Genomic DNA, 57,671 nt, shown 5'->3' with positions numbered 1-57,671 from the left:
CTGCCCGGGCTCGATGTCGACCATCCGCACACCCGAGTAGGAACTCTGAAATTCCACGATGAACCGCAGTGCGGCGTCGAGACGCTCGTTACCCCGCAGGCCCGCGGTGGCCCGGGCGATCCCGCTGTCGAACAGCTCCTGCTCGTAGCGTGAGAACTCTTCGATGAGTTCGTCCTTCGAGGAGAACCATCGGTACAGGGTGGGCCGTGACACCCCCGCCTGCAGTGCGACCTCGGAGAGACTCAGCTTGCTCATCCCGCTTCGGCCCAGCACCTCGGCGGTCGCGTCCAGGATGCGCCGGCTGGTGGACGGGTCGGGACCGCCCGGGGTGCGAGCCGCCGACGCCGATTCATTCACCCGTGCATCATTACAAAGTGGCGCCAAATTGTCACACATCGCCACCGCCCGAAGACGTGCGTCGCCGTACCGGGACAATGGACCGATGAGCGTTCCGCGCATGCCGGAGTCCTCCGCCGGGGTTCCCACGTGTTACCGGCACCCCGACCGCGTCACCTATGTGCGCTGTACGCGCTGCGGCCGCCCGATCTGCGCGGAGTGCATGCGGTCGGCCGCGGTGGGCCATCAATGTGTCGACTGCGTGGCCGAGGGGGCGAAGTCGGTGCGGGCGCCGCGTCCCCATTTCGGCGGCCGACCCGTCGGCCGGCCCGTGGTGACCTATGTGCTGATCGCGGTCAACGTGCTGATGTTCATCGCCCAGACCGCCTCTGTCGATGTGGAGCGCCAACTGGTGCTGTGGCCGCCCGCGGTGGCCGACGGCGAGTTCTACCGCCTGCTGACCTCGGCGTTCCTGCACTACGGGCTGGTACACATCCTGTTCAACATGTACGCCCTCTACGTCGTCGGTCCGCCCCTGGAGGCGCTGCTGGGGCGGCTGCGGTTCAGCGCGCTGTATCTGCTCAGTGCGCTGGGCGGTTCGGTGCTCGTCTACCTGCTCTCGTCGCTGAACTCCGCCACCGCGGGGGCCTCCGGCGCGGTGTTCGGTCTGTTCGGCGCCACCTACGTGGTGGCCAAGCGGCTCAACCTCGACGTCCGGGGCGTCACCGCCCTGATCGTGATCAACCTGGTGATCACGTTCGTGTTGCCGGCGGTGAGTTCGCAGGCGATCAGCTGGCAGGGGCACGTCGGCGGTCTGCTCACCGGCTCCCTGCTGGCCTATGCCTACGCCTACGTCCCGGCGCAGGTGCCGGCCCAGCGCCGCAACCTCGTGCAGGCCGGGGTGACGACCGTGGTTGCGGTGGTCTTCGTCGCGCTGGTCGTCTGGCGCACCGCCGACCTGCTGGCGATGTTCGGCTTGCGGTGACCCGGTAGCCCGCGCCGCCGGCGATAGCGGTTTTCCCGGTCCGGGGGCGGCCCGGTCGTTACGATCGCGATGGATCGGGGTGATACGTGTCATGGTTCTGTTGCGTCAGGTGCTCGGCTACCGGATCAGCGTCGAATCGCTGATCGAGATCGCGATGTGGCTGTCGATCCCCTACCTGGCGGTCGGGCTGGTCTTCACCTTCGTGCACGCCGACTACGTCGACCAACTGCAGGTCCGGCTGCAGACCCAGCTGCCGGCCGGGGCGGACCTGGTGGCGTTCGGTGTCACCACCGTGCTCTGGCCGGTGCTGATGGTGGCCCCGGCGGTGTGCGGGCTGGGCTGACGCGGGGCCGTCCGGGCCACGTTCACGGTGTGCCGGACGCCGCCGGTCCGGCGGGATCAGTCCGGCAGCTCGGCCACGACGTCCGCCTTGGCGGCGTCGAAGCTGAGGAATCCGGCCACCGCCGCGCTCTCGGCGAGCGGCTCGGCGTAGCTCCAGGCCACGTCGTCGATGACGGTGTCCCCGGCCGGGCCGGGTATCACGGCCGCCCAGTAGGTGGCGTAGCCCTTGTAGTTGCAGTAACTGCTGGTCCCGGTCGGGCGCAGCAGCTCGGTGCGGACCCGGTCCGGCGAGACGTAGAGCCGGGGCTGCAGCGATGTCTCGAACAGGATCATCGTGTCGTCGGTGTCGACCAGCGTGGTGCCGGCCGCGGTGACCCGCAGCCGCCGGGTCGTGGGCCGGCAATCCACCCGGTGGTAGGGGTTGGGCGGATAGTGCACGAGTCGGCGACCCTCCTCCAGCCAGGTATCGACCGCCTCCCAGGGCACGCTGACGTAGCCCGGAGCGTGCGGCTCGGGGGTGTGCGGCAACTCGCCGACCTCGGATTCGGGAAACGCGTAGCGCAGCGCCCGGCCCGCCTCGTGCACCATCAGGGCCCGTTCGGTGTCCAGCACGGTTCGCCCGCCGACGATGGCCTGGATCCGGCGCGGATGCGGTTCGGTGTAGGCGATCGGGCTCGGGACGGGCGCCGAGAACCAGCCCGCGCGGTCGGGCCCCAGCGGTCCGCGCCCGGCGACCAGGCTCACCCGGTCACCATGCGTCGTCGGTGTCGAACCGGTTCTTGTCGGTCAGTGCGTTGGGTGTGGCGCACACGATGTGGTAGGCCTGGTTGCCCCCGGCCCGGCGGGCCTCGGCCATCGCGCCGTGGGCCAGCTCGATGAGCTCGTCGAGCAGTCCCTCGGGGGGACAGTCGGCCAGCCCGCGCATCGGGGTGGCCACCACGCCGATGCTGGCCGTCAGCCGCGGCGGGGTGCTGGCGATGGCCCCGCGGACCCGTTCCTCCAACGGTGTCGAATCGGTGTTGGGGAACGTGTCGGCGATGAGGAACTCCGCGGCGTCACCCTTGTCGTCATGGGCGACCACGGCGGTGCTGCGGGTGGTCTCGCGCAGCACCTGGCCGATGGAGACCCGGGCGCGGTCGCAGGCGCTGGGCCCGTCGGTGTCGGTGAGCAGGTTCAGGTTGTCCAGCGCGACCACCAGGATCACCAGGTAGCAGTCGTCGATGCGGCCGCGGGCCGCGATGACCTCGCCGGTGCGGCGGTAGAACGCGGCCCGGCCGAGCAGTCCGGTGAGAGGATCGATGCCGATGCTGAGGGTCTCCACACCCAGCAGCAGCACCACCGCGTGGCAGGCGAACGGGACGGCGGCGCACGCGAAGATCACGAACACCGCGGCGCACACCGCCCACACGATGTCCCCGGAGGCGGCCAGCCGGTAGGCCAGGATTCCCGTCGCCGCGACGGCCAGCGGCATGGTGACCAGCGCCATCCGCGCGCTGTGGAAGAACGCCGCGTAGGCGGTGAGCACCGCGAAGGACACACAACCCAGGAGCCCGGCGACGGGGTGGGTCTGCAGCACACAGATCGCCAGGACGGCGAAGGCGGCCAGCACGACCGACACGGTCGAGGCCCGGCGGGACGGCCAGCCGGCGCGCACCCAGAGCAGTCCCACGGCCATGCAGAACACCGCCGCCACCACGACCACCAGCCGGGCGGTGTCACCGTGGGCGCCCGCCGGGCTGGCCAGCATGGCCAGCGCCAGGACGCCGAGGCCGATCAGGGTCCCCGCCAGGAGCCGCTGGGTGGGCCGCTGCACCCCGCGCGCGGCCAGGTTGGCGGTCACCCAGTAATAGTGGTCCGGGTGATTCCACCAGCGATATAACGCCTTCAGCATCGAGCGCCTCCCTGCGCACCCTCGAGCTCACCGGCGATGAACGGGGGGCATCGAATGCGTATCCGACTCGTGATGGACACGGTACCAAGCTGCGGCAGGCGGGGACAGACCCGCAGAGCCTGCCGTTGACGCCCCCGTCAGGACAGCCGGGTGCGCAGTTCCCGTTTGAGGACTTTGCCGTAACTGTTCTTGGGCAGCTGGTCGACGAACTCGTACCGCTTGGGCCGCTTGAACCGCGCGATCCGGTCCAGCAAATGCCGGTCCAGGCCGGCCGGGTCGGCCCCGCCCACGATGAACGCCACCACGACCTCGCCCCACTCGGGGTCGGGCGCACCCACGACGCAGGCCTCGGCCACGCCGGGATGCTCCATGAGCGCCTCCTCCACCTCCCGCGGATAGATGTTGCTGCCGCCGCTGATCACGACGTCCTTGGACCGGTCCCGCAGGGTCAGGAATCCCCGGCCGTCGAAGGACCCCATGTCACCGGTGTGCAGCCACCCGTCGATCAGGGTCTCGGCGGTGGCCCCCGGGTTGTTCCAGTACCCGGACATCACGACGTCGCCGCGGCAGACGATCTCGCCGATCTCGCCGGGAGCGGCGGGTGCGCCGTCGGGACCGCGCACCACCACCTCGACACCGGAACGGGCGTAGCCGACCGACCCCAGCACGGCCTCGTTCTCGCCGGTGTTCTCGCCGGTGTTCTCGCCGGTGAAGGCCGCCTCGTGGTCGGCGCGGCGCAATCCGGTGATCGTCATCGGCGACTCGCCCTGGCCGTAGATCTGCGCGAACACCGGGCCGAAGGCGGCCATCGCCTGTTTGAGGCTCTCGACGTACATCGGGCCGCCGCCGTAGACGACGGTGCGCAGGTTGGCGGGCCTGCCGCGGCCGGTGGCCACCAGCCGCTGCACCATCGTCGGCGCCAGGAACGCCGCGCAGCCCGGATGATCTGCGCACAGGTCGAGGAACTCGTCGGTGTCGAAGGCCCCGGACGCGGGGACCACCTGCCGGGCGCCGCGCAGGACGTAGGCGGGGATGTACAGGCCCGACCCGTGCGACATCGGGGCCGCGTGCACCAGACTGCAGCGGTGGTCCGGGTCGTCGATGTCGGCCAGGTGTGCCACCGTCATCGCCGTCAGGTTGCGGTGCGAGAGCATGGCGCCCTTGGACCGGCCGGTGGTGCCGCTGGTGTAGAACAGCCAGGCCAGCGCCGTGGGATCGACCTCAGCCGGTCCCACGACGGCCGGTCCCACGACGGCCGGTCCCACGACGGCCGGTGCCGCGCCGGCCGGGTGGAAGAGCTCCTCGTAGGCGGGGGTGCCCAGCACGGTCACCGGTGCCCCGATCTCCGGGACCTCCCCGATCGCGGCGGACAGGCCCGCGGCGATCGCCGGTGAGGCGAACACCTGCGTGGCGCCCGAGTCGGCCAGGATCTGGGCCATCTCGCGGGCGTGCAGCTTGTAGTTCAGCGGCACGAACACGCACCCGGCGGCCCAGATGCCGAACATCAGCTCGACGATCTCCGGCCGGTTCTCGCTGGCCACGGCGATCCGCGCGCCCGCCCCGGTGCGCGCACGCAGCGCGGTGCCCAGGCGCAGCGCCCGTTCGCGCAGCTGTGTCCACGTGTAGACCTGTCGTCGGCCGGTGTAGAGCGCGCCGTGGTCGGGGAAACGGGTCGCGGCCTGATCGAGGACGCTGAAGATGCTCACCGGGCGACCCACTCCGACGACATCGCGAAGTCGGAGAGGTACTTCGTCGAGCTCCAGCCGCCGTCGACGACGATCGTCTGCCCGTTGATGAAGCTGCCGCCGGGCGAGCACAGGAACGCCACCGTGCTGGCGATGTCGTCCACCCGGCCCAGCCGTTGATGCGGCGTCATCTCGGTGTTGATCTTGCGGAACCGCTCGTCTTCGAGGCGGTGCTCGACCATCGGCGTGACGGTGACCCCGGGCGCCACCGCATTGCACCGGATGCCCTGCGGGCCGTACTGGCAGGCGATGTGGGTGCTCAGCGCGGTCAATCCGCCCTTGGCCGCCGAGTACGCGCCGCCGCGCAACCCGCCGACCACCGCGAAGGTGGACGTGATGTTGATGATCGCCGAGCCCGGGCCCATGTGCGGCAGCACGTCGCGGGCCATCCGGAACGGCGCCCGCAGCATCAGGCCCAGGAAGTAGTCCAGGGTCTCGTCGTCGGTCTCGTGCAGTGGCTTCGGGCTGCCCACCCCGGCGTTGTTGATCAGGAAGTCGACATGGCCCCACCGTTGCACCGCCGCGTCGACGATGCGGCCCGGGCCGTCATCGGCGGTCAGATCCACCGCGACGGTCGCGACGCGCTCCGGGTCGCCGGTGGCCTCGGTGACCGCCCGCGTCAGCTCGGCGAGCCGGTCGGGGTCGCGGCCGGTGCCGAGCACCGCCATGCCCGCCTCGGCGAGCTTGACCGCGCACCCGAAACCGATGCCGCTGCTGGCGCCCGTGACGATCGCCACCTGTGTCTGCTGTGCACCCTGCATGCCGTTCTCACCCTTCGACAAGTGCCGCCCTGATTTGGTGCTTGAGCACCTTGCCCGCATCGTTCTTGGGCAACGAGTCCCAGAGCTCGATGCGCTCGGGGAACTTGAATGCGGCCACCCCGCGTGCTGCGAGTGCCTCGCGCATCGTCTCGAGTCCGGGGGCGGCGCCCGGCTCCGGCACGACGACCGCGCACGCCCGCTCGCCGGTGCGCGGATCCGGCACGCCCACCACGGCGATCTCGGCGATCCCGGGCGCGGTGGCGAGGATGTCCTCGATCTCCTTGGGCGAGATGTTCTCGCCGTTGCGGATGATGATGTCCTTGGCGCGGCCGGTGACCACGAGGTAGTCGCCGTCCACCCAGGTGCCCAGGTCGCCGGTGCGAAAATAACCGTCGGCGTCGAAGGCGGCCGCGCTGTCGAGGGGATCGAGGTAGCCCTGCAGCATCTGGGCCCCCCGGGCGCGGATCTCACCGTCGACGATCCTGATCTCGGCGATCCCGGGCCGGCCGTCGGTGTCGGCGGCGTGGTCCACGTCGCCGGGTGCGGTGGAGCCGACCGTGGTGACCGGGACTTCGGTGGACCCGTACACCCTGCTGACCACGGCATGGTCGAAATAGGTGGTGGCGGTGCGGATCAGCGACGGCGGTACCGAGGCGCCGCCGCAGATGAAGACCTTGAGGTGGGGCAGGCGGGTGCCGGTGCGTTCGGCGGCGGCCAGCAGCCCGGACAGAAACGGGGTGGCCCCGGCCATGTGGGTGCACCGCTCGCCGATCATCGCCGCCACCGCCGCGTCGGGGTCCCACCGCTCCATCAGCACCGCGGTGCTGCCCAGCAGCAGCGGGCATTCGAAGGCGTAGATGGAACCACCGATGTGGGCGATGGGCGAGGGCACCAGGAACCTGTCACCGGGATCGACCCGCCAGTGCTCGCCGATCTGGCGGATCAGCGCGTGCAGCGAATTATGGGTGTGCAGAACCCCTTTGGGCTTGCCGGTGGTTCCAGACGTGTACATGACCATGCGTACCGCGTCGGGGTCGAGATGCGGTGGCGCCGGCGGGGTCGCGTCGGCCCCGGGCGGGTTCTCGAACAGGCTGGGGTACGGGGTGTGTCCGGTGCCGCGCACCACGACGATCTCCGGCGGATCGTCGCACCCCGTGGCCACCCGGGCCAGCATCGCGGCGTAGTCGTGGCCGCGGAACACCCCGGGCACGAAGATCATCCGGCTGTCGACGTCGGTCAGGATGAAGGTCAGCTCGTGATCGCGCAGGGAGGGCAGGATCGGGTTGACCACCATGCCGGCCAGCGTGGCACCGAGATAGACCACCGCCGCCTCATGCCAGTTCGGCAGCATGAACGACACCACGCTGCCGGCGGCCATCCGGGCGCGCAGCGCGTGCGCCAGCGTGCCGGCCTGCCGGTACAGCGTCGCGGCGTCGAGCCGGACGTCACCGCCGACGACCAGCTCGCGGCCGGGGGTGGTCACGGCGGCCCGGTGCAGCGCGTCGGCCAGGGTGTCGGCGGTCCACAGCCCCCGCCGGTAGGCCTGCGCCCTGGCTTCGGCGGCCAGCGGTGACGTCGGTGAGATCGGCGGCACCGCGGTCATCCCTTCACCCGCCGCATCGTCATCGAATGGCGGTAGCGCGACGCCGGGTGGGTGTTGATGGTGATCTGGGCGGTCTCGCCGTCGGAGGTGCGGTAGATGCGACGCAGTTCCAGTGCCGCGCTGCCGGCCTCCACGGCCAGCCGGGGGGCCAGTTCCCCGGGCATGAGCACCGCGGAGATCTCCTGGTGCACTTCGACGATCCCCCGGCCGAACATGTCCTCGATCAGCGGGAAGATCGGCCCGTTGTGCCGCTGCAGTAGCCGGCCGACCGCGGCGAACGACCGGTTGATGAAGTATTCGGTGAAGCACACCGGGACGCCGGCGCCGTCGACCTGGCGCACCCCGCGCACGGCCAGCCACTGCTCACCCGCGGTCAGCCCGGTGTGTTCGGCGAGTTCGCGGTCCACGGTGATCATCTTGTTGGTGTCGATGACGAAGCGGGCGCCGGTGGCGAAGGCCATCAGGTCGTCGATCGACATCACGTCCTGGGCGTAGGAGTTCGCCGAGGCGCGCGGGATCACCAGGGTGCCGGCCCGCGGGCGGGACAGGATCAGGTTGTCCTCGCGGAGCCTGCGCAGGGCCTCCCGGACGGTGTATCTGCTGACCGAGAACCGTTCGCACAGTTCGTGTTCGGTGGGCAGCTGAGAGCCGACGGGGTATACCCCGTCGACGATCTCCTGCCGGAGGGTGTGCGCGACCTGCAGGTAGCGCGGATCGGAGGTGCGGACGTCGGTCATCGCATGGGGCCGCCCGTCATCGCGCCGGCGGTCGCAGCGCCAGCACGCTGCCGTCGCCGTCGGCGGACACGTACAGCGTCCCGTCCGGGCCGGCGGTGATGCCGGCGAACGGGCCCTGCGGCCCGGAGAACGGGGGCATGCCGAGCAGAGGCTTGGGGACGACTCCGGGCGGGGCGCCGATCGGTAGGCCGGAGGCGATGGCCGTCCGCGAGCCGGTCGCGGGGTCGAACTCGACGACGGTCTTGGCGCCGGCGTCCACGACGTAGAGCGCTCCGCCGAGCTCGGTCAGCCCGTGCGGCGTGTCCAGGCCGTCGAGCACGGTCTGGACCCGGCCGCCGGCCAGCTTGACCACACGGCCCGCCGCGGCCTCGGTGACCAGCACCGACCCCGACGTGTCCACGAGGACCCCGACGGGGTCGGCCAGCCCGGAACCGAGCACCTCGGTGTTGCCCGCGGTCACCGACAACACTCGGCCGGTACCGAGTTCGGCGACGACGGCCGACCCGTCGGGAGCCAGGTCAACCCCGTAGAGCTGATCGAAACCATCTGCCAGATAGTCGGTTTCACTGTCCGTGGGCCGGTAGCGGGCCACCTGCCCGCCCGAGGTGGTGACGACGAAATGCCCGCCCCCGGCCGGCGTCACACCGCGCAGGAACCCCGGATAGCCGGGGCTGAACAGCATCCCGATGGTCTGCAGCGCGCCGTCACGCAGCGCGTAGAAGAACGTGCCGTCGGCGATGTAGAGGACCCCGTCGTCGCCCACCGCGAGATCCAGCGGCCAGTTCAGCCCGCCGGGCAGCAGGGTGCGGGTGCTGCCCGGGCCCAGGATCTCGGTGATCTCCCCGGTGAAGTTCGAGACGAAGAGCCGGCCCCGGTGGGCGCCACTGCCGAAGGTGAGATTGTCCAGACCCGGGCTCAAGGTGGCCAGCACCGTCGATTCGCCGGTGCGTGGATCCACGCGCAGCACCTCGCCGGTCGCCACCTGAGTCGACACGATGCTGCCGTCGGAGTCGAATTTCACCGAGTCGGGCACGCCGAGATCGCCGGCGACCCGCTGCGGCCGGCAGGGTCCCTCGGCGTCGGGATCGATGCGCCAGATCTCGTTAGCACCCATCACCGGGAAGTACAGCAGCCCGTCGGGCCCCACTTCCATGGCGTTGGGGGAGGGAACGTTCTCCAGCAGGATGCGCTCCCGACCGGTGGCCCGGTCCAGCTCGAGGATCCGTCCGCCCTCGCGGCACTCGCCGATGAACAGCCGGTCCCGATACACGGTGATGCCGTTGGCCACCGGCAGGTCGTCGCGCAGCACCCGGGTGCGGTCGCCGTCGAGCACGCTGACGCGGCCGTCCATCACCTCGGTGACAAACATCGATCCCTGCGAGTCGAAGGCCGCGTCGTCGGGTGCCACGACGGCACCGCCCTTGGGGCTCACGACGTCGACCTCGCCGGTGTCGAGGTCCACCGCGCTGATCTGGCTCCCGGTGACCTGGGCGACGTAGACCCTTCCGTCGGGACCGGTGCGCAGGCCGTTGGATCCGAACAGCCGGCTGGCGGGGGTCAGTGGCTGCACCTGCCAACCGGCAGAGCTGCCGGGCTGGGAGGGAAATCGGCCAGAGCGCGTCATCGATCCGCCTATCACGGCACGTGACCCTATCAACCCCCAATGGTCCAGACAATAGCGCGGATCTGCCGCCATATCGGGCCTTGACTCGTTAGCACGCAGTGGAGAAGGATGTTCTCCGATGAGCGCAAGGTCATTTTTTGTCCGGACAATACCGCGACCGCGGCGGGGGCGGTAGCAGGCATGGACCGGGATCTGCTGGGGCTGGAAGGCCGGGTCGTCGTGGTGTCCGGGGCGGCCGGCGGCGGTATCGGCACCGCGGTGACGCGGCTGGTGGCCCGGGCCGGGGCGACCGTCGTCGCGGTGGGCAGGTCGCCGGAGAACCTGCGGCGACACATCGACCCACTCGCCGAGGAGGGGCTGTCCGTGCTGCCGGTGGTGGCCGACGCGGCCACCGACGAGGGCGTCGCGACCACCCTGGAGGCCGCCCGCCGGGCCGACGGCGAGCTCTACGGGCTGGTCAACGTCGCCGGGGGCGCGGCACCGGCGACGTGGATGCCGGCCACCCGGGTCAGCAGGGCCGACTGGCGCGAGCTGTTCACCGGGAACCTCGAGACCATGTTCTTCATGAGCCAGGCGGTGGCGGCCGAGTTGCGGGCACTCCGCCGGCCCGGCTCCATCGTGTCGGTCTCCTCGATCAGCGGCATGAACACCGCGCCACTGCACATCGCCTACGGCACCGCCAAGGCCGCGGTCGTGGCGGCCACCCGGACCATGGCCGTCGAGCTGGCCGCCGAGGGCATCCGCGTCAACGCCGTCGCCCCCGGGGTGACGCAGACCCCCGCGTCGGGAACCTACGTCGACGACGACCCGGAGCGCGACCGGCGGGCCATCGCCATGGGCCGGCGCGGGCGCCCCGAGGAGCAGGCCGCGGCGATCCTGTTCCTGCTCTCCGAGCAGTCCAGCTACATCACCGGACAGACCCTGCTCGTCGACGGCGGGCTCGACCTGCGGTGGACACACCTGGGTGCGGACAACACCTCGCTGTTCCTCAAGGACGAGTCCTTCCGGGCAGCCATCACCAGTTGGGAGGCAACGTGACCGACAACATCACCAACAGCTTCACCGAGAACGCAGCCGAGGCCGCCGAGCAGCTCTCGGAGCCGATGACCATCGGCGCCGACGCCTACATCTCGCCGGAGTACGCCCGCGCAGAGCGAGATCGGTTGTGGCGCAAGGTGTGGCAGCAGGTGGGCCGGATTGAGGAGCTGCCCGAGGTGGGCAGCTACCTCACCTATGACATCCTCGACGACTCCATCATCGTGGTGCGGACCGGACCGAGTGAATTTGCGGCACACCACAACGTGTGCATGCACCGCGGCCGGCGGCTGATCGACGTGCCGCCGGGCGCCAAGAACGCGCTGGGCCGGGCCCGCAAGTCGTTCGTCTGCGGATTCCACGGCTGGACGTACGGACTGGACGGGGCGTGTACCCACATCCGCGAACAGGAGGACTGGAAGGGCGCGCTCACGCGTGAGAACACCCATCTGGCTCCGGTGCGGGTCGACACCTGGGGCGGCTGGCTGTGGATCAACATGGATCCGGACTGCGAGTCGCTGGCCGACTACCTGCACCCGGCCGCCAAGATTCTCGACCCGTTCGGACTGGAGAACATGCGGTTCAAGTGGCGCAAGTGGCTGAACTTCGACTGCAACTGGAAGGTCGCGCTGGAGGCCTTCAACGAGACTTACCACGTCTTCACCACACACCCGGAGTTCAACAAGTTCGGGGAGTTCAAGGGCTGGGCCAAGGCGCAGGGCAAGCACAGCAACATCGGCTACGACGCGCCGAAGGACATGGAGGCCACCAAGTCCAAGATCCGGCTCGGTAGCGGTGCGGATCCGCGGATATCGACCGCCGAGATGCAGATCTACACCATGGAGGAGACCAACACCTCCACCACCGAGACGCTGGTGAACGCCGCCAAACGGCTCGTCGACGAGCTCCCCGAGGGCACTCCCGCCGACAAGGTGCTCGAGCACTGGCTGGCCTCGGCGCGCCGTGACGACGAGGCACGCGGGGTCATCTGGCCGACCATTCCCGCCGACATCCTGGGGCAGAGCGGCACGGCATGGCAGATCTTCCCCAACTTCCAGATCGGACAGGGCCTGACCGTTGCGCTGTGCTACAGCGCCCGGCCCGACCCGAGTTACGATCCCGACAAGTGCATCTTCGAAGTCTCGGTCTTCGAGCTGTACCCGAAAGGCGAAGAGCCGCAGACCGAGTGGGAGTACACGCCGCCCGGGGACCCGAACTGGCGTTCCGTTCTGCCACAGGACTTCTCGAACATGGCCGCGGTGCAACGGGGCATGAAATCCATGGGCTTCCCGGGCACCCTGCCCAATCCGTACCGCGAGCGCAGCACCGTCAACCTGCACGAGCAGCTGTCGAAGTACATGGGCACCGGCGAGCCGCGTGAGCTCACGAAGGAGAGCGAATGACCACCACGGAAACCGGCTGTGGCCCCACCGATGTGCCGCAGGACGTCGACATCGACGCGATGCGGGCCAAGTACGCCCGGGAGCGCGACAGGCGGCTGCGCAAAGAGGGTGCGGCACAGTATCTCGAACTCGACGGTGACCTGGCCGACCTCTACGAGGTAGACCCGTACACGCCGGTCGTCGACCGTGACCCGATCGACGAGGACATCGAGGTCGTGGTGCTCGGCGGTGGCTTCGGGGGTCTACTCTCCGGCGCCTACCTGAAGAAGGCGGGTGTCGGCGACGTCCGGGTGATCGACATGGCCGGTGATTTCGGCGGGGTCTGGTACTGGAACCGCTTCCCCGGCATCCAGTGCGACAACGACGCCTACTGCTACGTCCCGATGCTCGAGGAACTCGACTTCATGCCGAGCAAGAAGTTCGCCGACGGCGCCGAGATCTTCCGGCACTGCCAGGCGATCGGCAAGCACTTCGGCCTCTACGACGGCGCGATCTTCTCGACCCAGGTGGAGACGATGCGCTGGGACGAGAAGATCAAGCGCTGGCGGCTGACGACCAACCGCGGGGACGACATCCGCGCGCGCTTCGTCGTGATGGCCCAGGGCTCCTACAACAAGCCGAAGCTCCCCGGTATCCCCGGCATCAAGGAGTACCTGGACGCCGGCGGGCATGCCTTCCACTCCGCGCGGTGGGACTACGACTACACCGGCGGCGACGCGAGCGGCGGCCTGCACAAACTCGCCGACAAGCGGGTCGCCCTGGTCGGCACCGGCGCCACGGGAGTCCAGCTGGTACCGCATCTGGGCCGGGATGCCAAGCAGCTGTTCGTGTTCCAGCGGACCCCGTCCTCGGTGGACATGCGGGAGAACACGCCCACCGATCCGGAATGGGCGGCCGCGCTGCCGCCGGGCTGGCAGGAGGAGCGCAAACGCAACTTCCACAACTGGTCGCCGTTCGTCGGCGTGGTGTTCGGCGAGCCGGATCTGGTGTGCGACTTCTGGACCGAACTCGGCCGCAACATGACCGCCCGGATCGCGGCCAGCCCGGACCCCGCATCGCTGGGTGTCGAGGAGATCATGGCGATCCGGGAGGAAGAGGACTACAAGATCATGGAGCGGCTACGGCGCCGCGTCGAAAGCCTGGTCGAGGATCCGCAGACCGCCGAGGCCCTCAAACCGTATTACCGGTTCATGTGCAAGCGGCCGTGCTCGAGCGAGACCTACCTGCCGGCCTTCAACCTGCCCAACGTGACGCTGGTCGACGTCGCCGATTCCAAGGGAGTGGAACGGCTCACGGAGAAGGGCATCGTGGCCAACGGTGTCGAGTACGAGGTCGACTGCGTGATCTTCGCCAGCGGGTTCGAGATCTCCACCGAGATCAGCCGCCGGTACGCGATCGACGTCATCGAGGGTCGTGACGGGCTGTCGCTGTTCGACTACTGGCACGACAGCTACAAGACGCTGCACGGGATGACGAGCCGGGGCTTCCCCAATCAGTTCTTTCTCGGGTTCATCCAGGGCGGGGTGTCGGCCAACACCACGGCGATGTTCGAGCAGCAGGCCGAACACATCGCCTATCTCATCGCCGAGGCGCAGAAGCGTGGGGCAAGGACGGTGGAGCCGTCTCAGGAGGGCCAGGACAACTGGGTCAACACCGTCCGCGAACTGGCGATCGACAACTCGGCGTTCGAACTTGCCTGCACCCCCGGCTACTACAACAACGAGGGCCGTGGGGCGGCGGAGAACAACGGTGGCTTCCTGGGCGATTTCTACTCGCCCGGCTTCTACGCGTTCGACGAGCTGATCGCGCAGTGGAGGGCCAAGGGAGACCTCGACGGCCTGGTGCTGGGAAGTTGACGGGACAGCCGATGTGGATGGATGCACGGCCCAGCACGGGCGGGGCCGCCGTGCGATGGGCAGGGGCACACAGAGATGTCTGGGCTGATGTCTGAGCTGATGTCTGAGCTGAGATTCGACGGCCGCGTCGCCGTGGTGACCGGCGCCGGCCGGGGGCTGGGCCGCGCCTACGCGCTCCTGCTGGCATCGCGAGGTGCCCGGGTCGTCGTCAACGACATCGGCGGCAGCCTCACGGGCGAGGGCCTCGACGCCGGCCCGGCCGCGGAGGTGGTCCGCGAAATCATCGCGGCCGGGGGTGAGGCGATCGTCTCGACCGACACCGTGGCGACCGTGACGGGCGGGCGGGCGATCATCGAGTCCGCGCTGGACAACTTCGGCCGCCTCGACATCCTGGTGCACAACGCCGGCAACGTGCGCCGGGCGCCGCTGGCCGAGATGTCCTACCACGATTTCGACGCGGTTCTCGACGTGCACCTGCGCGGCGCCTTTCACGTTGTCCGGGAGGCATTTCCGCAGATGTGCAGCTCCGGCTACGGCCGAATCGTGCTGACGTCGTCGATCGGCGGGATCTACGGCAACCGCGATGTCGCCAGCTACGGGGTGGCCAAGGCGGGCATCATCGGGTTGTCGAATGTGGCCGCCATCGAGGGTGCGGCCTCGAACGTGACCAGCAACGTGATCATTCCGGGCGCGGTCACCAGGATGGCCGAGGGACTGGACACCGCCGCCTATCCGCCGATGGGGGCGGATCTGGTGGCCCCGGCGGTCGGGTGGCTCAGCCATGAAAGCTGTTCGGTCACCGGCGAGATGTTCATCGCCATCGCCGGTCGGGTCGCCCGCGCCTACATCGCCGAGACGCCGGGGGTGTACCGACCGTCGTGGTCGGTCGAGCAGGTGGCCGAGCAGATCGAACGGATCCGCGACACCTCCGATTCGGTGGCCTTCCCGGTCGTTCCCGACGGTCATGCCGCGCATGTCGGGTACAGCTTCGACATGGCCGCGCGGGAGGCTGCTTCGCATGGCTGACGGCGGCCCGCTCCAGGGGATACGCGTGGTGGACCTGACCGCCATGGTGATGGGCCCCTACTGCACCCAGATCATGGCGGACATGGGTGCCGACGTCATCAAGATCGAGCCACCCGACGGCGACAACACCCGATTCATCTCGGTGGGTCCCGCGCCGGGGATGAGCGGTGTGTTCGTCAACGTCAACCGCGGGAAGCGCAGCGTGGTCCTGGATCTGCGCACCGACTTCGGCAAGAGCACACTGCGTTCGCTGATCGAGACCGCGGACGTGTTCATCCATTCCATGCGCGCCAAGGCGGTGGCCAAGCTCGGCTTCGGCTACGCCGAGGTGTCCACGATCAACCCGGGAATCGTCTACACCAACTGCTACGGGTACGGGCGGCGCGGACCCGAAGCCGACCGGCCCGCCTACGACGACACCATCCAGGCCGAGTGCGGGCTGCCCGCCGTCCAGCAACAGCTCACCGGTGAGGCGAACTACGTCGGAACGATCATGGCCGACAAGGTCGCCGGGCTGACCGCCCTCTACGCCACCATGATGGCGCTGTTCCACCGGGAGCGCACCGGGGAGGGCCAGGAGGTGGAGGTCAGCATGTTCGAGACGATGGCCTCGTTCATGCTCGTCGAGCACGCCAACGGCGCCATGTTCGACCCTCCGCTGGGCCCCGCGGTGTACCCGCGCACGGTCGCGCCCAACCGGCGGCCGTACGCGACCAAGGACGGCCAGATCGCCGCGCTGATCTACAACGACAAGCACTGGAACGCCTTCGTCGACGCGGTCAAACCGCCGTGGGCCAGCGAGATGTACGCCACGCTGGAGCGGCGGGCCCGCCAGATCGACACCGTCTACGGGCTGGTGGCCCAGACGCTCGCCGAGCGGACCACCGACGAGTGGCTGGCGCTGTTTCGCGAGCTGGAGATTCCCGCGGCACCGATCCGGACCCCCGGCGCCCTGTTCGACGATCCACATCTGGCCGCCGTCGGATTGTTCGAGACGGTGCAGACGCCGCACGGCCCGGTCCGCTTCCCCGGTGTGCCGACCTGGTTCTCCGCCACGCCCGGCCACGTCCAGGGTCCGGCCCCGGAACTGGGCGCCGACACCGCGGCGGTGCTCGCCGAGCTCGGGCTGAGCGACACCGGGACCGAACCGGTGCTGGGCTCGGGGTAGGGGAGGCGCGATGGACTTCGATCTCGGCCCGGCGGCCACCGCGCTGCGCGGGCAGCTCCGCGAACTGGTGTCCGCACACATGCCACCCGACTTCCTGGGGGCCTTCACCGACGACCCGGCCGATCTGGAAGCGGCACAGCAGTTCTGCCGCCTGCTGGCCGAGCGGGGCCTGCTGTGCATGTCCTGGCCCGAGGAGTTCGGCGGGCGGGCGTCGTCGGTCTGGGAACAGACCGTGGTGCGCGAGGAGATGTGGGCCCATCACGAGCCTCGCGGTGCCCAGTACATGGGAGTCAACTGGGTCGGGCCGATCCTCATGCGGCACGGCACCCCCGAGCAGCAACGCAAGCATCTGCCCCCGATCGCGGCGGGGGAGGTGATCTGGTGCCAGGGATTCTCCGAGCCCGAAGCGGGTTCGGACCTGGCCTCGCTGCGGACCCTGGCCCGCAGGGACCCCGAGGACCCCGGCGGCTGGCTGGTCAACGGCCAGAAGATCTGGACGTCCTACGCGACGATGGCGCAGTGGTGCTTCCTGCTCGCCCGCACCTCGCGGATCGGTGAGGGTGAGACCCGGAAGAAGCAGCAGGGACTCACGATCTTCCTGGTCCCGATGGACGATCCGGCCATCCAGGTCCGCCCGATCCGCACCATGCTGGGGCCCCACCACCTCAACGAGGTCTTCTTCGACGATCTGCGGGTGACCGACGCCGACGTCCTCGGCGAGGTCGGCCAGGGCTGGTCGATCGTCGCGGACGTGATGTCCTTCGAGCGCACGGGGATCGCCCGCTACGCCCGGTGTGAGCGGCTGTTGATGGCCGCGCCGTCGGTGCTCGGTGAGCACTGGGACCGGCTGCCCGCCGAGCTGCGCGGGCGCTGGACGCGGATGCTCACCCACTGCCGGCGGGCCCGGTTGATGGCCTACCGGGTCGTCGAGTTGCAGAACGCGGGGCAGGTCAAACCCGGCGACGCAGCGGCCTACCGGATCGCGGTGACCCGGCTGGACCAGGACAGCGCCGAAGTGTTGACGGAGATCGTCGCGGGGCTCCCCGAGGACGGCGAGACCCCGCCGGATGCCGTGATGGACCGGGCGCACTTCCGCGCCGAGGTGGAGGACCACTGGCGGTACTCCCAGGCCTCGACCGTCTCCTCGGGCAGCATCGAGATGCAGCGCATCCTGCTCTCGCGTGCCCTGCTGGCAGAAGGGCGGTGACAGCGGTGCATCTCGAACTCAGCGCGGAGGCCGACGAGTTCGGCCGCCAGGCCCGGCGCGCACTGCAGGCCGCCGGTGGCGACCAGTTGGTGCAGGACGCCGAGGCCAAGCCCGAGACCCGGGACACCCGGGTGGCCGCGATTCTCGACGAGCTGGGGGCCTGGGACCTGTCGCCGCGCGACGACGCCGACTCGCGCGAGGCGGCCGCGGCGCTGTGCCGCGCCGCCGGCTACTGGGCGCTGCCCTACCCGGTGGCCGAGCGGCTGTCCCGACCGGAGGACCTTGATGTCGAGGGCCTCGTGGTCGTCTCCGCCGACCGGCCCGAGGCGGCCCTCGGTGGTCTGTCGGGGCGGTGGGCCGCCGTCACGATCGACGGCGCCCGCAGCCTGGCCGGGCGCGGGCCGCACATCGGCCCGGCGTTCGTGACGGGCCTGGAGCTGTCCGGGCTCGACGGCCGGGGGGTCGGCGATCTGGCGCTGGCACTGGTGCTGCCGTGCTGGACACTGCTCGGAATGATCGACCGTGCCCTCGAACTCACCCTCGATCACGTGCGCCTGCGCAAGCAGTTCGGTCAGCCGCTGTCGAGTTTCCAGGGGGTGCAGTTCCAGCTGACCGACGCCGAGGTGGAGCGCAGCGGCCTGGACATCCTGGCCCGCCACGCCCTGTGCAGCCTCGACGGTGACGGCACCGACCCGGCCACCCACACGGACACCGACCCGGCCACCGATACCGCCATCGATGACGCGCTGGCGCTGCGGATGGCCGCGATCGAAGCCGCCGAGGTGGTCTTCCGGGTCTGCCACCAGCTGCACGGCGCGGTGGGATTCTGCGACGAGACCACCCTGTCGTGGCTGTCCCGGCACAGCCAGCCCCTGCGCCGGCTGCCCTTCGGGCTCTCGGCGACCCGCGATCAGCTCACCCGGCGCATCGACCGGCGCGGGCTGACCGGGCTGTTCCCCTCCTCGGGAGGGCGGCGGTGAGCACCGAACTCGAAGACTTCCGCGCCGAGGTCCGATCCTGGTGCGGCGAGCACGTACCGGCGGACTGGCGGGCCGCCCAGACCGGTGTCGGCGCAGCGGAGTTCGTGGCCTTCCAACGAGCCTGGTTCGCCGAGTTGCACCGCGCGGGCTTCGCCGTGCCACACTGGCCCGCCGAGTGGGGCGGCGGCATGGGCGTGCCCGAACAGGTCGTGCTGTATCAGGAACTGGCCGCCCACGACGCCCCGCGGCTGGTGCTGGCCTTCGTCGGAATCCACCATGCCGCGGCCACCCTGCTGCACGCCGGAACCGACGAGCAGCGCCGCCGCCACCTGCCGGCGATCCTCGACGGCGAGATCTGGGTGCAGGGATTCTCCGAGCCCGAGGCCGGTTCCGACCTGGCCGCGCTGCGCACCACGGCCCGTCGCGACGGTGCTCATGGCGACCACTTCGTGGTCAACGGGCAGAAGCTGTGGGCCAGCGGCGGCGCATACGCCGACTGGTGTCTGCTGCTGGCCCGCACCGATCCGGACGCCCCCAAGCGCAAGGGCATTTCGTACTTCCTGCTGGACATGACGAGCCCGGGCGTCGAGGTGCGCCCGATCCGCAACGCGCTCGGCGACTCGCACTTCTGTGAGATCTTCCTCAACGACGTCGTGGTCCCGGCGGAAAACCTGGTGGGTGCCGAGAACGCCGGCTGGCAGGTGGCCCAGGCGACGCTGGGCGCCGAACGGGGGATGACGATGCTGGAACTGGCCGAGCGGCTCAGTCAGGGTGGGTTCGGTTGGCTGGTGCGCAGCTGCCCGGCCGACGATCCGGTGGTGGCCGACCGGCTGGCGGGTTTCGAGACCGAACTGACCGGGCTGCGGGGGCTCTGCCGGGACCTGGTGCAGCGCAGCGAGGCCGGGACCGCGGGACCGGCCGACGCGTCGATCGTCAAGCTCTACTACAGCGAGCTGCTGCAGCGCATGACCGATTTCGCCGCCGAGGTCGCCGGGCTGGGCGCGCACACCGAGCTGGCCAAGCCGATGTCGAGCGGCTGGGAATCCGGGGCCTGGGTGCTGGACTTCATCGGGTCGTGGGAATGGACCATCCCCGGCGGGGCCAGTGAAATCCAGCGCACGATCATCGGCGAGCGCGGCCTGGGGCTGCCCCGGGAACCGAGCGGTGCCCGATGAGCGTCGAGGTTTCGGATTTCGCGGAGTTCCACGACGAACTGCGTTCGGTGGCAGCCGAACTGCTGGCCAAGGACGGCGCCGTGGGATGGCAGGTGCTCGTCGACGCCGGCTGGACCGGTCTGGAGATCGCCGACGAATTCGGCGGTGCGGGTGCCACTTTCACCGAGGTGGCCGTCATCGCCGAGGAGTTGGGCCGCAGCGCGGCGGCCAGCAGCCATCTCGGTGGCGTGGTGTTGCCGGCGGGGGCGCTGCGCGCGGTGGTCGCCGGCGGCCGCCGCGACGGGCTGCTGAGCGGCGTCGCCACCGGGGAGCTGCGGAGCGCCGTCGTGCTCGACGGCTTCCGGTTGCGGGACGGCCTGCTGGCCGGGCGGGCCGAATTCGTCTGCGATGCAGAGGGGGCCGACCGGCTGCTGATCGTCGCCGACGACTGCGATACCACCGCCGGCCCGGTGCTCGTCGACGTCCCGGCCACCGGGGACACCGGCCCGACCGTGACACCCCAGCCGGTGCTCGACGAGACCCGCCGGCTGGCCGTGGTGGCCGCCGACGGGGTGCGCGTCGACGACGCCGCGGTGCTGCGCTTCGGTGGTGACCCGGCGGCGGCGGTGGCCGGGGTCCGCGATCGCGCGGCGGTCGCGGTGGCCTGCGACAGCATCGGATTGGCCGAGGCCATGCTGGCCGCCACCGTGTCGTATGCCAAGGTGCGTCACCAGTTCGGCCGGCCGATCGGGTCGTTCCAGGCCGTCAAGCACGCGTGTGCGGACATGCTGGTGCAGCTGTCGGTGTCGCGCCGGCTGGTCTCGGCGGCGGTGCGGGCGGTGGCACAGAACTCACCCGACGCGCAGGTCGCCACGGCGATGGCCAAGTCGCACGCCGGGACCGCCGCGGTCGGCATCGTCGGCAAGGCCATGCAGCTGCACGGCGGCATCGGCTACACGTGGGAGAGCGGCGTCCACGTCTATCTCAAACGAGCCACCCTCAACCGTGCGCTGTTCGGCTCCCCGGCGGCGCACCGACAACGACTCGCACACCGATATCGATAACGGACACAAGGAGTTTCCATGGGCGTTCCCGTCTACAAGCGCATTCTCGACCTGTTCGAGGCCGAGGGCGTGAACACGCTGTTCGGCATCCCCGACCCCAACTTCGTGCACATGTTCAGCGAGGCCGAGGCCCGCGGCTGGTCGGTGGTGGCCCCGCACCACGAGCTCTCCGCGGGGTTCATGGCCGAGGCGGCGTCCCGGATGACCGGGAACCCCGGACTGTGCATCGGGACGCTGGGACCGGGTGTGGCCAACATCGCCGGCGCCATGATGTGCGCGCTGGTGGAGAACTCCCCGGTGATCTTCCTCGGCGGCCAGCGCGCCCGCGTCACCGAGCGGCGCGTCCGCCGTGGCCGCATCCAGTTCGTGCAGCAGGAGGGGCTGTTCGCGCCGTCGGTCAAGTACAGCAGCTCCATCGAGTACGCCGATCAGACCGACGAGATCATCCACGAGGCGATCCGCAGGTCGATGTCGGGCACCCCGGGCCCGTCCTACGTCGAATTCCCCTCGCACGTCATCCTCGAGGAGCTGGACGTCGCGGCGGCGCCCGAGCCGTCGGTCTACCGGCTGGTGAACCAGGGGGCGGGCACGGCCGAGGTGGCCGCGGCGGTCAAGCTGATCCGCGAGGCCAAGAGCCCGATCCTGTTGGTCGGGCACGGCGTGCACACCTCCCGGACCCAGCAGCAGGTCAAGGAGCTGGCCGAGCTGATGGCCTGCCCGGTGATCCAGACCTCCGGCGGCACCTCGTTCATCCCGGGACTGGCCGACCGGACGTTCCCCTACCTGTTCTCCCCGGCCGCCAACCAGGCCGTGGAGGAATCCGACCTGTGCGTCGCGCTGGGTACCGAACTCGGCGAACCGATGCACTACGGGCGGACCCAGCACTGGGCCGACAACGACGCCCACCGCAAATGGGTGCTCGTCGAACAGGACCCGACCGCCATCGGCGTCAACCGGCCGATCGACGTGCCGCTGGTCGGCGATCTGCGTGGGGTGGTCCCGCAGCTCGTCGAGGCGCTGCGGGAGGCCCCGCGCACCGCCTCGTCCAGCCTGGAGACTCTGGTCAAGGCCGACGCGGCCGAGCTGGCGCGGGTGGCCGACGAGGCCCCGAGCGGACGCACCCCGGTGCACCCGGCGCGCTTCGTGGTGGAGGCGACCAAGGCGTTCGACGCGTTCACCGAGGACGGCATCATGGTGCGCGACGGCGGCGCCACGGTCATATTCCAGTGGACCTACTCGCAGACCAAGCCGCGGGACGTCATCTGGAACCAGAACTTCGGCCACCTGGGCACCGGGCTGCCGTATGCGGTCGGCGCGTCGGTCGCCGAGGGCGGCAAGCGGCCGGTCATGCTGCTGACCAGCGATTCGGCGTTCCTGTTCCACATCGCCGAACTGGAGACCGCGGCCCGGCAGAACCTGCCGCTGGTGTGTGTGGTCGGCGTCGACCACCAGTGGGGCCTGGAGGTCGGCGTCTACAAGCGCACCTTCGCCCAGCCGTCGCCGCAGCCCGGGGTGCACTGGAGCAAGGATGTGCGGTTCGACAGGATCGCCGAGGGCTTCGGCTGCCACGGCGAATATGTCGAGAAGGAGGAGGAGATCGGTCCGGCCATCGAGCGGGCCTACGCCAGCGGCAAGACCGCCGTCGTGCATGTCTGCATCGACCCGAAGGCCAATTCCGAGGAGATGCCCAAGTACGACCGGTTCCGCACCTGGTATGCAGAAGGCACCCAGTAGGCACGTCATCTAGGGGAGAGTGAACCCATGCGTGAGTATCTGAAGTTCTACATCGACGGGAAGTGGGTCGACCCGGTCGAGCCCCGGACGCTCGACGTCGACAACCCCACCACCGAACAGGTCTCCGGCCGGATCGCCATCGGCTCCGCCGCCGACGTCGACAAGGCGGTGCACGCGGCGCGCAGGGCGTTCGCCACCTGGTCGCAGAGCAGCCGGGAGGAACGTCTGGACGTCCTGCAGGCGATCCAGGCCGAGTACCAGAACCGGTCGGCCGACCTGGCCGACGCGGTGACCGAGGAGATGGGCGCCCCGCCGTCGCTGGCGGCCGGTCCGCAGGTGGCGATGGGCGCCGGTCACCTGGCCACCGCCATCGACGTGCTGAAGAACTTCGCGTTCGAGGAGCAGCTGGGCCCCACGCTGGTGGTCAAGGAGCCCATCGGGGTGTGCGGGCTGATCACGCCGTGGAACTGGCCGATCAACCAGATCGCCTGCAAGGTCTTCCCGGCGCTGTCCACCGGCTGCACCATGGTGCTCAAGCCCTCGGAGGTGGCCCCCTACTCGGCGCAGGTCTTCACCGAGATCCTCGACGCCGCAGGCGTTCCCGCCGGCGTCTACAACATGGTGTTCGGCGACGGACCCGGTGTGGGTGTCGCGCTGTCGAGCCATCCCGACATCGACATGGTGTCGTTCACCGGATCCACCCGGGCCGGGGTGGAGGTGGCGCGCAACGCCGCGCCGACGGTCAAGCGGGTGACCCAGGAGCTGGGCGGCAAGAGCCCCAACATCGTCCTTGACGACGAGGACTTCGCCAAGAGCGTGGCCGCCGGGGTCACGGTGATGATGCTCAACAGCGGACAGAGCTGCAACGCACCGTCGCGGATGCTGGTGCCCAACTCGCGGATGGACGAGGCGACCGAGATCGCCCGTGGGGTCATCGAGGGAGTCAAGGTCGGCGATCCCGGAGACAAGTCGGCGATCGGGCCGGTGGCCTCCAAGGCGCAGTTCGACAAGATTCAGGGGCTGCTGCAGAAGGGCATCGACGAGGGTGCCACGGTCGTCGCCGGCGGAACCGGCCGGCCCGCGGGCCTCGACACCGGGTACTACGTGCGCCCGACGGTGTTCTCCGACGTGCGCAACGACATGACGATCGCGCGCGAGGAGATCTTCGGTCCGGTGCTGTGCATCCTGGGCTACGACGACATCGACCAGGCGCTGGAGATCGCCAACGACACCGAATACGGTCTGGCCGGCTATGTTTCGGGGGCCGATCTGGACGCCGCGCGCGCGGTGGCCCGACGGATCCGGGCCGGCTCGCTGGCCATCAACCACGGCTTCGACCTCAACGCGCCGTTCGGCGGCTACAAGCGCAGCGGGAACGGGCGCGAGTGGAGCAGCTTCGGCTTCGACGAGTACCTGGAGACCAAGGCGGTACTGGGCTACGCGCAGTCCTGACGGTCCGGCACGAAACGGGGCCCGGCGCCGAGAGGGCCGGGCCCCGAGGGAACGTCAGAAAATATCGGCCTAGAAAATGTCGGCCTAGAAAATGTCGGACTAGAAAATGTCGGCCTAGAAAATGTCCTTGTGCGGGACGTCGGCCACCACGCCGCCGTCGGCGACGAACTCGGCCCCGGTGGCGAACGACGACTCGTCGCTGGCCAGGAAGACGATGAACGTCGAGACCTCCTCGGGCTGACCCGGCCGGCCCAGCGGTGCGGTGACCATGTCGTCGGGGAAGTGCTTGGTCATCGGGGTGCGGATGAAGCCCGGGTGCACCGAGTTGACCCGGATGTTGTCCTTGCCGAGTTCCAGGGCGGCCGACTTGGCCAGGCCGCGCACCGCCCACTTGGAGGCCACGTAGGGATGCACCATCACCGAGCCGCGCAGGCCCTCGATGGAGGACACGTTGATGATCGATCCGCCGCCGGCGGCCTTCATCTGCTCGACGACGGCCTGCATGCCCAGGAAGGTGCCGGTCAGGTTGACGTCGATGACCTTCTGCCACTTGGTCATATCGAACTTGCCGATCTTGCCCAGGGCCACCACGCCGGCGTTGTTCACCAGCACGTTGAGCTTGCCGAACGCCTGCACGGCGGTGTCGACGGCGGCCGACCACTGATCGGCCTGGGTGACGTCGAGGGGAACGTAGCGTACGGCGTCGCCGAGCTCGGCGGCCAGCGCCTCACCCTTGTCGTCGAGGATGTCGCCGATCACCACCTTGGCGCCCTCGGCGACGAGCATCTTGGCGTGCGCGGCGCCCATGCCCTGCGCGCCGCCGCTGATAAGTACGACTTTTCCGTCCACGCGTCCCATGGGGCGAAAGGGTACCGCACCCCCTGAAACCCCCGGCGAAGAAACTAGAACCTGTTCCAATTTTCGGAACGGGCACGCATACTGCCAGGCATGGCTATCCGCGTCGCGCTCTACGGCACCGGCAACTGCGGTCGGCTGGCGTTGCTCCAGCTGATCGAGGACCCGCGGTTCGACTTGACGGCCGTCGGCGTGTGCACCGACGAGAAGGTGGGGCGCGACGCCGGCGATCTGGCCGGGCTCGACGTCACGACGGGGATCGGTGCCGTGCGGGGGCTGGACGCCGTGCTGGCCACCGGACCGGACTGCCTGGTGTACTGCGCGATGGGCGACACCCGGCCCGTCGAGGCGGCCCGCGACGTGATGGCCGCGCTCTCGGCCGGTGTGAACGTGGTCGGCTCGGCCCCGGGCGGGCTGCAGTACCCGTGGGGCGGCGCGCTGCCGGACAAGGCCATCGCGAAGATGGAAGACGCTGCACGTCAAGGCAATTCGAGCGTGTTCGTCACCGGTGTGGACCCGGGATTCGTCACCGACCTGGTGCCGTTCGCGTTGACGGGAACCTGCCGGCGTGTCGAGCAGGTGCGCACCATGGAGATCGCCGACTACGCGACCTACGACGGCGACGAGGTGATGTCGGTCGTCATGGGCTTCGGGAATCCGATGGACAGGCCGGGCATGCTGTTCCTTCCGGGGGTGCTCGGCGCCGCCTGGGGCACGGCGATCCGGATGCTGGCCGCGGGCCTGGGCGTGGAGATCGACGCGATCACCGAGCACTACGAACTGGAACCGGCGCCGGAGGACATCGAGGTCGCCACCGGCGTCATCGAGAAGGGGACCGTCGCGGCGGTGCGGTTCGAGATCAACGGCATGGTGGACGCCCGCCCGGTGGTGGTCGTGGAGCACGTGACCCGGGTGCGCGGTGACCTGCGCCCGGACTGGGCCCAGCCGGCTCAGCCCGGTGGCTCCTACCGCGTCGAGATCACCGGCGAGCCGTCCTACGTCGTGGACATCTGCCCGACCAGCGGCCGCGGCGACCACAACTACGCGGCGATCCTCGCGGCGGCCGGGCGCATCGTCAACGCCATTCCCGACGTGGTGGCCGCCGCGCCCGGCATCCGCACGACGCTGGATCTGCCCCTGGTCACCGGGGCGGGTGTGTACCGCGCCGCCGGCGGCTGAGCCGGGGATCGCCCCCGATGGGGTGAACCCTGTTCCGGTTAAGTCAGCTGACTGTAAAGTGACCTCTCGTAGCCGGAGAGGGAGGTTTTCATGTCGGATCGCACCGACGCCGGTGCCTCGACACTGCGACGGGTGATTCTGGGCGCCTCCATCGGCAACGCGGTCGAATGGTTCGACTTCGCCATCTACGGGTTTCTGGCCACCTTCATCGCCGCGCATTTCTTTCCCGCGGGCAACGACACCGCGGCGCTGCTGAACACCTTCGCGATCTTCGCCGCGGCGTTCTTCGTCCGTCCGCTGGGCGGGTTCGTGTTCGGCCCGCTGGGCGACCGGATCGGCCGGCAGAAGGTGCTGGCCCTGGTGATCCTGCTGATGTCGGGGGCCACGCTGGCCATCGGGCTGCTGCCCACCTACAGCTCGATCGGTCTGGCCGCACCCCTGCTGCTGCTACTGCTGCGCTGCGTGCAGGGTTTCTCCGCGGGTGGTGAATACGGCGGGGGCGCAGTCTATCTGGCCGAATACGCCACCGACCGGCACCGCGGCCGCACGATCACCTACATGGTGTGGTCCGGCGTGCTCGGCTTCCTGATCGGATCGATCACCATCACCGCGCTGCAGGCGGTGCTCACGGTCGAGGCGATGAACAGCTTCGGCTGGCGCATCCCGTTCCTGCTGGCCGCCCCGTTGGGGCTCGTCGGGCTCTACATCCGCTTGCGGCTGGAGGACACGCCCGACTTCCGGGAGCTCAGCGAATCCGACAACGTCGCCACATCGCCGCTGCGGGAGGCGGTCACGACGTCCTGGCGGCAGATCCTCCAGGTGATCGGCGTGATGATCATCTTCAACGTCGGCTACTACGTGGTCTTCGCCTATCTGCCGACCTACTTCATCAGGACCCTGCAGTTCTCCACCGCCAGCGCGTTCACCTCCAGCACGATCGCCAGCCTGGTGGCGTTGGTGCTGATCCTGCCGCTGGCCTCGCTGTCGGACCGCATCGGGCGCCGGCCGCTGCTGATCGCCGGGGCGCTGGGTTTCGCCGTGCTCGGCTACCCGCTGTTCGTGCTGCTGAACTCCGGCTCACTGGGTGCCGCGATCGCGGCCCACTGTGGCCTGGCGGTCATCGAGTCGGCCTTCGTCGCGGCGGCGGTCTCGGCGGGTGTGGAGATGTTCGCCACCCGGGTGCGCTACAGCGGCTTCGCCGTCGGCTACAACCTGTGCGTGGCGGTCTTCGGCGGGACCACGCCCTACATCGTCACCTGGCTGACCGGTAGCACCGGTAACCCGCTGGCTCCGGCGTTCTATGTCGTTGCCGCCGCGGTGGTCTCGCTGGCCGTGGTGCTGACACTGCGGGAAACCGCGGGCCGGCCGCTGGCTGCCTCGGCGCCCGCCGGGGCCCGGACCTAGCCCGCGTCCGAGCTGCCTCGGTGCCCCGCGCCGGGGTCGCACGTCCGTGCTGGCCGCATCGAGTGTGCGTGTGGGACGGCCCCCGGCGCCACGGAGCGTCCTGCGTGCACGTTCGGTGCGGGCGGGTATCGGGACGGGCGGTTGCGGGCGGTCCGGGGTGCTGCCGCGGCGGCCGGGGTCAGGCCAGGCTCCGGGCCGCGACGTCCTTGGCCCAGCGGTAGTCGGCCTTGCCCGCCGGTGAACGCATCACCTTCTCGGTGCGGATGAACGCCTTGGGCAGCTTGTAGCGGGCGATGTGGGTCCGGCAGGTCTCCAGCAACTCGTCGTCGGAGACCGACTTGCCGTCGGCCAGCTGCACCACGGCCACGACCTCGCTGCCCCAGCGCTCCGACGGCCGGCCCACCACGACGACGTCGTAGATGTGCGGGTGGGCGGCCACCGCCCGCTCGACCTCCTCGGCGAAGATCTTCTCGCCGCCGGAGTTGATGGTCACCGAGTCGCGGCCCAACAGCTCGATCCGCCCGTCGTCGAGGAAGCGCGCCTTGTCCCCGGGAACCGACCAGCGCACACCGTCGATGGTGGGAAAGGTCTTGGCGGTCTTGGCCTCGTCACCCAGATACCCGAGCGGGATCAGGTTGCGTCGCGCCAGCCAGCCCTCGCCCTCGCCCTCGCCGGGGGCGAGCACCCGGGTGTAGTCGCCGGAGACCACGGCGGTGTCGGCCTGCGGGGTGAACACCGCGGTCTGCGCGCCCTCGCCGGCGACGGTGTTCATCTGTTGGCCGGCCTCCGAGGAGCCCACCGCGTCCATCAGCAGCAGGTTCGGCAGTGCGGTGCGGATGCGTTCGCGGATCGCCGGGGACATCGGCGCGCCGCCGTTGGTGATGGAGACCAGGCCCGACAGGTCGTAGTCGCCGCGTTCGATCTCGTCGACGAGTGGCCGGGCCATCGCGTCGCCGACCACCGGGATCGACAGCACCCTTTCGCGTTCCACCAGCCGCAGCACCTCGTCGGCGCGCAGGTGCTCGACGTTGTCGGGGATCACGATGCGCCCACCCATCGTGATGATGTTGTAGGCGGCCCACTGCGCGGCGCCGTGCATCAGCGGGGGCAGCATGAGCAGCGACATCGCGCCCGCGGCGGCCTTGGCGCGCTCGGCGAGCTCGGCGTAGGAGCCCAGCTCGGTGTCGCTGCCGAACGGGCGCCCGCCCATCGCCGAGATGAAGATGTCGTGCTGACGCCACAGCACGCCCTTGGGCATTCCGGTGGTGCCGCCGGTGTAGAGGATGTAGAGGTCGTCGCCGCCGGGGTGCGGCATCCCCTGCGCGGGTGCGGGGGTGGTGACGATGGACTCGTAGTCGACCGCTCCGGGCAGCAGGTCGTGGCCGGATTCGTCGGCGACCTGGATCAGCACCCTCAGGTGGGGCAGCCGGTCGCGGATGGCGGCCACCCGCGGTGCGAATTCGGCGTTGTAGACCAGGGCGGTGGCCTTGCTGTCGGCGAGCAGGTAGAGCAGCTCCTCCTCGACGTAGCGGTAGCTGACGTTGAACGGGGCCACCCTGGCCCGGTAGCCGGCGATCATCGCCTCGAGGTATTCGTTGCCGTTGCGCAGGTACAACCCGAGGTGGTCCTGCCCGGACTCGTGGCCGGCCAGCGCGCCGCGGTCGGTGTGGCAGCCCAGCCCGGCCGAGACCAGATAGTGGGCGACCCCGTCGACGCGGGCCTCGAAGTCGGCGTAGCTCAACCGTTTGTCCCGCCAGACCAGGAACGTCTGGTCGGGTATCGCCTGCGCCACGGTGCGGAACACCGTGGACAGATCGAAAACCGGATCGAAAACCGGATCGAAAGACGCATCGAAAGACGCATCGGAGTTCACCCGTTCGGCGGCGCCGGCCTGGTCCATGACCCTCCTCCATGCTTCTGCCCTGAAGTCGGGATCCAATCTAGAACACGTTCCACGCGGGGTGTGGGCGGTGTCACCCCTGGCGGCTGCCCGGGGACCCGTCCGCACGCGACCACTGCACTTCGAGCTCGTCGCGCGCACCGAACCCGACCAGGTGACGTCCCACGACGTCTTCGAAGGCGTCGAGGTCGGATTCGTCGGCGTGCAGCTCGATCAGCAGGGCCTGCGGTGTGGCTGTGAAGCCGACGTGCACGGTGTGCTCGTTCATGTCCAGGGTGCCGGTGCCGGTATCGGGGTCCCAGGCGCCGACCGCCCGGCGGCCGAGGTGGGAGACGAGCTGCTTGCCGTAGCGCGGGGCGCGTTCCGTGGCCACCCGTGCCGAGCTGATGATGCGGTTCATATACCCTCCGCAAATAGTTGTGAAATAACAATTACAAGAATACAACCTTTTACGCGGGGCGCCCACCCGATGCCCGGCCGTTGACGGACCCGCGGTCGTCTGGAAATCTCATGTCCCGAATCAGAGAGTGGCGTTCTCTGGGCGCACGGTCCAGGGGCGCAGGCGGGAGAGGGAACACATGGCAGCCAAGGGCTACGTCGTCATCACCGAGGACGTCAAGGACCCCGAGGGGATGAAGGCCTACGGGGCCCTGGCGATGCCGACCATGGCCGCCGGCGCGAAGATCCTGGCGGTCGACACCAAACCCGAAGTGCTGGAGGGCTCCTGGCACGGCAGCCAGACCATCGTGCTGGAGTTCGAAACGGTCGAGGCCGCCCGCGCGTGGTACTACTCCGACGCCTATCAGGAGGCGGTCAAGCTGCGCCAGGCCGCCGCGGACTGCAACGGGGTGATCCTCAGCGGTTTCGAGATGCCGACGGGGTAGCTTCCCGCCGGGTGGGGGAGGGCGCCTTCTGCCGCGGGATCCGCAGACCGAGGGCGCGCCGGCCCGCCTCGACCAGGTGGGTCTGCAGCGCGTCGCGGTCGAGGTCGCCGAACGGCGGACCGGAGGCCCCGGCGATCCCGGCCAGCACCATCGAGGCCTTGACCCGCCCACCCGGGCCGGGGTCGACATCGGCGAGCAGGGCCATCTGGCGTTCGATGAGCGTGTTCCAGTCGCGGCGGCCGCGCAGGAGCCCGACGACGGCGGGATCGGCGGCCAGCACCGAGACCACCCGGTGCTCGACGGCCAGGCGGGCGAAGCCCGTCAGCACCAGGTCGGCCCGGGCGTGGGTGCCGCGCAGCTGCTCGGCGGCCCCGACGACGCCCTCCAGGCGCTGCAGCATGGGCGCCATCACGGCGTCGAGAAGCTGCTCGCGGGTCCGGAAGTGGTGGTAGATGGCGGCTTTGGTGAATCCGACCTCGTCGGCGATCATCTGCAGCGAGGTCCCGGCGAAGCTGTAGCGGGTGAACAGATCCACGGCCACCTCGATGAGGCGCGCCCGGGTGTCCTGGCGGGTGCCGGTGCCCGCGCCCGTGCCCGTAGTCGGCGCGGCGGCGGCCGTGCTGCCCATCCGGATACCTCCGTCCCCCGCTCGGTCCGGTGTTGAGACATTGCGTGCAACAGCTTGACGTTCGTATAGTAACTTACTAGTCGATCGTAAAGCGGAAAGCTTGCCGATCGACTGGCGCAGCCCCCGCGAACTGGAAGCGAACACCATGACTGAACTGGACCAGCTGGACTTCTTCAGCGACCGATCCCTGGTCGCCGATCCCTACCCGTACATGGAGGCCATGCGGCAGGGCTGTCCGGTCCGTCGCGAGCCCCACCACAACGTGATGGTGGTGACCGGCTACGACGAGGCGGTCACCGTTTTCGGTGACTCGGCCACCTTCTCCTCCTGCACGGCCGTCACCGGGCCCTTCCCCGGTTTCCCCGTCCCGATCGAGGGACAGGGCGACGATGTCTCGGAGCTCATCGAGGAGTACCGCGACCAGCTGCCGTTCAGCGATCAGGTGACGGTGATGGACCCGCCCAAGCACACCGCGCACCGCGCACTGCTGATGGGTCTGATCACGCCCAAACGCCTCAAGGAGAACGAGGAGTTCATGTGGCGGCACGCCGACACCGTGCTGGAGCCCTATCTGGCCGCCGGCGGCGGCGATTTCATCAAGGGATTCGCCGGGCCGTTCACGCTGGCGATCATCGCCGACCTGTTGGGTGTCCCCGAGGAGGACCGCGCCGAGTTCGCCCGCAAGATGGACCACAGCCAGGGTGAGGGCGGCGTGGGCAGCACCAGCAACGAGGCGATGTCGCACAGCCCGCTGGAGTACCTGTACGAGAAGTTCTCGGCCTACATCGAGGATCGTCGCCGCGAGCCGCGCGGTGACGCGCTCACCGAGATGGCCTCGGCGTCCTTCCCCGACGGCTCGACACCCGAGGTGATGGATGTCGTGCGGATCGCGGCCAACCTGTACACAGCCGGGCAGGAGACCACGGTCCGGCTGCTGAGCACGTCGCTGAAGATGCTCGCCGAGGACCCCGACCTGCAGAACCTGCTGCGCAAGGAGCGCGACCGCATCCCGAATTTCATCGAGGAGGCGTTGCGTATCGAGAGCCCGGTCAAGGGTGATTTCCGGTTGGCCCGCCGCAACACCACCGTCGGCGGTGTCGACGTGCCCGCCGGCACCACGGTGATGGTGATGAACGGTGCGGCCAACCGCGATCCCCGCCAGTTCGAGGACCCGCAGCGTTTCGACATCGCCCGTCCGAATGCCCGCCGGCACATCGCTTTCGGGCGCGGCGCGCACAGCTGCCCCGGCGCACCGCTGGCCCGGGCCGAGACCCGCGTCAGCCTGGAGCGCATCCTCGACCGCACCACCGACATCCGCCTCTCCGAGGAGCACCACGGTCCCGCGGGGGCGCGCCGGTTCAACTACGTGCCGACGTTCATCCTGCGCGGGCTCACCGATCTGCACCTGGAAGTGACGGTGACCCCATGAAGGTCACCGTCAACGACGGGCTGTGCCGCGGCCACGGCGTGTGCGTCGGGATCTGCCCGGAGGTCTTCACCCTGACCGACGACGGCTACGCCGAGGCGATCGACGAGGAGATCGACCCCGCACTGGAGGGCGCCGTGCAGGAGGCCATCGAGTGCTGCCCCGAACACGCCATCGGGCCGGCCTGAATCCCGGCGGCTCAGGCCTTCACGATCACCGGATCACCGACGCCGACCTGGTTGAAATACCAGGCGGCGTTGTCCGGGCTCAGGTTGATGCAGCCGTGGCTGACGTTGGAATAGCCCTGCGAGCCCACCGACCAGGGAGCGGAGTGCACGTAGACACCGCCCCAGGTGATCCGGACCGCATAGTTGACGTCGAGTTTGTAGCCCTCGGGGTCGGACAGCGGGATGCCGATGGTGCGCGAGTCCATCACCACCTCGCGCTCCTTGCCCAGCACCGTGAACGACCCCACCGGGGTGGGGAACTTGGCCTTGCCCATCGAGGCGGGCATCTGCCGGACCACCTCGCCGTCGATGCTGACGGTGAACGTGTGATTGGAGATGCTGGCGACCCCGAGCACCGACGAGCCGGTGTTGAAGTTCAGCGGCGTGCCCGCGACCTCGACGCCGACCCGCGAGTGCGCGGGCCAGTACCGGTCGGGCACGAACTGCACGGTGGCCGGTCCGAGCCACTCGAAGTGGCCGGGGGTTCCGGCCGGCTCGGTGACCGTGATCGAGCGCTCGGCGGCGACGTGGTCGGACACGGCCTCGCCGAAGGTGACGATGATGGGGTGGGCGACACCGACTGTGGACCCGGCCGCGGGCGCCACGTCGGTGACGGCCGGCCCCGGAGCCGGGGTGGGCAGCGCGGCGTCGGCGGGCGCGGCGGCCAACGCCAGAAGCGATACGCCGAGCAGGACGCCCCACGCCGAACGGTTGCGAAGCACGCGTAGCACCACGGTCACCATCCTTTGCTGCATGTCAATGCATGTCTACGCACACGATCCTATGCGATATCGGTGAAGTCGCTGTTCGGAAGCGTTTTGTTACATTCGCGACCGGCGGGCTCAGAGTCCGTGGCTGCTCAGCCAGGTGTCGATGTGCGTGGCGACGGTTTGCCACCCCGGCTCCAGCATCATGTTGTGCCCCATTCCGGCCACGATCGTCGCCGTCGTGCCGTAGGCCCGCGCCGTCGCGCGGATCGCGCGCCGGCTGAAGAACCCGTCGCGCTCGGCGCCGAGCACCAGCATCGGAGCCCGCACGGCCGCCGGCCGGACCAGTTCGCCGTAGAGCAGGTCGCGGTAGAGCACCCGGGTGCTTTCGTCGCCGAGCAGCCCGGCGTAGCGCGCGACCAGCGGGGCGGGGGTGTCGGCGTTGTAGAAGGTGTTCCGGCACACCGCCGGGTTGCCGAAGAACAGCAGCGGCCGGCGCAGCGCCGCGGGGCGCCCGCTGTGCCGGGCGTTGCGCGCGGCCACCCGCACCATGGCGGGCAGCAGGCCCCGCGGCGGCGCGGAGGCGACCAGGACCCCGGCCGGCGCCGAGTAGCGGGCCAGATAGCTCTGGACGACGAATCCCCCCATCGAGTGCCCGATCAGCACCGGCGGTGCGCCCAGCGTCTCGGCGACGCCGCGAACGTCCTCCACGTAGTCGGTGACCGAGCAGTCGTTCAGCGCTCCGTTCACGGGGCTGCCGCCGTGCCCGCGCAGGTTCAGCGCCACCGCGCGGTAGCCGCGCCCGGCGAAGAAGTCGAGGAAGTGTTCGTCCCAGCACCAGGCCCCGTGGAAGGCGCCGTGGACGAACAGCAGCGGCGCCCGCCCGGGACCCTCACCCCGGGTGATCACCTCGAGCGGCATGAATCCCCTCGCACCGCCTCCAGCCGCGGGCGTTTGGGTTCGCGTCCGTCACCGGCAGAGCGGCCGCGCAGGCGCTGCCAGACCCACGGTGCCAGCAGGTTCCGGGTCCACTGGGCCTGCGCGGACATCCGCTCGGCAAAGCCGGGCTGAACCCCCGATCCCGAGGCCCGCGCCCAATCGTGGTTGCTGCCCGGCAGTGCGAGCGCCTCGGCGGCGGCCTCGGCGAACAGCCGGTGGCCGCGCGGTGAGGCGTGTATCCGGTCGGAGCTCCAGGTCTCGGGTTCCAGCATCGAGGGCGCGCCGAACAGGTCCACCAGGCCGAACCCGTGCCGCCGGGCGGCCGAGCGGATCACCGCGTTGATCTGGCGCACCCGCCCGCTGAGCAGCCGGCCCACCGGCAGGGTGCGCGCCACGTCGGGAAAGGTCGTGGTCACCACGGTGGCCCCGGAGGAGGCCAGCCGCGCGTGCACGACGTCCAGATCGTGCAGGGCCCGGTCGAAGGTCCGGCCCGGCCGGGTGGCGTCGTTCATGCCGACACACAGCGTCACCAGATCGGGGCCCATCGCCAGCGCCCGCGGCAGCTGGTCGTCGAGGACGTCGGCCACCATCCGGCCGCGGACGGCGAGGTTGGCGTACAACAGGCCGGGGTAGAGCTCGTCGAGCATCACCGCGAGGCGGTCGGCGAATCCCGCGACACCGACGTGGTCGTCACCGTCCCACAGGCCCTCGGTCTGGCTGTCTCCCAACGCGACGTAGCGCGTGTACGTCATGAACGTGACCCTATCCCCAGGCTCACAGCCAGTCGCGGCGTCGGAACATCACGTAGAGGACCACCACCCCGATGATGATCAGGGCGGTGCTGACCACGAAACCGGAGAACACCCCGGAGCCGGGGTAGGGCACGTTCTGACCGTAGTAGCCGGTGATGGCGGTGGGCACGGCGATGATGGCCGCCCACCCGGTGAGCTTCTTCATCACCACGTTGAGCCGCGCGTCCTGCAACGAGAGGTTGGTCTCGAACACCGTGGAGAGCATGTCGCGCAGCGACTCGGTCCACTCCGAAGCCCGCAGCACGTGGTCGTAGAGGTCGACGTAGAGGGGGTCGAGCTCGACGGCATGACCGGCAGCCTGATTGGCAGTGTGATTGGCACCGTTGTTCGCGCCGGCATGGTTGGTGTCCGGAGCGGCGTTGGCACGCCGGTGCTGGATGGCCGCGACCACCTCCCGCATCGGTAGCACCACCCGGCGCAGGTTCACCAGGTCCTTGCGGATGGCGAACGTGCGGCGCTGCAGTTCACCGGATTTGGACGGCGGGCCGAACAGCTCGTCCTCCAGGTCCTCGATGCAGTCGTCGAGCACCTGGACCGCGTCGAAGTGCCCGTCGACGACGACGTCGAGCAGGCCGTGCACCAGCGACCCGACGCCGAACTCCTGCCCGCCGAGTTCGTCCCAGCGCCGGGAGACCTCCTCGATGTCGAAGCGGGGCGGCAGCCGCACCGTCACCAGCGCGCGCGGTAGCACGAAGGCCGAGATGCGGTGCTTGGTCAGCAGGGACTGCGGCGGGCCGTCCGGGTTCGGTTCGGCGACGTCCACGGCGTAGACGGTGAAGAACGTGTGGGTGCGGTAGATCGTGGCCTTCACCCGCTCCGACGGCGCGAGCGCGTCCTCGACGGCCCAGTCGTTGAGCCCGAGTTCCTCGGCGAGCTCGGCCAGCGCGGGGTGGTCGGGGTCGTAGATGTCGGCCCAGACCAGCGTGCCGGGCTCGGCGAGATAGTCGGAGATGCGGTCGAACTCGAAGTCGGGCTGTGGCTGGCCCTCGCGCCAGACACGGCCACGGATAACGCACTCGGGTGCGGTCACCTGCACATCACAGCACGGCGGCGCCGGGTCGACATCTCGGGGTCGGGCCGGTTCGGGATCGCGGCGTCAGGAGCCCAGCCACCATGTCCACCTGTGCACCGCGACGACGATCACCGGAGTCGCGAGCTCGACCTCGTCGTACTGCGGGTACTTCGCCCTCAGCAGCGCGTGCGCGGTGTCGACGGCCGCGCCGTCCCGGTGCAGCTCCGCGGTGCCGTCGGCGCGCACCCACCACAGCCGGGACCAGTCGTCGGTGTAGTGGTCCACCAGTACGCTGACCGCCGGATTGGCCTCGATGTCGGCCAGCCGGCGCAGCCGTCGGGTGGACTTCGGCTTGCCGTCCACCGCGGTGTAGACGGTGTCCTCGCGCACGGCGAACACGATCGGCACCACATGGGGACGTGCGTTCGCGTCGGCGGTGGCCAGCCGCGCGACGGGTGCGCCGGCGAAGCGGGCGGCCGCCTCGGCGCGCGCCGACATCGCCTACCCCAGGGCCGATCGCGCGGCCGCCACCAGATCGACGGCGGCGGTGCGCATCTGGGCGGCGTCGTCCAGCCGAGCCGGGTAGCCGATGCGGGTGTAGGCGATGCCCCGTTCGGCGGTCACCTTCAGGTCCAACCCGTAGCGGTCGGCGCCGGTGCAGACCGCGGCGCGGGCGTCGGGGTATCCGCCCAGGGCCTGGGCCATCAGGCGCAGCGAGTCGGCGTGGTCGGCATTGAGATGGGCGATCGCCGCGGCGGCGTTCGGGGCGACGGGGTCGGCCTCGGCGGCGGCATAGTCCGCGGCGCCCGCGGAGTCCATCCGGCCGTAGCCGCCCACCCAGCGCACCCGCTGTACGCGCAGCACCCACACCGCGAAGTCGCTGTAGTCGATGTAGTACTTCGCGGCGGGCACCGCCGCCAGGTGCGCCTCGCGCGCGGCCGCGGCCTCGTCGCCGGTGGGGCGTTGGACCGCGCCGGCCAGGGTGATCCGGGGATTGGCCAGGGGGTCCGGGTCGGTGGCGGGCCCGACGATGGCCAGGCTGGCCCGCGGGTCGCCGGCCAGGTTGCGCCCGTGTTCGGCCAGCGTCGACACGCACAGCACGGGCTGCCCGTCGAGCAGCCCGTAGGTGACCAGCGAGGCCCACGGGTCCCCGGCCGCGGTGAGGCTGGCCAGGGTCGCGGCGTTGGTGGAGGCGGCGATGGTCCGCGCCTCCTCGGCGGCCGACGGGCGCACCGGGTTGGCCACCTCGGTCAGCGGCGGGGGCATCGAGGGGGCATCGCCGGGATCGCCATGGTCCTTGAGCCGGTCCATGCGCCGAAACTGTAGTAGTTGTACGCAACCGCCGAGAAGGGGCGGCAGAAGTTGCAGTTTCGGTGTCAGGAATGGTCGGCGAGCGCCAGATGCCCGGCGTTGTAGCCCGGGATGAAGGTGATGCCGGGGCCGCCGTGGCAGCCCGAGCCGCCCAGGTACAGCCCGTCGAGGGGGATCGGCTGGTCGGCGAACCCCCTGGGGCCGGGCCGGTTGGGCCCGATCTGATCGGAGTGCAGCAGTCCGTGGCAGTAGTCCCCGCCGGGCGCGCCGAACATCGTGCCCATGTGTTTGGGCGTGAACGTGGTGTGCCGGATGATCCGGCTCTCGAAGTCGGGGGCCAGCCGGGTGATCTTCTCGATGACACGCCGGCCCATCTCGTTCTTGAGGTCGCCGTATCCGGTTTCGTGCTCGCCGATCGGGAACCACAACGCGAACGCCGAGGCGGCATGCTTGCCCTCGGGTGCCAGGGCCGGGTCGTGCACGGACGGGATCTGCAGCGCGATCGCCGGGTCGGCGGGGACGACGCCGTGACGACTGGCCTCCCACTGCTCCTGCAGTTCCTCGGGCGTGGTGAACAGGCCGATGGCCGACTGCATGGCCGGATCGTTGAGCAGCTCGTAGGGGGCGGCGAACTCGGGGATGCCGTCCAGGGCGAAATGCATCTGCAGGTAGCTGCCGCGGTGGTCGATCCGGGTGTAACGCTCGTGGACGTCGGCGGGCACCGCCGCCGGGTCCAGCAGGGTGTTCACCGTCAGGTCGGGCGCCAGGCTGGAGACCACGATCGGTGCCCGCAGCGTGGACCCGTCCTCCAGCCGAACCCCGGTGACCCGGCCCGCTTCGGTGAGGATCCGCTCGACGCGGCTGCGCAGCCGGACCTGCCCACCGGCGGACTCCACCAGCTCGCGCAGGTGGGTGGTCAGCGCGCCGATCCCGCCGCGCAGCTTCTTCATCAACATCGCGTTCTCGTCGGGCACGGCCAGGCCGTAGGCCAGCGCGGCCGCCGTGCCGGGCACCTCGGGCCCGCGGTAGGTGGTGTTGACCGCCAGGAAGGCCAGCATGCCGCGCAGCGCGCCGTGCTTCTCCCTGTCGGGCAGGTAGCGGTCCAGCACGTCGGAGACCGAGGCGAAGAGCAGGTCGTTGATGCAGGAACGTTCGAACGCGTTGGCGGCACACGCGTACATCTCGTCGAAGGTCTTCGGTGCCGTGCCGGCGTCGAAGCGCCCCAGGGCCCGCGTCGGCGCCGCGCACCAGGCCATCAGCCCGGCCATGCCGTTGACCGCCTCGGCGCCGTGCACCTCGCCCAGGTGGGTGAGCAGCTTCATCGGGTCGGTGTAGTAGACCAGCGGCTCGTCGCCGACGCCGCGCAGTGACACCGACATCACCTCGAGATCGACACCGGGCAGGGTGTCCAGGCCCAGCTCCTTGCTGACGGTCAGCGAGGTGGGGAACTGCAGCGACCCCGCGATCTCGAACTGGTAGCCGTCGAACAGCTCCACGGTCGAGGCCATCCCGCCGGCGTAGAGCTTGGGGTCCAGGCACACGGTGCGCAGGCCGGCCTGGGCGAGCACCGCCGCGGCGGTCAGGCCGTTGTGACCGGCGCCGATGACGATGGCATCGAAGGTGGCGTCCGAGGTGGCGTCCGAGGTGGAGTGCGAGGTGGCGTGCGAGGTGGGGCCCGCGATGAAGCTGGACCCGTCACCCGATGTCGAGGAAGCTGCCATGGTCCGGTCCCCTTGCGATCGCCCGAAGTTTTGTCAATTATGACGAAACTTCGGGCCCGGCGGGGCCGGATTGAATGCCGGACTGCAGGGACGTCAGCGCATCCCGGCACAGCCGGGCCAGTTCCGGCAGCGTGCGGTCCTCGCCCAGCATCCACACCTCCATGGCGCCGAACACCGCCGCCGCGATGCACCGCGCGGTGACCGCGACCCGCAGGCGCCGGTCGGCCTGTGCGGCCGGGGCCGGGCCCGCCCCGTTGTCGCGCCGGTTGAGGTGGGCCTCGACGGCCGCGGCGAAATCGGCCTCGACCTGTCGGGTGTGCCGGACGATGCGGTCCGGGTCCAGTTCGTTGGATCGCAGCGCGGCGATCTTGGTCACCGCGGTCACGTCGTAGGGGAAGGCGAAGATCGCCGCCTGAACCGACGCGATCACGGGTTCGTCGGCCGGGCGGGCCTCCAGCGCGGCCCGGAACCAGTGCAGACCCGCGTCGTAGTCGGCGAAGAGCAGGTCGTGCTTGGACGCGAAATGCCGGTAGAAGGTGCGCAGCGACACCCCGGCGTCCGCGGCGATCTGCTCGGCCGAGGTGGCCTCGACGCCCTGGGCCAGAAAACGCACCGTCGCGGCCTGCCGCAGTGCCTCCCGCGTCCGCTCGCTGCGAGCGGTCTGCGCTGGTCGCGGCATGGCGTAACGCTACAACAGCCGATGTCGATGACCTTGGTAGGACAACTGGTAGACAACTGGGTAGGACAACTCCGAGCAACCGGTGCCCGCCGGTCGCGAGCGAATAGCACCTTACGGATGCCACGTCGAGTATCGACTTTCGCGTGTCGCCTGTTAGGGTCAGCCCCCAAGGGGAGCGTCATGTGTCTATGTGTGGACGTCTCGAACGTCATGAACAGGAGTTCCGCTGCGCTACGGTGCGGCGGACGGTAGGTCACGACGACATCTGCGTCGTCAGCACAGATTGGCTGGAATGCAACTGATGAATCTCGTTGACAAGCTGCGTGGGAAATGGGCCCGACGGCTCGGGGTGGCCGCGATCGCCACGGCGGTCCTTCCCGGACTGATGGGGCTGGCCGGCCAGACGGCCACGGCCGGAGCGTTCTCGCGCCCCGGTCTGCCCGTCGAGTACCTGATGGTGCCCTCGCCGTCCATGGGCCACGACATCAAGGTCCAGTTCCAGAGCGGCGGCCCCGGGTCCCCGGCGCTGTACCTGCTCGACGGCCTGCGCGCCCAGGACGACTTCAACGGCTGGGACATCAACACCCAGGCGTTCGAGTGGTACCTGGATTCCGGCATTTCCGTGGTGATGCCCGTCGGCGGCCAGTCCAGCTTCTACTCCGACTGGTATGCGCCGGCCTGCGGCAACAACGGCTGCCAGACCTACAAGTGGGAGACGTTCCTGACCCAGGAACTGCCGCAGTGGCTGGCCGCCAACCGCGACGTCAAGCCCACCGGCAGCGCGGCCGTCGGTCTGTCGATGGCCGGCAGCTCGGCGATTATCCTGTCGGTCTACCACCCGCAGCAGTTCATCTACGCCGGCTCCATGTCGGGCTTCCTGAACCCGTCCGAGGGCTGGTGGCCGTTCCTGATCAACATCTCCATGGGTGACGCCGGCGGCTACAGCGCCGACGACATGTGGGGCAAGACCGAGGACCCCAACAGCGCCTGGAAGCGCAACGACCCGATGGTGCAGATCCCCAAGATCGTCGCCAACGGCACCCGCCTCTGGGTCTACTGCGGCAACGGCCAGCCTGATGAGCTCGGCGGCGGTGACCTGCCGGCCACGTTCCTGGAGGGCCTGACCATCCGCACCAACATCACCTTCCGCGACAACTACATCGCCGCGGGCGGCAACAACGGTGTGTTCAACTTCCCCGACAACGGCACGCACAACTGGGCGTACTGGGGCCGGGAGCTGCAGGCGATGAAGCCGGACCTGCAGGCGCACCTGCTCTGATCGAGCGCGATCCAACGCGACATCCCCCGACGCAGGTCGGGGGATGTCGTGTTTTTCCGGGCCTTTTCCGGGCTTTTTCCGGGCTCTGCCGGGCCTTCCACAGGCCGGCGCCGGCGCCGGTTGTTCGAGCCCCCGCCACCGCGGCGCAACCGTGGCGTCACCCGGTGGTCTCCTGCCCATCGGAGGGTCGGGCCATGACGACACCCCGGCGTGGTCCAGCTCCGTCCGTGACCGCCCGCGCGCTCGCGCTGGCGGCCTCCGCACTGCTTTCGGTCGGGCTCTCCGCGGGGCTGGTGGCCTGCGCCCCGCCGGAGAAGAGCAGCTCCGACAGCGACGCGGCGACGGCGACGTCGGCGCAGGACTTCGGCGGCATGGACGGGCTCGTGGCCGCCGCCAAGGACGAGGGCCAGCTCAACGTCATCGCGCTGCCCCCGGACTGGGCCAACTACGGCGCGATCATCAAGGCGTTCGAGGACAAGTACGGGATCACGGTGAACTCCGCCCAGCCCGACGCGGCCAGCCAGGAGGAGATCAACGCCGCCGACCAGCAGAAGGGCAAGAGCAGCGCACCCGACGTGTTCGACCTGGGACAGTCGGTCGCGCTGGCCAACACCGACATGTTCGCGCCCTACAAGGTCGCGACGTTCGACACCATCCCGGCCGAGCTGAAGGACGCCGACGGCGCCTGGGTCAACGACTACGGCGGCTACATGTCCATCGGGTTCGACTCGGCGAAGGTCCCGCCGGTGACCGGGGTCGACGACCTGCTCAAGCCGGAGTACCGCGGCAAGGTGGCGCTCAACGGCGATCCGACCCAGGCCGGGGCCGCCTTCTCCGGGGTGGTGATGGTCGCGCTGTCGCAGGGCGGCTCCGCCGACGACATCGCCCCGGGCGTCGACTTCTTCGCCAGGCTCAAGCAGGCCGGCAACTTCCTGCCGGTCGACCCGACGCCGGCCACCATCGAGTCCGGTCAGACGCCGGTGGTGATCGACTGGAACTACCTCAACGCCGGCGAGACCAAGAAACTGCCGAGCTGGCAGGTCGTCGTTCCCCCGGATGCCGCCGTGGCCGGGTACTACTACCAGGCCATCAACGCCGACGCCCCGCATCCGGCGGCGGCGCGGCTGTGGCAGGAGTTCCTCTACAGCGACGAGGGCCAGAATCTGTTCGCCGAGGGCGGCGTGCGTCCGGTGCGGGCCGACGCGATGATCTCCGCGGGCACCATCGACCCGGCCGCCGCCCGGGAGCTGCCGGCCATCGACGGGCCCGTGACCATCCTGACCCCCGAGCAGACCGAGAAGGCCTCCGAGTACCTCGCGGACAACTGGGCCAAGGCGATCGGCTGACGTGCGTAGCGCGGGCCGCACGGGCCGGGGGCGCGCCGACTGGGCGCGCGTGCGCAGCGGTCTCCCGTTGGTGCCGTTCGTCGCCTTCGTCGCGGTGTTCCTGATCGTCCCCACGGTCACGGTGATCGTCAGCGCGTTCGTCTCCGACGGCGGGTTCACGCTGCGGCGGGTCGGGGCCCTGTTCACCGACACCGCGTTGCTGGCGCTGTGGCGCAGCCTGGTGCTGTCGGGCAGCACCGCGATCCTGGGGGCCGGGCTGGGTGCGGTGTTGGCCTGGCTGATCGCCGGCACCGCGGCCACCTCCGTGTTCCGCCGTGCGGTGCTGGCGATGTGCAGTGTGCTGGCCCAGTTCGGCGGCGTCGCGTTGGCCTTCGCGTTCCTGGCCACGGTCGGGCTCAACGGTGTGCTGACGCTGTGGGTGCAGCAGCATCTGGGGTGGGATCTGGCCGCCGGCGGGTGGCTGTACAGCCTGTCCGGCCTGGTGCTGGTCTACACCTATTTCCAGATCCCGCTGATGGTGATCGTGTTCCTCCCGTCGGTGGCCGGCCTGCGCGAGCAGTGGCGGGAGGCCGCGGTCAGCCTGGGCGCCTCCACCTGGCAGTACTGGCGTGAGGTGGCCGTGCCGTTGCTGACGCCGGCGTTCCTGGGTGGTGTGCTGTTGCTGTTCGCCAACGCCTTCGCCGCCTACGCCACCGCGGCGGCCCTGGTCAGCCAGGGCAGCCCGATCGTGCCGCTGCTCATCCGCTCGGCGCTGACCAGCGAGGTGGTGCTCGGGCAGTCCGGGTTCGCCTACGCGCTCGCACTGGAGATGGTGCTCGTGGTGGCCGTGGTGATGATCGCCTACAACGCGCTGCTGCGCCGCACCGCGAGGTGGGTGCGGTGAGGCGCGCCGGGGTGGGCTCGGGCCTGGTGCGGGCCGTGCTGTTCGCCGGGTTCGGGCTGTTCTTCCTGTTCCCCCTGTACGCGATGGCCGATTTCAGCACCCGCAACCTGCTGGCCGGCGGGCGCACGCTGCAGGCCTGGCGCAACCTCGTCGAGGACGACGCGCTGTACGCCTCGATCGTCGTGTCGCTGTCGCTGGCGGTGCTGACCGTGGTGGTGATGCTGGTCCTGCTGCTGCCGACGATGATCTGGGTGCGGCTGCGGGCACCGTGGGCCAAGGGCGCGGTGGAGTTCCTGTGCCTGCTGCCCCTGACCATCCCGGCGCTGGTCATCGTCGTGGGGCTGCGCAACGTCTACCTGTGGGTGACGTACTTCCTCGGGGAGTCGGCCCTGACGCTGACGTTCGTCTACGTGATCGTGGTGCTGCCGTTCGCCTACCGCGCCCTCGACGGCGCCCTGTCCTCGATCGACCTGCGCACCCTGTCGGAGGCGGGCCGCTCGCTGGGCGCCGGCTGGGGCACCACCATCACCCGGGTGGTGGTGCCCAACATCTGGGCGGGCATCCTCTCGGCGGCGTTCATCTCGATCGCGGTGGTGCTCGGCGAATACACCATCGCCTCGCTGTCGGGCTATCAGACGTTGCAGGTGCAGATCGTGGCCATCGGCAAGACCGACGGCCCGACGTCGGTGGCGGCCTCGCTGGCGGTGCTGCTCTTCGGCTTCGTGCTGCTGCTGGGTCTGTCCCTGGTGGGCGGCCGCGGCAGGCGGCGCGCCGGGGCCGGCGCCGTGCCCGTCGCGGCGGGAGGCAAGCCGTGAGCACCGAACGGGCCGGGGTGGCCGTCGATCTGACCGGGCTGACCCGGGTCTACGGACCGGTCAAGGCCCTCGACGGGTTCAGCCTGCACCTGCGGCCCGGCGAGCTGGTGGCCCTGCTGGGCCCCTCGGGCTGCGGCAAGACCACCGCACTGCGCATCCTCGCCGGGCTCGACGAACCGACGTCGGGCACGGTGGCCGTCGACGGCCACGACATCACCGCGGTGCCGGCCAACAAGCGGGACATGGGCATGGTCTTCCAGGCCTACAGCCTGTTCCCGCATCTGACGGTGCTCGACAACGTCGCGTTCGGGCTGAAGCTGCGGGGTCAGGGCGGGCAACGCCGTGCCACGCGGGCCGCCGAGATGCTGGAGCTGGTCGGGCTGGCCGAGCACCGGAGCAAGTATCCCGACCAGCTCTCCGGTGGCCAGCAGCAGCGCGTCGCGCTGGCCCGGGCGCTGGCGATTCAGCCGCGGGTGCTGTTGCTCGACGAACCGTTGTCGGCGCTGGACGCCAAGGTGCGGGTGCAGCTGCGCGACGAGATCCGCCGCGTGCAGCTGGAAGTGGGGACGACGACGCTGTTCGTCACCCACGACCAGGAGGAGGCGCTGGCCGTCGCCGATCGGGTGGGGGTGATGAGCCTGGGCACGCTGGAGCAGATCGCCGCCCCGGCCGAGCTCTACGAGCGCCCGGCCACCGCGTTCGTCGCCGACTTCGTCGGGCTGAACAACAAGATCGCCGCCACCGTCGCCGGCGGGCAGGCCCGGGTGCTCGGAGCGGACGTCCCGGTGCTGCCCGGATCGATCGCGTCGGGCCCCGGAGTGGCGATGGTGCGCCCGGAGTCGATCGCGGTGAGCGTCCCGGCCGGCCCCGATCTGCCGGGCGGCGCGACGGTTTCGGGGGTCTCCTTCCTCGGGCCGGTGTCGCGGGTCAGCGCGGTGCTGCCGGACGGCACCTCGCTGGTCGCCCAGATGCCGTCGTCGGCCTCGGCGGCGCTGCGGCCCGGCGCCGTGGTCGCGGTGGCCGTGGCGCCGGCGCCGGTGCTGGTCGTCGAGAACCCGGCCTGACCGATCCCAGTCCCAGATCCCAGTCCTAGATCCCGGGGCCGGATGCGAGATCCACCGGAATGGGCCAGGCTCGAAAGCGGACGGTTGGGCCGACGGCGAGTGGGGTAGTGATGGAGAGATGGACGTGACCGAACAAGACCCCAGCCCGCCCGACCCGACGGAGGGCAGCCACGTCGAGGACGGACTGGTCGAGCACCCGTCGTCGGACGATTTCGCGACCGCGCGCTCGCTTCCCGCGGACCGGACCTGGTTCAAGAAAGCGGTGTTCTACGAGGTCCTGGTGCGGGCCTTCTACGATTCCAACGCCGACGGAATCGGCGAGCTGCGCGGGCTGATCGAGAAGCTCGACTATCTGCAGTGGCTCGGCGTGGACTGCCTGTGGCTGCCCCCGTTCTACGACTCGCCGCTGCGCGACGGCGGCTACGACATCCGCGACTTCTACCGGGTGCTGCCGGAATTCGGCACGGTGGAGGATTTCGTCGCGCTGCTCGACGAGGCGCACAGCCGCGGCATCCGGGTGATCACCGACCTGGTGATGAACCACACCTCCGACACCCATCCCTGGTTCCAGGAGTCGCGCCGCGACCCGGACGGCCCCTACGGCGACTTCTTCGTGTGGAGCGACACCAGCGAGCCCTACGCCGACGCGCGGATCATCTTCGTCGACACCGAGGAGTCCAACTGGACCTTCGACCCGGTCCGCCGCCAGTTCTACTGGCACCGGTTCTTCTCCCACCAGCCGGATCTCAACTACGAGAACCCCGCGGTGCAGGAGGCGATGATCGACGTGCTGCGGTTCTGGCTGAGCCTGGGCATCGACGGTTTCCGCCTGGACGCCGTGCCGTACCTGTTCGAACGGGAGGGCACCAACTGCGAGAACCTCCCGGAGACCCACGCCTTCCTCAAACACTGCCGCAAGGTGATCGACGACGAGTTCCCCGGCCGGGTGCTGCTCGCGGAGGCCAACCAGTGGCCCGCGGACGTCGTCGAGTACTTCGGTGACCCCGACACCGGTGGCGACGAGTGCCACATGGCGTTCCACTTCCCGCTGATGCCGCGCATCTTCATGGCCGTGCGGCGCGAGTCGCGGTTCCCGATCTCGGAGATCCTCGCCCAGACGCCGCCGATCCCGGACATGGCCCAGTGGGGCATCTTCCTGCGCAACCACGACGAGTTGACGCTGGAGATGGTCACCGACGAAGAACGCGACTACATGTACGCGGAGTACGCCAAGGACCCCCGGATGAAGGCCAACGTCGGGATCCGCCGGCGGCTGGCCCCGCTGCTGGAGAACGACCGCAACCAGATCGAGCTCTTCACGGCGATGCTGTTGTCGCTGCCGGGGTCCCCGGTGCTCTACTACGGCGACGAGATCGGGATGGGCGACATCATCTGGCTCGGTGACCGCGACAGTGTGCGTACCCCGATGCAGTGGACCCCGGACCGCAACGCCGGCTTCTCGAAGGCGACACCGGGCCGGCTCTACCTGCCCCCGAACCAGGACGCCATCTACGGCTACCAGTCGGTGAACGTCGAAGCGCAGCTGGACAGTTCGACGTCGCTGATGAACTGGACGCGCACCATGCTCGCGGTCCGGCGCAAGCACCAGGCGTTCGCCACCGGCACCTTCCGGGAACTCGGCGGCTCCAACCCCTCGGTGCTGGCCTACGTGCGCGAGGATGTCGAGGAGGGCGCCGGCGGGGTCGACGGGTTTACCGACATCGTCCTGTGCGTCAACAACCTGTCCCGCTTCCCCCAGCCGATCGAACTCGATCTGCAGCCGTGGAGCGGATATACCCCGGTCGAGCTGACCGGGCGGGTACCGTTTCCGCGTATCGGACAACTGCCTTATCTGCTCACCCTGCCCGGGCACGGCTTCTACTGGTTCCAGCTGTGCCAGCTCGACGGTGCCGGCGACGCGTCGAGGGGGGTGGCCCCGTGAGTCTGCCCTTCCTCGAATGGCTGCCCGAACAACGCTGGTACGCGGGACGGGGACGCGAGCTGTCCTCGGCCGAGCCGGTCTCGGTGACGCCGCTGCGCGCCGATCTGGACCTGATGCTGGTGGAGGCGGTCTACGCCGACGGGGCCTCCGAGCGCTACCAGGTCCTGGTGAAGTGGGATTCCGAACCGCTGGCCGAGTACAGCGCCGTGGCCACCATCGGCGCCGACCACGACCGCATCGGCTATGACGCGCTCTACGACCACCACGCCGCCTCGTACCTGCTCTCACTGATCGACGCGTCCCGGCCGGTCGGCGAGGTGACGTTCCAGCGCGAACCCGACGTGACGCTGCCCGTCGACGCCCCGGCGCGGGTGTCGGGGGCCGAGCAGAGCAACACCAGCGTGATCTTCGACCAGCGGGCCATCCTGAAGGTCTTCCGCCGGATCAGTCCGGGCATCAACCCCGACATCGAGATCAACCGCGTGCTCGGCCGTGCGGGCAACCCGTACGTCGCGCGGCTGCTGGGAACGTTCGACACGACGTGGGACGGCCAACCCTGCCCGCTGGGCATGGTCACCGAGTTCGCCGCCAACTCGGCCGAGGGATGGGACATGGCCACCGCCAGCGCCCGCGACCTCTACGCCGAGGGCGATCTCTACGCCGACGAGGTGGGCGGCGATTTCGCCGGGGAGTCCTTCCGGCTCGGGGAGGCGGTCGCCTCGGTTCACCTGGCGCTGGCCGACGAGCTGGGCACCGGCACCGCGCAGTTCGCGCCGGAGACGCCGTTGCAGCGGCTGGCCGCCGCCGTGGCGGTGCTGCCCGAACTGGAGGAGTACCGCCCGGCGATCGAAGAGAGGTTCGCCAAGCTGGCCGGCGAGCCGATGACCGTTCAGCGGGTCCACGGCGACCTGCACCTGGGCCAGGTGCTGCGAACCCCCGAGACCTGGCTGGTGATCGACTTCGAGGGTGAACCCGGTGCGCCGCTGGAGGAGCGGCGCAGGCCCGATTCACCGCTGCGCGACGTGGCCGGGATGTTGCGGTCCTACGAGTACGCGGCCTACCAGCCGCTGGTCGGCCAGGGCGACAGCGGCGACAAGCAGCTCGCCGCGCGTGCCCGGCAGTGGATCGAACGCAACAGCGAGGCGTTCTGTGAGGGATACGCCGCCGCCGGCGGTGTCGATCCACGCCGGGCCGCGGACCTGCTGGCGGCCTACGAGCTGGACAAGGCCGTCTACGAGGCCGCCTACGAGGCGCGCTACCGCCCCGCCTGGCTGCCGATCCCGCTGCGCTCGATCAAGCGGCTGGTGGGCTGACCCGGCCGGTGCGGTCAGGCCATCTCGGGCACCCGCAGGTGCGCCAGCGCCAGGTCGAACTCGCATTCGTCGAGGATCTCGGCGCCGGTGTCGCGCACCGTCGCGACCTTGATCGCGTCGGTGGCGATCCGGCCGCGTCGCATCGCCAGGACGCTGTCGAAGGTCACCGAGGCCACCCCGAAACCGGACTCGCGGTCGACGAGCAGACTGGCGCTGCAGAAACCGTCGAGCTCCTCCAGGGCCGGGATGGTGGCCATCCGGTAGCCGTCGACGGCGCGGTCGGCCTGCTCGGGTTCGACCCGGGCCCAGGTCACCCGCACGCAGGCACCCTCCCGGGAGCGGTGGTGGCGGTGCAGCGCGGCGATCTCCCACTCGTCGACGGTGGGGCTGCCGCCCAGGATCTCGGCGGCCCGGTCCCGCAGCGCCCTGGTGGGATGCCGGCTGGCGTTGAGCGCCTCCTCGGACTGCCAGGCGGTGGTGGCGATGCACCGGCCGGTGAGCCGGTCGACCAGAAGCGACAGCCCGACGTAGCCGTCGAGCCCGGACAGCGCCGGCATCACGGTGTCGCGGATGTAGCCGAGTCCGGCGTCGATGGCCGAGGACCGTGCGTGGATCGTGGAACTACGGGCATGCATTCTCTGCCTCCATCGTCAGGGGCAGCGTCGCGACGGCGCCGCCGGGACGTTTTTCATCGTCCTCCGCCAAAGGCTGCGGGGCAATGCCCCGAAAAAGGTGGGGTTGCGGCGCCTATCATCGGCGCATGCAGGGATCGGTGACAGTGCGGATGAACGCCCCGGCCGAACAGATCTGGAACCTGGTGGCCGATGTGCGCAACACCGGCCGGTTCTCGCCGGAGGTCTTCGAATCCGAATGGCTCGACGGCGCGGACGGCCCGACGCTGGGCGCGAAGTTCCGCGGCCACGTCAAACGCAACGAGATCGGGCCGGTGTACTGGACGACGTGCCGGGTCACCGCGTGCGAACCGGGCCGCGAGTTCGGCTTCGAGGTGCTGGTGGGGGACCGGCCGGTCAACAATTGGCACTACCGCTTCGACCCGGTCGGCGACGAGACCTCCGACGAGACCGACGTGACCGAGTCGTTCCGGATGGCCTCCTCCCCGTTGACCACCCTGTTCGGCGTGTTCGGCGGTCAGCTGCGCAAGCGCCGCAACCTCCGGGACATGGAGACCACCCTGAGGCGCATCAAGGCCGTCGTCGAGGCCGAGGGCTGATCTCGCGCATCGAGTCAGACGTCATGCCGCCCGAAGCGGCGGGAACACCGGCATCACGTCTGTATCGATATCGATGCTCGGGGTTCAGGACACCGTCAGCGTGCAGTAGGTGCGCGCCGGAGACGGATACGGCCAGACGTAGTGGCCGACCTCCGTCGGGCACGCCCGCTGATCGCGCACCTCCAACCGGTTGGTGACCTGGACCAGCACGCCGGTGGCGGCGTCGGCGCCGGAGGTGCCGGGGGCCACGCACTCGGCCCTGCTGACCAGACCCATCGGCATCTGCAGCAGATAGCAGTGCTCGGCGAGCAGGTTGGGCACCAGGCACAGGGCGGCGGTCCGCGCGTCGGCGGCCGGGGCCGGGAAGTGCTGGTACTCGCTGCTGGGGCATGCGCCCGCCGCGCCGGTCAGCGCGCCGATGGTGTAGCTGGGGTCGGCGTTGCACGGTGCCCGGTGCGCCGTGACCGCGGCCGGCCCGGCGGTCTGCCCGGCCGGGGGCGAGGCCGGGGTCGAGGTCATGATCACGCAGTCACCGACGGCGAGGGTGCGGGACTGTTCGTCGAAGCCGACGCGGGCGTGGTGCAGGGCCGTCGCGGCGGCGACGACACCCACGATCAGGACGAGAACCGAGGCGAGAGCGAACGGAGCGCGCAGACTCCTCGGGCGGTGCGTCACCGCTCGAGGGTCCCAGACAACGCCCGCGGTGTCGCGGGCTTCCAGGTCTCTGCTTTATCACGAAATCCCGACGGCCCCCCGTGCGCCACGCCGGGTGTCGCCGGATTTTTGCGCGGACGGCGGGCCGGTCACGGAGAAACGTCGCGAATCCGGGTACCGGTCGACCCTAGGCAAGCCCTGTGAGGGCTGTCACACTCGGGCGCAGGAGGTAGGACCATGACCGTGGCAACGAACCGCGCCGGCATCGCACCGCGAGAGAACGGCGCCCCACCACCGCAGGTGCCGCTCTCCGACATCGACCTGGGCGCGGTGGAGTTCTGGGGCCGCGACGAGGACTACCGCGACGGGGCGTTCGCGACGCTGCGCCGCGAGGCGCCGATCGCCTTCTTCGAGGCACCGCCCATCTCCGGCTTCACCACCGGCGCCGGGCACTGGGCGTTGACGCGGTTCGACGACGTGCATTTCGCCAGTCGGCACCCCGAGATCTTCAGCTCCATCCCCACCAGTGTGTCGTTGTCCGACGTGGCGCCCGAGATCGCCGAGTTCAGCGGATCGATGATCAACCTCGACGATCCCCGCCACCAGCGGCTGCGTTCGATCGTCAACCGGGCGTTCACGCCGAAGATGGTGGCCCGGATCGAGCAGAGTGTGCGCGACCGGTCGCGGCGGCTGGTCGCCGACATGCTCGCCGACCATCCCGACGGCCGCGCCGACTTCGTCGCCTCGGTGTCGGGCCCGCTGCCGCTGCAGATCATCTGCGACATGATGGGCATCCCCGAGGAGGACGAACCGATGGTCTTCCATCTGACCAACGTCATCCTGGGGGCCGGCGACGACGAGGTGGCCGGCGACTTCGACACCGTCGTCTCCGCGGTCCTGCAGCTCGCCGAATACGGCACCGGGCTGGCCGAATCCCGCCGGTCGCACCCCGGCGACGACCTGACCACCAACCTGGTCGAGGCCGAGGTCGACGGGGAGCGGCTGAGCTCGACGGAGGTCGGCTCGTTCTTCATCCTGCTGTCGGCCGCGGGCAACGAGACCACCCGCAACGCCATCAGCCACGGGATGGTCGCGCTCACCCGCTACCCCGACGAGCGCGCCAGGTGGTGGGCCGACTTCGACGGGCTGGCCGTCTCGGCGGTCGAGGAGATCGTCCGGTGGGCCTCCCCGGTGATCTTCATGCGGCGCAACCTCACCGAGGACGTCGAGCTGGGCGGGGTGGCGATGAAGGCCGGCGACAAGGTGTCGATGTGGTACGCGTCGGCCAACCGCGACGAGACGCACTTCGACAACCCGTGGCGGTTCGACATCGCACGCGACCCCAATCACCACGTCGGATACGGGGCGGGCGGAGCGCATTTCTGTCTCGGGGCCAACCTGGCCCGCCGCGAGATCCGGGTGGCCTTCGAGGAACTGCGCCACCGGGTGCCCGACATCGTGGCGGCCGAGGAGCCGGCGATCCTGCGCTCGCCGTTCATCCACGGCATCAAACGCCTGCCGGTGGCCTGGTCGCCGGGCTGAGCCCGACCGGCTCACCGCTGACGTCGGTCGGCTTGGATACCGTGGGTGTCCCGATGGTCGGTCAGCGGAAGGGGGAGGCCGGTGGGTTTCCACATCCATCGAGCCGAGCGCACCGACCTGCTGGCCGACGGCCTGGCCGCACTGCTGAGCCGGCCGGCCGGCGACCCGTTCGCCCCGGAGCTGGTGCTGGTCCCCGCCCGGGGGGTGGAGCGCTGGCTGAGCCAGCGGCTCTCGCACGCGCTGGGGGCCGGGACCGACGCCGACGGCGTGTGCGCGGGTGTGTCGTTCCGGTCACCGCGGTCCCTGATCACCGAGATCACCGCCGCCACCCGCGACGACCCCGATGGCGACCCGTGGGCCCCCGAGGCCCTGACCTGGCCCGTGATGGCCGCCATCGACGAGAGCCTCGACCAGCACGCCGATGACGCCGAGGGCCGGCCGTGGTGGGCGGGCCTGGCCGCGCACCTGGGCCGTCTGCACGACGGCGCGGAGGCCGAGCTGCGGCGGGGACGGCGGTACGCGGTGGCCCGCCGCCTGGCGGGGCTGTTCGCCTCCTACACGGCGCAGCGCCCGCAGATGCCGGCCGACTGGCTGGCCGAGGATCCGACCGACGGCCTGGGCAACCGGCTCGACGCCGACCTGGACTGGCAGCCCGCGCTGTGGCGTGCCGTGGTCGACCGGGTCTGCGCCACCCGGGTGGGCGTCGAACCGCCGCACCTGCGCCACGCCGCGACGCTGGCCCGGCTGCGGCAGGGCCCCGTCGCGCTGCCCGCCCGGTTGTCGTTGTTCGGGCACACCCGGCTGGCGCGTACCGACATCGAACTGTTGGAGGCCCTGGCGACCCACCACGAGCTGCACCTGTGGCTGCCGCACCCCAGCGAAGACCTCTGGTCGGCGCTGGCCGACCGGCGCGGCCCACTGCCTCGCGCCCGCGACACCGGCCACCACGCGGCCCGCCACCCGCTGCTGGCCACCCTGGGGCGGGACCTGCGCGAGCTGCAGTCCACGCTGCCGGGCACCGGATCGCCGGGGGTCACCGACGAGGATCTCGGCCCGCCGCCCCGCCGCGACACCCTGTTGAGCTGGCTGCAGGCCGACATCGCCGCCAACGCGGTGCGTCCCGACGGCCGGGTGCTGGCCGCCGGTGACCGTTCGGTGCAGGTCCACAGCTGTCACGGGCCCGCGCGTCAGGTCGAGGTCCTGCGCGACGTGCTGCTGGGCGCCCTGGCCGACGATCCCACCCTGTCGCCGCGCGACATCCTGGTGATGTGCCCCGACATCGAGACCTACGCGCCGTTGATCGTCGCGGGTTTCGGCCTCGGGGAGGCCGCCGGGGGACATCCCGCCCACCGGCTGCGGGTGCGGCTGGCCGACCGCTCGCCGGCCCAGACCAACCCGCTGCTGGCGCTGGTGGCTCAGGTGCTCGGCCTGGTCGGGGGCCGCGCCTCGGCCAGCGAGGTCCTCAACATCGCCGAGACGCCGCCGGTGCGCGCCCGGTTCGGATTCACCGACGACGACATCGACGTCGTGACCCGCTGGGTGGGCGAGTCCGGCATCCGGTGGGGATTCGACCGCGAGCATCGAAACCCGTTCGGCCTGGGCGACTTCGTGCACAACACCTGGCGTTTCGGGCTGGACCGGGTGCTGTGCGGGGTGGCGATGTCCGACGACTCGCAGGGCTGGCTGGACACCACCCTGCCGCTCGACGACGTCGGCAGCAATCACGTCGACCTGGCGGGCCGGCTGGCCGAATTCGTCGACCGGCTCACCGCGGTGGCCGACTCGCTGACCGGCGTGCGGCCGCTGTCCGAATGGCTCGACCTGCTCGGTGCGGGAGTGGTGCGCCTGGCCGCCCTCGGCGCGGACGACGGCTGGCAGCTGGGCCAGCTGCAGCGGGAGTTCGCCGACATCCTCGAGCAGGCCGGTTCGTGGGACCCCACACCCATGCGGCTCAACGACATCCGCTCGCTGCTGGAGCGGCACCTGGCCGGCCGCCCGACCCGCGCCAACTTCCGCAGCGGGACACTGACCGTGTGCACCATGGTGCCGATGCGCTCGGTGCCGCACCGGGTGGTGTGCCTGGTTGGGCTGGACGACGGACTGTTTCCCCGGCAGGGCACCGCCGACGGTGACGACGTGCTGGCCCGCGAACCGGTGACCGGTGAACGCGACATCCGCTCCGAGGACCGCCAGCTGCTGCTCGACGCGATCACTGCCACCACCGAACGCCTGGTCATCACCTACACCGGGGCCGACGAACACACCGGTCGGCCGATGCCGCCCTGCGTGCCCCTGGCCGAGGTCCTCGACACCCTCGACCGCACCACCATGCGCCCGGTGCGCGGGGGCGCGGGGGACGGTGCGGCCGGGCACGGGATCGTGGTGCACCATCCGCTGCAGCCCTTCGACGTCCGCAACGTCACCCCCGGCGCGCTGGGCACCGCGGGCCCCTTCACCTTCGATCCGACCGCGCTGGTGGCCGCCGAGGCCGCCGCCGGCCGCTCCGTCGCAGCGGACGCCTCGAAAACGTTTCTGAGCGAACCGCTGCGGGCCCCGCCGACGGGGGCCGATGTGGGACTGGCGGAGCTGCTGGACTTCTTCGCCGACCCGGTGCGCGGCTTCTTCCGGGGCTTCGACGTGGCGCTTCCGGCGGACACCGAGACCGTCGAGGACGTGATCCCGGTCGAGATCGACGCCCTGCAGGCCTGGGCCGTGGGTGACCGCATGCTCGACGACATGCTGCGCGGACGCGACCCGCAGTGGGCGCTGCAGGCCGAATGGCGGCGCGGACTGCTGCCGCCGGGGCAGCTGGGCTGGCGGCAGGCCAAGACCATCTGCGAGACCGCCGAACGCCTGGCCGCCACGGCCCGCGGCTATCGCCGGGGCGAACCGCACGCCGTGGACGCCGACATCGCCCTGCGCCACGGCCGGCGCCTGACCGGCACGGTCAGCCCGATCCACGCCGACCGGATCGTCTCGGTCACCTATTCCACGCTGGCCGCCAAACACGTTCTGGCGGCGTGGATCCGACTGCTCGTGCTGGCCGCCGCCGAGCCGGGACGGGACTGGACGGCGGTGTGCGTCGGGCGCAGCCGCCGGCGCGTCACCGAACGCCGGTTCGCCGCCCCGCGGGACCCGGTGCCGCTGCTGGAGGACCTGGCGGCCATCCGCGACGCCGGCCTGCGCGAGCCGTTGCCGCTGCCGCTGAAGACCTCGCTGGCCTGGGCCGAGGCCCGCCACGACCGCGCCGACCCGTTCGAACCGGCGCGGCGGGCGTGGGCCTCCGGCAGGTTCGACGGTGAGGACGCCGCCGCGGCCCAGCAGCGCGCGTGGGGCGGCCGGGTCCCGCTGGCCGAGCTGCTCGGGCACCCGGGCCCGGGTGAGGAGGTACCCGGCGAGGCGACCCGGCTGGGGGCACTGGCGGCGCGGCTGTGGGCGCCGATGCTCGAGGCCGAACTGGAGGCCGACTGATGCGCACCTTCGATCTGTTCGGTGACCTGCCGGCGCCGGCGTCCACCACCGTGCTGGAGGCCAGCGCCGGGACGGGGAAGACGTTCGTGCTGGCCGCCCTGGTGACCCGCTACCTCGCCGAGGGGGTGGCCTCCCTCGACGAGATGCTGCTCATCACGTTCAGCCGGGCCGCGACCCAGGAGCTGCGCGAACGGGTGCGCGGGCAGCTGCTGGAGGCGCTGGAGGCGCTCGAGGAGCGGGCGCGGTGCCGGGTGTCCGGGGCGGCGGCACCCGAACCGGCCAACGATCTGATCGCCCACCTCGGCGGCGGAGACACCGAGCAGATCCTGTGGCGGGCGGCCAATCTGCGGCGCGCGCTGGCCGACTTCGACGCCGCCACCATCGCCACCACCCACCAGTTCTGTCAGGTGGTGCTGAAATCGCTGGGCGTCGCCGGAGACAACGATCCCGGCGTGACGCTGGTCGACAGCCTCGACGCGCTGACCGCCGAGATCGTCGACGACGTCTACCTCGCGCGGTTCGGCCGCCAGCAGCCCCGGCCGCCGCTGAGCCGCGACGACGCGCTGGCGCTGGCCCGGGAGGCGGTCGCCAACCCCGGCGCGGCGATCCGGCCGCTGGACCCCCCGGCGGGATCCGATGCGGCGGTGCGGGTGGACTTCGTGCGCCGGGTCCTCGCGGAGCTGGAGCCGCGCAAACGCCGGCTGCGCATCCAGGGCTACGACGACCTGCTCGGCCGGCTTGCGCAGGCGCTGGAACCGCCCGAGGCCCCGGCCCGGGCCCGGATGCGGCGCCGCTGGCGCATCGTGATGGTCGACGAGTTCCAGGACACCGACCCGATCCAGTGGCAGGTCATCGAGCGGGCGTTCTCCGGAACCTGCACGCTGGTGCTGATCGGCGATCCCAAACAGGCCATCTACGCCTTCCGCGGCGGGGACATCGCCACCTACCTGACGGCCGCGCACACCGCCGGGACGCGACAGACGCTGGCCACCAACTGGCGCAGCGACCGGGCACTGGTCGACGCCCTGCACGCGGTGCTGCGCGACACCGAGCTCGGCGACCCCGACATCGTGGTCCGCGACGTGACCGCCCGCCGCGACGACCACCGGCTCGCCGGGGCACCCCACAACGCCCCGTTCCGGCTTCGCGTGGTGCGGCGCGACCACTTCGGCCGGGACGGGACCGACCTCGTCCCCATCGGGGAGCTGCGCGACTACATTCCGCGCGATCTGGCCGCCGATCTCGCCGAGTTGCTCGGCTCGGGGGCCACCTTCGCCGGTCGCGCGCTGACCGCCGGCGACGTCGCGGTGATCGTGGAGAACCACCGTGACGCCCGCGCGTGCCGGGACGCGTTGGGCCGGGCCGGGATTCCGTGCGTCTATTACGGCGACTCGGATGTGTTCGCCTCCCCGGCGGCGGCCGACTGGCTGTGCCTGTTGGAGGCCATGGAGCAGACCCACCGGTCCGCGATGGTGCGGGCGGCCGCGCTGACGATGTTCTTCGGCGAGACCGCGCAGTCGCTGGCCGCCGGCGGTGAGGCGCACACCGATCGGATCGCGACCACGCTGCGGGAGTGGGCCGACCACGCCCGTCAGCACGGTGCGGCCGCGGTGTTCGAGTCGGCGAACCTGGCCGGCATGGGCAGCCGGGTGCTGGCGGCCCCCGGCGGGGAACGCAACATGACCGACCTGGCGCACCTGTCGCAGCTGCTGCAGGAGGCCGCGCACCGCGACCGGCTCTCGCTGCCGGCGCTGGCCGAACTGTTGCGCAGCAGGGGCACTCCGAAGGACGGCGACGCCGAGCGCAGCCGACGCCTGGACAGCGAGTCGGCCGCCGTGCAGATCATGACCGTGTGGGCCAGCAAGGGCCAGCAGTTCCCGCTGGTGTATCTGCCGTTCGCGTTCAACCGCTACGTCGCCGACCGTGACTGCGTGCTCTACCACGACCCCGACGGCACCCGATGCGTGCACGTCGGGGGCAAACGCAGCCCGGACTTCGGTGCGGTGTCCACCCGCGGCGCCGCCGAGTCGGCGGGGGAGGCGCTGCGTTTCGCCTATGTCGCGCTGACCCGGGCGCAGTCGCAGGTCATCGCGTGGTGGGCGCCGACCCGCGACGAGGTCCACGGCGGGCTGTCCCGGCTGCTGCGGGGCAGGTCGATCGGCGCCGCGCGGGTTCCCGACCAGTGCACCGACACCGTCACCGACGAGGCCGCGCTGCAGTGCTTCTCGTCCTGGGAGGCCGCGGGCGGACCCAGCGTGGAGGACGCCGTGCCCGCCGCGGACCTCCTCGCGTGCGGGTGCCCCCCTCGCGCTCTTCTTTCTCTTATACACATATCCGACCCTAC

51 protein-coding genes (1 of these 51 running past the window's edge) are annotated in these 57,671 nt (G+C 70.3%); 29 read left to right on the top strand and 22 right to left on the bottom strand.

Annotated elements, in window-relative coordinates; translation table 11 throughout:
• Positions 1-357, bottom strand: partial view of a TetR/AcrR family transcriptional regulator gene (locus tag CSR00_RS13205; RefSeq protein WP_245905988.1) — the 5' portion only. 198 nt of this gene lie to the left of the window's left edge; 357 of the gene's 555 nt are visible here — the first part of the coding sequence; it begins with the start codon at positions 355-357; its stop codon lies off the left edge, out of view.
• Between the two features lie 85 nt (positions 358-442).
• Between CSR00_RS13205 and CSR00_RS13200 the strand changes: the two genes are divergently transcribed.
• Both CSR00_RS13200 and CSR00_RS13195 read left to right on the top strand, forming a co-directional pair.
• Positions 443-1,321, top strand: a complete 879-nt coding sequence (locus CSR00_RS13200; RefSeq protein WP_099022858.1) for a rhomboid family intramembrane serine protease — start codon at positions 443-445, stop codon at positions 1,319-1,321.
• 91 nt (positions 1,322-1,412) lie between these two features.
• Positions 1,413-1,664, top strand: coding sequence for a hypothetical protein (locus tag CSR00_RS13195; RefSeq protein ID WP_099022857.1), 252 nt, complete (start codon positions 1,413-1,415; stop codon positions 1,662-1,664).
• Positions 1,665-1,720: 56 nt separating this feature from the next.
• Here CSR00_RS13195 and CSR00_RS13190 read toward each other — a convergent pair whose 3' ends face one another.
• The 7 genes from CSR00_RS13190 to CSR00_RS13160 all read right to left on the bottom strand — a co-directional run bounded on the left by CSR00_RS13190 (position 1,721) and on the right by CSR00_RS13160 (position 10,024).
• Positions 1,721-2,407, bottom strand: a complete 687-nt coding sequence (locus CSR00_RS13190) for a DUF427 domain-containing protein (protein ID WP_099022856.1) — start codon at positions 2,405-2,407, stop codon at positions 1,721-1,723.
• Positions 2,408-2,411: 4 nt separating this feature from the next.
• Complete coding sequence (locus CSR00_RS13185) at positions 2,412-3,503, bottom strand: GGDEF domain-containing protein (RefSeq protein ID WP_245905987.1); 1,092 nt, start codon at positions 3,501-3,503, stop codon at positions 2,412-2,414.
• Between the two features lie 188 nt (positions 3,504-3,691).
• A complete protein-coding gene (locus CSR00_RS13180) occupies positions 3,692-5,260 on the bottom strand; it encodes an AMP-binding protein (RefSeq protein ID WP_407662438.1) in 1,569 nt (522 codons plus the stop codon).
• A complete protein-coding gene (locus CSR00_RS13175) occupies positions 5,257-6,060 on the bottom strand; it encodes an SDR family NAD(P)-dependent oxidoreductase (protein ID WP_099022853.1) in 804 nt (267 codons plus the stop codon). The genes CSR00_RS13180 and CSR00_RS13175 overlap by 4 nt, the downstream gene beginning before the upstream one ends.
• A gap of 7 nt (positions 6,061-6,067) precedes the next feature.
• A complete protein-coding gene (locus CSR00_RS13170; protein WP_099022852.1) occupies positions 6,068-7,663 on the bottom strand; it encodes an AMP-binding protein in 1,596 nt (531 codons plus the stop codon).
• The gene (locus CSR00_RS13165; RefSeq protein WP_099022851.1) at positions 7,660-8,400 is read right to left on the bottom strand and encodes a GntR family transcriptional regulator; all 741 of its coding nucleotides are present in this window, start codon (positions 8,398-8,400) and stop codon (positions 7,660-7,662) included. The genes CSR00_RS13170 and CSR00_RS13165 overlap by 4 nt, the downstream gene beginning before the upstream one ends.
• Before the next feature lie 16 nt (positions 8,401-8,416).
• Positions 8,417-10,024, bottom strand: coding sequence for an SMP-30/gluconolactonase/LRE family protein (locus CSR00_RS13160; protein ID WP_099022850.1), 1,608 nt, complete (start codon positions 10,022-10,024; stop codon positions 8,417-8,419).
• A 180-nt stretch (positions 10,025-10,204) separates the two neighbouring features.
• Here CSR00_RS13160 and CSR00_RS13155 point away from each other — a divergent pair, with 180 nt between their 5' ends.
• The 11 genes from CSR00_RS13155 (at position 10,205) to CSR00_RS13105 (ending at position 24,103) form a co-directional block, all read left to right on the top strand.
• A complete protein-coding gene (locus CSR00_RS13155) occupies positions 10,205-11,062 on the top strand; it encodes an SDR family NAD(P)-dependent oxidoreductase (RefSeq protein ID WP_099022849.1) in 858 nt (285 codons plus the stop codon).
• Between the two features lie 65 nt (positions 11,063-11,127).
• Positions 11,128-12,462, top strand: coding sequence for an aromatic ring-hydroxylating oxygenase subunit alpha (locus CSR00_RS13150; protein WP_099022877.1), 1,335 nt, complete (start codon positions 11,128-11,130; stop codon positions 12,460-12,462).
• Complete coding sequence (locus tag CSR00_RS13145) at positions 12,459-14,318, top strand: flavin-containing monooxygenase (protein ID WP_099022848.1); 1,860 nt, start codon at positions 12,459-12,461, stop codon at positions 14,316-14,318. The genes CSR00_RS13150 and CSR00_RS13145 overlap by 4 nt, the downstream gene beginning before the upstream one ends.
• Positions 14,319-14,417: 99 nt before the next feature.
• Entirely contained in the window at positions 14,418-15,344 is a 927-nt protein-coding gene (locus tag CSR00_RS13140) for an SDR family NAD(P)-dependent oxidoreductase (RefSeq protein ID WP_099022876.1), read from the top strand.
• Positions 15,337-16,512 (top strand): CaiB/BaiF CoA transferase family protein, encoded by a 1,176-nt coding sequence (locus tag CSR00_RS13135; protein WP_099022847.1) that lies wholly within the window; start codon positions 15,337-15,339, stop codon positions 16,510-16,512. The genes CSR00_RS13140 and CSR00_RS13135 overlap by 8 nt, the downstream gene beginning before the upstream one ends.
• 10 nt (positions 16,513-16,522) lie before the next feature.
• Complete coding sequence (locus tag CSR00_RS13130; RefSeq protein WP_099022846.1) at positions 16,523-17,719, top strand: acyl-CoA dehydrogenase family protein; 1,197 nt, start codon at positions 16,523-16,525, stop codon at positions 17,717-17,719.
• Positions 17,720-17,724: 5 nt separating this feature from the next.
• Entirely contained in the window at positions 17,725-18,699 is a 975-nt protein-coding gene (locus tag CSR00_RS13125) for an acyl-CoA dehydrogenase family protein (protein ID WP_099022845.1), read from the top strand.
• A complete protein-coding gene (locus tag CSR00_RS13120) occupies positions 18,696-19,874 on the top strand; it encodes an acyl-CoA dehydrogenase family protein (RefSeq protein WP_099022844.1) in 1,179 nt (392 codons plus the stop codon). Before CSR00_RS13125 ends, CSR00_RS13120 begins: the two co-directional genes overlap by 4 nt.
• On the top strand, positions 19,871-20,917 hold the full coding sequence (locus tag CSR00_RS13115) for an acyl-CoA dehydrogenase family protein (protein WP_099022843.1): 1,047 nt from the start codon (positions 19,871-19,873) through the stop codon (positions 20,915-20,917). The genes CSR00_RS13120 and CSR00_RS13115 overlap by 4 nt, the downstream gene beginning before the upstream one ends.
• 18 nt (positions 20,918-20,935) lie before the next feature.
• Positions 20,936-22,651 (top strand): thiamine pyrophosphate-binding protein, encoded by a 1,716-nt coding sequence (locus CSR00_RS13110; protein ID WP_099022842.1) that lies wholly within the window; start codon positions 20,936-20,938, stop codon positions 22,649-22,651.
• 27 nt (positions 22,652-22,678) lie between these two features.
• Positions 22,679-24,103: an aldehyde dehydrogenase family protein gene (locus tag CSR00_RS13105; protein WP_099022841.1), complete on the top strand. Its 1,425-nt coding sequence runs from the start codon at positions 22,679-22,681 to the stop codon at positions 24,101-24,103.
• Positions 24,104-24,217: 114 nt separating this feature from the next.
• On the opposite strand, the gene CSR00_RS13100 is transcribed toward CSR00_RS13105, so the two are convergent.
• The gene (locus tag CSR00_RS13100) at positions 24,218-24,961 is read right to left on the bottom strand and encodes a glucose 1-dehydrogenase (protein WP_099022840.1); all 744 of its coding nucleotides are present in this window, start codon (positions 24,959-24,961) and stop codon (positions 24,218-24,220) included.
• Positions 24,962-25,051: 90 nt separating this feature from the next.
• Here CSR00_RS13100 and CSR00_RS13095 point away from each other — a divergent pair, with 90 nt between their 5' ends.
• Both CSR00_RS13095 and CSR00_RS13090 read left to right on the top strand, forming a co-directional pair.
• A complete protein-coding gene (locus CSR00_RS13095; RefSeq protein ID WP_099022839.1) occupies positions 25,052-26,137 on the top strand; it encodes an NAD(P)H-dependent amine dehydrogenase family protein in 1,086 nt (361 codons plus the stop codon).
• A 90-nt stretch (positions 26,138-26,227) separates the two neighbouring features.
• A complete protein-coding gene (locus tag CSR00_RS13090; protein ID WP_099022838.1) occupies positions 26,228-27,541 on the top strand; it encodes an MFS transporter in 1,314 nt (437 codons plus the stop codon).
• 178 nt (positions 27,542-27,719) lie between these two features.
• Here the strand turns inward: CSR00_RS13090 and CSR00_RS13085 are convergent, their stop codons facing one another.
• Together CSR00_RS13085 and CSR00_RS13080 are read right to left on the bottom strand one after the other, a co-directional pair.
• Entirely contained in the window at positions 27,720-29,441 is a 1,722-nt protein-coding gene (locus CSR00_RS13085) for an acyl-CoA synthetase (RefSeq protein ID WP_099022837.1), read from the bottom strand.
• A 73-nt stretch (positions 29,442-29,514) separates the two neighbouring features.
• Positions 29,515-29,841 carry a DUF2218 domain-containing protein gene (locus tag CSR00_RS13080; RefSeq protein ID WP_099022836.1) on the bottom strand — a complete coding sequence of 109 codons (327 nt, stop codon included), beginning with the start codon at positions 29,839-29,841 and terminating at the stop codon, positions 29,515-29,517.
• Between the two features lie 178 nt (positions 29,842-30,019).
• Between CSR00_RS13080 and CSR00_RS13075 the strand changes: the two genes are divergently transcribed.
• Positions 30,020-30,325: a DUF1330 domain-containing protein gene (locus CSR00_RS13075; RefSeq protein WP_099022835.1), complete on the top strand. Its 306-nt coding sequence runs from the start codon at positions 30,020-30,022 to the stop codon at positions 30,323-30,325.
• On the opposite strand, the gene CSR00_RS13070 is transcribed toward CSR00_RS13075, so the two are convergent.
• A complete protein-coding gene (locus CSR00_RS13070; RefSeq protein WP_099022834.1) occupies positions 30,297-30,953 on the bottom strand; it encodes a TetR/AcrR family transcriptional regulator in 657 nt (218 codons plus the stop codon). The genes CSR00_RS13075 and CSR00_RS13070 overlap by 29 nt on opposite strands.
• Before the next feature lie 145 nt (positions 30,954-31,098).
• Here CSR00_RS13070 and CSR00_RS13065 point away from each other — a divergent pair, with 145 nt between their 5' ends.
• Both CSR00_RS13065 and CSR00_RS13060 read left to right on the top strand, forming a co-directional pair.
• Positions 31,099-32,382 carry a cytochrome P450 gene (locus tag CSR00_RS13065; RefSeq protein ID WP_099022875.1) on the top strand — a complete coding sequence of 428 codons (1,284 nt, stop codon included), beginning with the start codon at positions 31,099-31,101 and terminating at the stop codon, positions 32,380-32,382.
• Entirely contained in the window at positions 32,379-32,567 is a 189-nt protein-coding gene (locus CSR00_RS13060; RefSeq protein WP_099022833.1) for a ferredoxin, read from the top strand. Before CSR00_RS13065 ends, CSR00_RS13060 begins: the two co-directional genes overlap by 4 nt.
• An 11-nt stretch (positions 32,568-32,578) precedes the next feature.
• On the opposite strand, the gene CSR00_RS13055 is transcribed toward CSR00_RS13060, so the two are convergent.
• From CSR00_RS13055 to CSR00_RS13020, 8 genes are all read right to left on the bottom strand, one after another.
• Positions 32,579-33,337 carry a L,D-transpeptidase gene (locus tag CSR00_RS13055; RefSeq protein WP_245905989.1) on the bottom strand — a complete coding sequence of 253 codons (759 nt, stop codon included), beginning with the start codon at positions 33,335-33,337 and terminating at the stop codon, positions 32,579-32,581.
• A 111-nt stretch (positions 33,338-33,448) separates the two neighbouring features.
• Entirely contained in the window at positions 33,449-34,234 is a 786-nt protein-coding gene (locus CSR00_RS13050; protein WP_099022831.1) for an alpha/beta hydrolase, read from the bottom strand.
• Entirely contained in the window at positions 34,219-35,004 is a 786-nt protein-coding gene (locus tag CSR00_RS13045) for an SGNH/GDSL hydrolase family protein (protein ID WP_099022830.1), read from the bottom strand. Before CSR00_RS13045 ends, CSR00_RS13050 begins: the two co-directional genes overlap by 16 nt.
• 22 nt (positions 35,005-35,026) lie before the next feature.
• Positions 35,027-36,094: a magnesium transporter CorA family protein gene (locus CSR00_RS13040; RefSeq protein WP_245905986.1), complete on the bottom strand. Its 1,068-nt coding sequence runs from the start codon at positions 36,092-36,094 to the stop codon at positions 35,027-35,029.
• A 66-nt stretch (positions 36,095-36,160) separates the two neighbouring features.
• The gene (locus CSR00_RS13035) at positions 36,161-36,574 is read right to left on the bottom strand and encodes a TIGR03668 family PPOX class F420-dependent oxidoreductase (RefSeq protein WP_099022829.1); all 414 of its coding nucleotides are present in this window, start codon (positions 36,572-36,574) and stop codon (positions 36,161-36,163) included.
• 3 nt (positions 36,575-36,577) lie between these two features.
• Positions 36,578-37,387: a HugZ family pyridoxamine 5'-phosphate oxidase gene (locus tag CSR00_RS13030; protein ID WP_099022828.1), complete on the bottom strand. Its 810-nt coding sequence runs from the start codon at positions 37,385-37,387 to the stop codon at positions 36,578-36,580.
• 65 nt (positions 37,388-37,452) lie between these two features.
• Complete coding sequence (locus CSR00_RS13025) at positions 37,453-39,108, bottom strand: phytoene desaturase family protein (protein WP_099022827.1); 1,656 nt, start codon at positions 39,106-39,108, stop codon at positions 37,453-37,455.
• Between the two features lie 37 nt (positions 39,109-39,145).
• The gene (locus CSR00_RS13020; protein ID WP_099022826.1) at positions 39,146-39,787 is read right to left on the bottom strand and encodes a TetR/AcrR family transcriptional regulator; all 642 of its coding nucleotides are present in this window, start codon (positions 39,785-39,787) and stop codon (positions 39,146-39,148) included.
• A gap of 301 nt (positions 39,788-40,088) precedes the next feature.
• Between CSR00_RS13020 and CSR00_RS13015 the strand changes: the two genes are divergently transcribed.
• The 7 genes from CSR00_RS13015 (at position 40,089) to CSR00_RS12985 (ending at position 48,429) form a co-directional block, all read left to right on the top strand.
• Positions 40,089-41,066, top strand: coding sequence for an esterase family protein (locus CSR00_RS13015; RefSeq protein ID WP_099022873.1), 978 nt, complete (start codon positions 40,089-40,091; stop codon positions 41,064-41,066).
• A 194-nt stretch (positions 41,067-41,260) separates the two neighbouring features.
• Entirely contained in the window at positions 41,261-42,412 is a 1,152-nt protein-coding gene (locus CSR00_RS13010; protein WP_099022825.1) for an ABC transporter substrate-binding protein, read from the top strand.
• 1 nt (position 42,413) lies between these two features.
• A complete protein-coding gene (locus tag CSR00_RS13005; RefSeq protein WP_099022824.1) occupies positions 42,414-43,295 on the top strand; it encodes an ABC transporter permease in 882 nt (293 codons plus the stop codon).
• An 83-nt stretch (positions 43,296-43,378) separates the two neighbouring features.
• Positions 43,379-44,110, top strand: coding sequence for an ABC transporter permease (locus CSR00_RS13000; protein ID WP_141564353.1), 732 nt, complete (start codon positions 43,379-43,381; stop codon positions 44,108-44,110).
• On the top strand, positions 44,107-45,174 hold the full coding sequence (locus CSR00_RS12995) for an ABC transporter ATP-binding protein (protein WP_245905985.1): 1,068 nt from the start codon (positions 44,107-44,109) through the stop codon (positions 45,172-45,174). Before CSR00_RS13000 ends, CSR00_RS12995 begins: the two co-directional genes overlap by 4 nt.
• Before the next feature lie 124 nt (positions 45,175-45,298).
• Positions 45,299-47,116, top strand: a complete 1,818-nt coding sequence (gene treS / locus CSR00_RS12990) for a maltose alpha-D-glucosyltransferase (RefSeq protein WP_407662437.1) — start codon at positions 45,299-45,301, stop codon at positions 47,114-47,116.
• On the top strand, positions 47,113-48,429 hold the full coding sequence (locus tag CSR00_RS12985) for a maltokinase N-terminal cap-like domain-containing protein (protein WP_099022822.1): 1,317 nt from the start codon (positions 47,113-47,115) through the stop codon (positions 48,427-48,429). Before treS ends, CSR00_RS12985 begins: the two co-directional genes overlap by 4 nt.
• Positions 48,430-48,443: 14 nt before the next feature.
• Here the strand turns inward: CSR00_RS12985 and CSR00_RS12980 are convergent, their stop codons facing one another.
• Positions 48,444-49,064 (bottom strand): hypothetical protein, encoded by a 621-nt coding sequence (locus tag CSR00_RS12980; protein WP_099022821.1) that lies wholly within the window; start codon positions 49,062-49,064, stop codon positions 48,444-48,446.
• Between the two features lie 125 nt (positions 49,065-49,189).
• Between CSR00_RS12980 and CSR00_RS12975 the strand changes: the two genes are divergently transcribed.
• Positions 49,190-49,660, top strand: a complete 471-nt coding sequence (locus CSR00_RS12975; protein WP_099022820.1) for an SRPBCC family protein — start codon at positions 49,190-49,192, stop codon at positions 49,658-49,660.
• An 84-nt stretch (positions 49,661-49,744) separates the two neighbouring features.
• Here CSR00_RS12975 and CSR00_RS12970 read toward each other — a convergent pair whose 3' ends face one another.
• Positions 49,745-50,335, bottom strand: a complete 591-nt coding sequence (locus CSR00_RS12970; protein WP_245905984.1) for a hypothetical protein — start codon at positions 50,333-50,335, stop codon at positions 49,745-49,747.
• Between the two features lie 216 nt (positions 50,336-50,551).
• On the opposite strand from CSR00_RS12970, the gene CSR00_RS12965 reads away from it, so the two are divergent.
• From CSR00_RS12965 to CSR00_RS12955, 3 genes are all read left to right on the top strand, one after another.
• The gene (locus CSR00_RS12965) at positions 50,552-51,856 is read left to right on the top strand and encodes a cytochrome P450 (protein ID WP_099022819.1); all 1,305 of its coding nucleotides are present in this window, start codon (positions 50,552-50,554) and stop codon (positions 51,854-51,856) included.
• Between the two features lie 81 nt (positions 51,857-51,937).
• A complete protein-coding gene (gene recC, locus CSR00_RS12960) occupies positions 51,938-55,327 on the top strand; it encodes an exodeoxyribonuclease V subunit gamma (protein ID WP_099022818.1) in 3,390 nt (1,129 codons plus the stop codon).
• Positions 55,327-57,671, top strand: a 2,345-nt coding sequence (locus CSR00_RS12955; protein ID WP_141564351.1) for a UvrD-helicase domain-containing protein, incomplete at its 3' end; no start/stop codon positions are given. The genes recC and CSR00_RS12955, both read left to right, overlap by 1 nt.

Origin of the sequence: Mycolicibacterium palauense (assembly GCF_002592005.1) — a bacterium.
In the GTDB taxonomy this organism is placed as follows: Bacteria; Actinomycetota; Actinomycetes; order Mycobacteriales; family Mycobacteriaceae; genus Mycobacterium; species Mycobacterium palauense.
This window is presented reverse-complemented; position numbering and strand designations above follow the sequence as displayed.

Bases quoted from the DNA above. Each gene is read 5' to 3' on its own strand.
- CSR00_RS13200 (WP_099022858.1), top strand. From the start codon at position 443: ATGAGCGTTCCGCGCATGCCGGAGTCCTCCGCCGGGGTTCCCACGTGT.
- CSR00_RS13195 (WP_099022857.1), top strand. From the start codon at position 1,413: ATGGTTCTGTTGCGTCAGGTGCTCGGCTACCGGATCAGCGTCGAATCG.
- CSR00_RS13175 (WP_099022853.1), bottom strand. From the start codon at position 6,060: ATGCAGGGTGCACAGCAGACACAGGTGGCGATCGTCACGGGCGCCAGC.
- CSR00_RS13170 (WP_099022852.1), bottom strand. From the start codon at position 7,663: ATGACCGCGGTGCCGCCGATCTCACCGACGTCACCGCTGGCCGCCGAA.
- CSR00_RS13165 (WP_099022851.1), bottom strand. From the start codon at position 8,400: ATGACCGACGTCCGCACCTCCGATCCGCGCTACCTGCAGGTCGCGCAC.
- CSR00_RS13160 (WP_099022850.1), bottom strand. From the start codon at position 10,024: ATGACGCGCTCTGGCCGATTTCCCTCCCAGCCCGGCAGCTCTGCCGGT.
- CSR00_RS13155 (WP_099022849.1), top strand. From the start codon at position 10,205: ATGGACCGGGATCTGCTGGGGCTGGAAGGCCGGGTCGTCGTGGTGTCC.
- CSR00_RS13150 (WP_099022877.1), top strand. From the start codon at position 11,128: ATGACCATCGGCGCCGACGCCTACATCTCGCCGGAGTACGCCCGCGCA.
- CSR00_RS13145 (WP_099022848.1), top strand. From the start codon at position 12,459: ATGACCACCACGGAAACCGGCTGTGGCCCCACCGATGTGCCGCAGGAC.
- CSR00_RS13140 (WP_099022876.1), top strand. From the start codon at position 14,418: ATGTCTGAGCTGAGATTCGACGGCCGCGTCGCCGTGGTGACCGGCGCC.
- CSR00_RS13135 (WP_099022847.1), top strand. From the start codon at position 15,337: ATGGCTGACGGCGGCCCGCTCCAGGGGATACGCGTGGTGGACCTGACC.
- CSR00_RS13130 (WP_099022846.1), top strand. From the start codon at position 16,523: ATGGACTTCGATCTCGGCCCGGCGGCCACCGCGCTGCGCGGGCAGCTC.
- CSR00_RS13115 (WP_099022843.1), top strand. From the start codon at position 19,871: ATGAGCGTCGAGGTTTCGGATTTCGCGGAGTTCCACGACGAACTGCGT.
- CSR00_RS13110 (WP_099022842.1), top strand. From the start codon at position 20,936: ATGGGCGTTCCCGTCTACAAGCGCATTCTCGACCTGTTCGAGGCCGAG.
- CSR00_RS13105 (WP_099022841.1), top strand. From the start codon at position 22,679: ATGCGTGAGTATCTGAAGTTCTACATCGACGGGAAGTGGGTCGACCCG.
- CSR00_RS13100 (WP_099022840.1), bottom strand. From the start codon at position 24,961: ATGGGACGCGTGGACGGAAAAGTCGTACTTATCAGCGGCGGCGCGCAG.
- CSR00_RS13095 (WP_099022839.1), top strand. From the start codon at position 25,052: ATGGCTATCCGCGTCGCGCTCTACGGCACCGGCAACTGCGGTCGGCTG.
- CSR00_RS13090 (WP_099022838.1), top strand. From the start codon at position 26,228: ATGTCGGATCGCACCGACGCCGGTGCCTCGACACTGCGACGGGTGATT.
- CSR00_RS13085 (WP_099022837.1), bottom strand. From the start codon at position 29,441: ATGGACCAGGCCGGCGCCGCCGAACGGGTGAACTCCGATGCGTCTTTC.
- CSR00_RS13080 (WP_099022836.1), bottom strand. From the start codon at position 29,841: ATGAACCGCATCATCAGCTCGGCACGGGTGGCCACGGAACGCGCCCCG.
- CSR00_RS13075 (WP_099022835.1), top strand. From the start codon at position 30,020: ATGGCAGCCAAGGGCTACGTCGTCATCACCGAGGACGTCAAGGACCCC.
- CSR00_RS13070 (WP_099022834.1), bottom strand. From the start codon at position 30,953: ATGGGCAGCACGGCCGCCGCCGCGCCGACTACGGGCACGGGCGCGGGC.
- CSR00_RS13065 (WP_099022875.1), top strand. From the start codon at position 31,099: ATGACTGAACTGGACCAGCTGGACTTCTTCAGCGACCGATCCCTGGTC.
- CSR00_RS13060 (WP_099022833.1), top strand. From the start codon at position 32,379: ATGAAGGTCACCGTCAACGACGGGCTGTGCCGCGGCCACGGCGTGTGC.
- CSR00_RS13050 (WP_099022831.1), bottom strand. From the start codon at position 34,234: ATGCCGCTCGAGGTGATCACCCGGGGTGAGGGTCCCGGGCGGGCGCCG.
- CSR00_RS13045 (WP_099022830.1), bottom strand. From the start codon at position 35,004: ATGACGTACACGCGCTACGTCGCGTTGGGAGACAGCCAGACCGAGGGC.
- CSR00_RS13035 (WP_099022829.1), bottom strand. From the start codon at position 36,574: ATGTCGGCGCGCGCCGAGGCGGCCGCCCGCTTCGCCGGCGCACCCGTC.
- CSR00_RS13030 (WP_099022828.1), bottom strand. From the start codon at position 37,387: ATGGACCGGCTCAAGGACCATGGCGATCCCGGCGATGCCCCCTCGATG.
- CSR00_RS13025 (WP_099022827.1), bottom strand. From the start codon at position 39,108: ATGGCAGCTTCCTCGACATCGGGTGACGGGTCCAGCTTCATCGCGGGC.
- CSR00_RS13020 (WP_099022826.1), bottom strand. From the start codon at position 39,787: ATGCCGCGACCAGCGCAGACCGCTCGCAGCGAGCGGACGCGGGAGGCA.
- CSR00_RS13015 (WP_099022873.1), top strand. From the start codon at position 40,089: ATGAATCTCGTTGACAAGCTGCGTGGGAAATGGGCCCGACGGCTCGGG.
- CSR00_RS13010 (WP_099022825.1), top strand. From the start codon at position 41,261: ATGACGACACCCCGGCGTGGTCCAGCTCCGTCCGTGACCGCCCGCGCG.
- CSR00_RS13000 (WP_141564353.1), top strand. From the start codon at position 43,379: ATGGCCGATTTCAGCACCCGCAACCTGCTGGCCGGCGGGCGCACGCTG.
- CSR00_RS12980 (WP_099022821.1), bottom strand. From the start codon at position 49,064: ATGCATGCCCGTAGTTCCACGATCCACGCACGGTCCTCGGCCATCGAC.
- CSR00_RS12975 (WP_099022820.1), top strand. From the start codon at position 49,190: ATGCAGGGATCGGTGACAGTGCGGATGAACGCCCCGGCCGAACAGATC.
- CSR00_RS12965 (WP_099022819.1), top strand. From the start codon at position 50,552: ATGACCGTGGCAACGAACCGCGCCGGCATCGCACCGCGAGAGAACGGC.